The sequence below is a fragment of the Streptomyces malaysiensis subsp. malaysiensis genome (assembly GCF_040653035.1).
GTDB lineage: Bacteria > Actinomycetota > Actinomycetes > Streptomycetales > Streptomycetaceae > Streptomyces > Streptomyces malaysiensis.
In genome coordinates this window covers 1-56122 of sequence record NZ_JBEZNG010000046.1, presented here as the reverse complement: position 1 = coordinate 56122, position 56122 = coordinate 1, and the positions used below count along the sequence as shown (strand labels likewise).

Annotated in this window: 47 protein-coding genes and 14 pseudogenes (1 of these 61 cut by a window edge); 34 read left to right on the top strand and 27 right to left on the bottom strand. The window is 67.9% G+C overall.

The genetic code is table 11. The annotated features are described in order from the left end of the window. Together AB0E24_RS43760 and AB0E24_RS43755 are read left to right on the top strand one after the other, a co-directional pair. Positions 1-202 carry the end of a helix-turn-helix domain-containing protein gene (locus AB0E24_RS43760; RefSeq protein WP_359385457.1) on the top strand. The gene continues 536 nt to the left of window position 1, outside the view, so 202 of the gene's 738 nt are visible here — the last part of the coding sequence; its start codon lies off the left edge, out of view; the stop codon is at positions 200-202. A gap of 95 nt (positions 203-297) precedes the next feature. Further along, the gene (locus AB0E24_RS43755; RefSeq protein WP_174885681.1) at positions 298-852 is read left to right on the top strand and encodes a dihydrofolate reductase family protein; all 555 of its coding nucleotides are present in this window, start codon (positions 298-300) and stop codon (positions 850-852) included. A gap of 743 nt (positions 853-1595) precedes the next feature. Here the strand turns inward: AB0E24_RS43755 and AB0E24_RS43750 are convergent. Beyond that, positions 1596-1682 (bottom strand): annotated as a pseudogene (locus AB0E24_RS43750) (ATP phosphoribosyltransferase); the annotation flags it as partial. 205 nt (positions 1683-1887) lie between these two features. Between AB0E24_RS43750 and AB0E24_RS43745 the strand changes: the two are divergent. After that, positions 1888-2856 carry a hypothetical protein gene (locus AB0E24_RS43745; protein WP_359385455.1) on the top strand — a complete coding sequence of 323 codons (969 nt, stop codon included), beginning with the start codon at positions 1888-1890 and terminating at the stop codon, positions 2854-2856. Positions 2857-2922: 66 nt separating this feature from the next. Here AB0E24_RS43745 and AB0E24_RS43740 read toward each other — a convergent pair whose 3' ends face one another. Next, positions 2923-3063, bottom strand: coding sequence for a hypothetical protein (locus tag AB0E24_RS43740; protein WP_359385453.1), 141 nt, complete (start codon positions 3061-3063; stop codon positions 2923-2925). Then, the gene (locus tag AB0E24_RS43735; protein WP_359385451.1) at positions 3060-3695 is read right to left on the bottom strand and encodes a nucleotidyltransferase domain-containing protein; all 636 of its coding nucleotides are present in this window, start codon (positions 3693-3695) and stop codon (positions 3060-3062) included. Before AB0E24_RS43735 ends, AB0E24_RS43740 begins: the two co-directional genes overlap by 4 nt. Before the next feature lie 325 nt (positions 3696-4020). Between AB0E24_RS43735 and AB0E24_RS43730 the strand changes: the two are divergent. After that, positions 4021-4260: pseudogene (locus AB0E24_RS43730) on the top strand (alpha-L-rhamnosidase C-terminal domain-containing protein); the annotation flags it as partial. 106 nt (positions 4261-4366) lie between these two features. On the opposite strand, the gene AB0E24_RS43725 reads toward AB0E24_RS43730, so the two are convergent. Further along, positions 4367-5287 (bottom strand): alpha/beta hydrolase family protein, encoded by a 921-nt coding sequence (locus AB0E24_RS43725; RefSeq protein WP_107474682.1) that lies wholly within the window; start codon positions 5285-5287, stop codon positions 4367-4369. Positions 5288-6247: 960 nt separating this feature from the next. On the opposite strand from AB0E24_RS43725, the gene AB0E24_RS43720 reads away from it, so the two are divergent. The 3 genes from AB0E24_RS43720 to AB0E24_RS43710 all read left to right on the top strand — a co-directional run bounded on the left by AB0E24_RS43720 (position 6248) and on the right by AB0E24_RS43710 (position 10669). Then, positions 6248-7378 carry an arabinofuranosidase catalytic domain-containing protein gene (locus AB0E24_RS43720; RefSeq protein WP_435865391.1) on the top strand — a complete coding sequence of 377 codons (1131 nt, stop codon included), beginning with the start codon at positions 6248-6250 and terminating at the stop codon, positions 7376-7378. A 71-nt stretch (positions 7379-7449) separates the two neighbouring features. Then, complete coding sequence (locus AB0E24_RS43715; RefSeq protein WP_359385446.1) at positions 7450-9096, top strand: glycoside hydrolase family 27 protein; 1647 nt, start codon at positions 7450-7452, stop codon at positions 9094-9096. A 133-nt stretch (positions 9097-9229) separates the two neighbouring features. Beyond that, on the top strand, positions 9230-10669 hold the full coding sequence (locus tag AB0E24_RS43710) for a glycoside hydrolase family 43 protein (RefSeq protein WP_359385443.1): 1440 nt from the start codon (positions 9230-9232) through the stop codon (positions 10667-10669). Between the two features lie 105 nt (positions 10670-10774). Here AB0E24_RS43710 and AB0E24_RS43705 read toward each other — a convergent pair. Together AB0E24_RS43705 and AB0E24_RS43700 are read right to left on the bottom strand one after the other, a co-directional pair. After that, positions 10775-11383 (bottom strand): annotated as a pseudogene (locus AB0E24_RS43705) (FadR/GntR family transcriptional regulator). An 840-nt stretch (positions 11384-12223) separates the two neighbouring features. Continuing rightward, complete coding sequence (locus AB0E24_RS43700) at positions 12224-13141, bottom strand: NmrA/HSCARG family protein (RefSeq protein ID WP_359385441.1); 918 nt, start codon at positions 13139-13141, stop codon at positions 12224-12226. A gap of 212 nt (positions 13142-13353) precedes the next feature. Between AB0E24_RS43700 and AB0E24_RS43695 the strand changes: the two genes are divergently transcribed. The 3 genes and pseudogenes from AB0E24_RS43695 (at position 13354) to AB0E24_RS43685 (ending at position 15097) form a co-directional block, all read left to right on the top strand. Continuing rightward, positions 13354-13716 carry a MerR family transcriptional regulator gene (locus tag AB0E24_RS43695; RefSeq protein WP_359385439.1) on the top strand — a complete coding sequence of 121 codons (363 nt, stop codon included), beginning with the start codon at positions 13354-13356 and terminating at the stop codon, positions 13714-13716. 200 nt (positions 13717-13916) lie between these two features. Continuing rightward, positions 13917-14420, top strand: a pseudogene (locus AB0E24_RS43690) (glycosyltransferase family 4 protein); the annotation flags it as partial. Between the two features lie 215 nt (positions 14421-14635). Continuing rightward, positions 14636-15097 (top strand): MarR family winged helix-turn-helix transcriptional regulator, encoded by a 462-nt coding sequence (locus tag AB0E24_RS43685; protein WP_158525822.1) that lies wholly within the window; start codon positions 14636-14638, stop codon positions 15095-15097. Positions 15098-15210: 113 nt separating this feature from the next. Here AB0E24_RS43685 and AB0E24_RS43680 read toward each other — a convergent pair. Further along, a pseudogene (locus AB0E24_RS43680) lies at positions 15211-15565 on the bottom strand (transposase); the annotation flags it as partial. Next, a pseudogene (locus AB0E24_RS43675) lies at positions 15564-15750 on the bottom strand (VOC family protein); the annotation flags it as partial. The pseudogenes AB0E24_RS43675 and AB0E24_RS43680, both read right to left, overlap by 2 nt. Positions 15751-16060: 310 nt before the next feature. Here AB0E24_RS43675 and AB0E24_RS43670 point away from each other — a divergent pair. Both AB0E24_RS43670 and AB0E24_RS43665 read left to right on the top strand, forming a co-directional pair. Continuing rightward, positions 16061-17005 (top strand): SDR family NAD(P)-dependent oxidoreductase, encoded by a 945-nt coding sequence (locus AB0E24_RS43670; protein WP_359385436.1) that lies wholly within the window; start codon positions 16061-16063, stop codon positions 17003-17005. After that, positions 17002-17607 (top strand): TetR/AcrR family transcriptional regulator, encoded by a 606-nt coding sequence (locus tag AB0E24_RS43665; protein ID WP_251773134.1) that lies wholly within the window; start codon positions 17002-17004, stop codon positions 17605-17607. The genes AB0E24_RS43670 and AB0E24_RS43665 overlap by 4 nt, the downstream gene beginning before the upstream one ends. A 317-nt stretch (positions 17608-17924) precedes the next feature. Here AB0E24_RS43665 and AB0E24_RS46120 read toward each other — a convergent pair whose 3' ends face one another. The 3 genes from AB0E24_RS46120 to AB0E24_RS43650 form a co-directional block, all read right to left on the bottom strand. Further along, complete coding sequence (locus tag AB0E24_RS46120) at positions 17925-18596, bottom strand: hypothetical protein (RefSeq protein WP_435865390.1); 672 nt, start codon at positions 18594-18596, stop codon at positions 17925-17927. Positions 18597-18688: 92 nt separating this feature from the next. Further along, complete coding sequence (locus AB0E24_RS43655; protein WP_359385434.1) at positions 18689-19948, bottom strand: MFS transporter; 1260 nt, start codon at positions 19946-19948, stop codon at positions 18689-18691. 67 nt (positions 19949-20015) lie between these two features. After that, complete coding sequence (locus tag AB0E24_RS43650) at positions 20016-20366, bottom strand: Rid family hydrolase (protein ID WP_359385432.1); 351 nt, start codon at positions 20364-20366, stop codon at positions 20016-20018. Positions 20367-20531: 165 nt separating this feature from the next. On the opposite strand from AB0E24_RS43650, the pseudogene AB0E24_RS43645 reads away from it, so the two are divergent. The 4 genes and pseudogenes from AB0E24_RS43645 to AB0E24_RS43630 form a co-directional block, all read left to right on the top strand. Next, positions 20532-21121, top strand: a pseudogene (locus tag AB0E24_RS43645) (DJ-1/PfpI family protein); the annotation flags it as partial. A gap of 732 nt (positions 21122-21853) precedes the next feature. Beyond that, positions 21854-22320, top strand: a pseudogene (locus AB0E24_RS43640) (hypothetical protein). 212 nt (positions 22321-22532) lie between these two features. Continuing rightward, positions 22533-23228, top strand: a complete 696-nt coding sequence (gene hemQ, locus AB0E24_RS43635) for a hydrogen peroxide-dependent heme synthase (protein WP_359385463.1) — start codon at positions 22533-22535, stop codon at positions 23226-23228. Positions 23229-23452: 224 nt separating this feature from the next. Continuing rightward, a complete protein-coding gene (locus tag AB0E24_RS43630) occupies positions 23453-26461 on the top strand; it encodes a SpoIIE family protein phosphatase (RefSeq protein WP_359385430.1) in 3009 nt (1002 codons plus the stop codon). Positions 26462-26470: 9 nt separating this feature from the next. Here AB0E24_RS43630 and AB0E24_RS43625 read toward each other — a convergent pair whose 3' ends face one another. The 5 genes from AB0E24_RS43625 to AB0E24_RS43605 all read right to left on the bottom strand — a co-directional run bounded on the left by AB0E24_RS43625 (position 26471) and on the right by AB0E24_RS43605 (position 30980). Further along, positions 26471-26740: an SDR family oxidoreductase gene (locus tag AB0E24_RS43625; protein WP_359385428.1), complete on the bottom strand. Its 270-nt coding sequence runs from the start codon at positions 26738-26740 to the stop codon at positions 26471-26473. Then, positions 26734-27294: an SDR family NAD(P)-dependent oxidoreductase gene (locus AB0E24_RS43620; protein WP_359385426.1), complete on the bottom strand. Its 561-nt coding sequence runs from the start codon at positions 27292-27294 to the stop codon at positions 26734-26736. Before AB0E24_RS43620 ends, AB0E24_RS43625 begins: the two co-directional genes overlap by 7 nt. A gap of 84 nt (positions 27295-27378) precedes the next feature. Further along, on the bottom strand, positions 27379-28326 hold the full coding sequence (locus AB0E24_RS43615) for an AraC family transcriptional regulator (RefSeq protein WP_359385424.1): 948 nt from the start codon (positions 28324-28326) through the stop codon (positions 27379-27381). An 87-nt stretch (positions 28327-28413) separates the two neighbouring features. Then, complete coding sequence (locus AB0E24_RS43610; protein WP_359385422.1) at positions 28414-29937, bottom strand: long-chain-fatty-acid--CoA ligase; 1524 nt, start codon at positions 29935-29937, stop codon at positions 28414-28416. 74 nt (positions 29938-30011) lie between these two features. Further along, a complete protein-coding gene (locus AB0E24_RS43605) occupies positions 30012-30980 on the bottom strand; it encodes a polysaccharide deacetylase family protein (RefSeq protein WP_359385420.1) in 969 nt (322 codons plus the stop codon). A 673-nt stretch (positions 30981-31653) separates the two neighbouring features. Between AB0E24_RS43605 and AB0E24_RS43600 the strand changes: the two genes are divergently transcribed. Both AB0E24_RS43600 and AB0E24_RS43595 read left to right on the top strand, forming a co-directional pair. Next, positions 31654-32202 (top strand): hypothetical protein, encoded by a 549-nt coding sequence (locus AB0E24_RS43600; protein ID WP_359385418.1) that lies wholly within the window; start codon positions 31654-31656, stop codon positions 32200-32202. A 439-nt stretch (positions 32203-32641) separates the two neighbouring features. Then, positions 32642-33436 carry a DJ-1/PfpI family protein gene (locus tag AB0E24_RS43595; RefSeq protein WP_359385416.1) on the top strand — a complete coding sequence of 265 codons (795 nt, stop codon included), beginning with the start codon at positions 32642-32644 and terminating at the stop codon, positions 33434-33436. 142 nt (positions 33437-33578) lie between these two features. Here the strand turns inward: AB0E24_RS43595 and AB0E24_RS43590 are convergent. Next, positions 33579-33821: pseudogene (locus AB0E24_RS43590) on the bottom strand (IS110 family transposase); the annotation flags it as partial. A gap of 228 nt (positions 33822-34049) precedes the next feature. Between AB0E24_RS43590 and AB0E24_RS43585 the strand changes: the two are divergent. Then, complete coding sequence (locus tag AB0E24_RS43585; protein WP_359385414.1) at positions 34050-35312, top strand: MFS transporter; 1263 nt, start codon at positions 34050-34052, stop codon at positions 35310-35312. A 96-nt stretch (positions 35313-35408) separates the two neighbouring features. On the opposite strand, the pseudogene AB0E24_RS43580 reads toward AB0E24_RS43585, so the two are convergent. Beyond that, positions 35409-35657, bottom strand: a pseudogene (locus AB0E24_RS43580) (helix-turn-helix domain-containing protein); the annotation flags it as partial. 173 nt (positions 35658-35830) lie between these two features. Here AB0E24_RS43580 and AB0E24_RS43575 point away from each other — a divergent pair. From AB0E24_RS43575 to AB0E24_RS43565, 3 genes are all read left to right on the top strand, one after another. Further along, positions 35831-36838, top strand: coding sequence for a heme o synthase (locus tag AB0E24_RS43575; protein ID WP_359385410.1), 1008 nt, complete (start codon positions 35831-35833; stop codon positions 36836-36838). Positions 36839-36950: 112 nt separating this feature from the next. Continuing rightward, positions 36951-38174: a Dyp-type peroxidase gene (locus tag AB0E24_RS43570; protein WP_359385408.1), complete on the top strand. Its 1224-nt coding sequence runs from the start codon at positions 36951-36953 to the stop codon at positions 38172-38174. A gap of 123 nt (positions 38175-38297) precedes the next feature. Beyond that, entirely contained in the window at positions 38298-38771 is a 474-nt protein-coding gene (locus AB0E24_RS43565) for a COG4315 family predicted lipoprotein (protein WP_359385406.1), read from the top strand. 368 nt (positions 38772-39139) lie between these two features. On the opposite strand, the gene AB0E24_RS43560 is transcribed toward AB0E24_RS43565, so the two are convergent. Continuing rightward, on the bottom strand, positions 39140-39832 hold the full coding sequence (locus AB0E24_RS43560; RefSeq protein ID WP_359385404.1) for an SDR family oxidoreductase: 693 nt from the start codon (positions 39830-39832) through the stop codon (positions 39140-39142). Positions 39833-40006: 174 nt separating this feature from the next. On the opposite strand from AB0E24_RS43560, the gene AB0E24_RS43555 reads away from it, so the two are divergent. After that, positions 40007-40936 carry a helix-turn-helix transcriptional regulator gene (locus AB0E24_RS43555; protein WP_359385402.1) on the top strand — a complete coding sequence of 310 codons (930 nt, stop codon included), beginning with the start codon at positions 40007-40009 and terminating at the stop codon, positions 40934-40936. A 279-nt stretch (positions 40937-41215) separates the two neighbouring features. Here AB0E24_RS43555 and AB0E24_RS43550 read toward each other — a convergent pair whose 3' ends face one another. Together AB0E24_RS43550 and AB0E24_RS43545 are read right to left on the bottom strand one after the other, a co-directional pair. Then, positions 41216-41599: a PIN domain-containing protein gene (locus AB0E24_RS43550; protein WP_174885714.1), complete on the bottom strand. Its 384-nt coding sequence runs from the start codon at positions 41597-41599 to the stop codon at positions 41216-41218. Then, the gene (locus AB0E24_RS43545; RefSeq protein WP_069870915.1) at positions 41596-41853 is read right to left on the bottom strand and encodes a hypothetical protein; all 258 of its coding nucleotides are present in this window, start codon (positions 41851-41853) and stop codon (positions 41596-41598) included. Before AB0E24_RS43545 ends, AB0E24_RS43550 begins: the two co-directional genes overlap by 4 nt. A gap of 547 nt (positions 41854-42400) precedes the next feature. Between AB0E24_RS43545 and AB0E24_RS43540 the strand changes: the two are divergent. Then, positions 42401-43098 (top strand): annotated as a pseudogene (locus AB0E24_RS43540) (IS5 family transposase). 150 nt (positions 43099-43248) lie between these two features. Here the strand turns inward: AB0E24_RS43540 and AB0E24_RS43535 are convergent. From AB0E24_RS43535 to AB0E24_RS43520, 4 genes are all read right to left on the bottom strand, one after another. Further along, entirely contained in the window at positions 43249-44277 is a 1029-nt protein-coding gene (locus AB0E24_RS43535) for an alpha/beta hydrolase (protein WP_359385399.1), read from the bottom strand. Positions 44278-44281: 4 nt separating this feature from the next. Then, positions 44282-44641, bottom strand: coding sequence for a hypothetical protein (locus AB0E24_RS43530; protein WP_359385397.1), 360 nt, complete (start codon positions 44639-44641; stop codon positions 44282-44284). A 14-nt stretch (positions 44642-44655) separates the two neighbouring features. Then, positions 44656-45156, bottom strand: a complete 501-nt coding sequence (locus tag AB0E24_RS43525) for a TetR/AcrR family transcriptional regulator (RefSeq protein WP_069870924.1) — start codon at positions 45154-45156, stop codon at positions 44656-44658. 169 nt (positions 45157-45325) lie between these two features. Next, positions 45326-45535, bottom strand: coding sequence for a hypothetical protein (locus AB0E24_RS43520; RefSeq protein WP_359385395.1), 210 nt, complete (start codon positions 45533-45535; stop codon positions 45326-45328). 12 nt (positions 45536-45547) lie between these two features. Between AB0E24_RS43520 and AB0E24_RS43515 the strand changes: the two genes are divergently transcribed. The 7 genes and pseudogenes from AB0E24_RS43515 to AB0E24_RS43485 form a co-directional block, all read left to right on the top strand. Then, entirely contained in the window at positions 45548-45964 is a 417-nt protein-coding gene (locus tag AB0E24_RS43515; protein ID WP_359385393.1) for a hypothetical protein, read from the top strand. Positions 45965-45996: 32 nt separating this feature from the next. Continuing rightward, on the top strand, positions 45997-46773 hold the full coding sequence (locus tag AB0E24_RS43510; protein ID WP_359385391.1) for a helix-turn-helix domain-containing protein: 777 nt from the start codon (positions 45997-45999) through the stop codon (positions 46771-46773). A gap of 90 nt (positions 46774-46863) precedes the next feature. Beyond that, positions 46864-48459 carry an AMP-binding protein gene (locus tag AB0E24_RS43505; RefSeq protein WP_359385389.1) on the top strand — a complete coding sequence of 532 codons (1596 nt, stop codon included), beginning with the start codon at positions 46864-46866 and terminating at the stop codon, positions 48457-48459. A gap of 45 nt (positions 48460-48504) precedes the next feature. Beyond that, a complete protein-coding gene (locus AB0E24_RS43500) occupies positions 48505-49389 on the top strand; it encodes an amidohydrolase family protein (RefSeq protein ID WP_147964816.1) in 885 nt (294 codons plus the stop codon). After that, entirely contained in the window at positions 49389-50189 is an 801-nt protein-coding gene (locus tag AB0E24_RS43495) for an SDR family oxidoreductase (protein ID WP_359385387.1), read from the top strand. The genes AB0E24_RS43500 and AB0E24_RS43495 overlap by 1 nt, the downstream gene beginning before the upstream one ends. A gap of 22 nt (positions 50190-50211) precedes the next feature. After that, entirely contained in the window at positions 50212-51243 is a 1032-nt protein-coding gene (locus AB0E24_RS43490) for an LLM class F420-dependent oxidoreductase (protein ID WP_359385385.1), read from the top strand. Between the two features lie 235 nt (positions 51244-51478). Then, positions 51479-52070: pseudogene (locus AB0E24_RS43485) on the top strand (transposase); the annotation flags it as partial. Here the strand turns inward: AB0E24_RS43485 and AB0E24_RS43480 are convergent. Together AB0E24_RS43480 and AB0E24_RS43475 are read right to left on the bottom strand one after the other, a co-directional pair. Further along, positions 52064-52297, bottom strand: a pseudogene (locus AB0E24_RS43480) (leucine zipper domain-containing protein); the annotation flags it as partial. The pseudogenes AB0E24_RS43485 and AB0E24_RS43480 sit on opposite strands and share 7 nt — an antisense overlap. A gap of 91 nt (positions 52298-52388) precedes the next feature. After that, positions 52389-53327 carry a DMT family transporter gene (locus AB0E24_RS43475; RefSeq protein WP_284705793.1) on the bottom strand — a complete coding sequence of 313 codons (939 nt, stop codon included), beginning with the start codon at positions 53325-53327 and terminating at the stop codon, positions 52389-52391. 142 nt (positions 53328-53469) lie between these two features. On the opposite strand from AB0E24_RS43475, the gene AB0E24_RS43470 reads away from it, so the two are divergent. From AB0E24_RS43470 to AB0E24_RS43460, 3 genes and pseudogenes are all read left to right on the top strand, one after another. Further along, a complete protein-coding gene (locus AB0E24_RS43470) occupies positions 53470-53928 on the top strand; it encodes an Lrp/AsnC family transcriptional regulator (RefSeq protein ID WP_093706845.1) in 459 nt (152 codons plus the stop codon). Positions 53929-53987: 59 nt separating this feature from the next. Continuing rightward, positions 53988-54536: pseudogene (locus AB0E24_RS43465) on the top strand (transposase); the annotation flags it as partial. Positions 54537-54910: 374 nt separating this feature from the next. Beyond that, positions 54911-56110 (top strand): hypothetical protein, encoded by a 1200-nt coding sequence (locus tag AB0E24_RS43460; protein ID WP_359385382.1) that lies wholly within the window; start codon positions 54911-54913, stop codon positions 56108-56110. Positions 56111-56122: the final 12 nt, after the last annotated feature.

Below are 56122 nucleotides of genomic sequence, written 5' to 3'. Positions count from 1 at the left end.
CCGTGCCCGCGAGGCGGCGGTTCTGATCCAGGAGGGGGCGCCGGCGCAGGACGTCGTGCACCAGCTGGGCTATTTCGACCAGCCGCACCTGGCGCGGTCCTTGGCCCGGTTCATCGGCCGGACCGCCACTCAGCTGAGTGCTCCGGACAGGGCGGAGCCGCTGTCGCTTCTGTACAAGCCCTCCTCCCCGGTGCCCGCATAGTCTTCCTGACGTAGCCCACGGGGTCGGCCCGCCCCGGCCGGAGCGCTATTCGGCCGGGACCGGGCAGACGACCCCGAACTCATCACGGAGGAATCATGCGCAAGGTCGTTTCGGGTCTGTTCGTCTCGCTCGATGGTGTCGCTCAGTCGCCGAACGAGTGGCAGTTCGCTTTCGACGAGGAGATGGGCGCGGTGCTGGGAAAGACGCTGGAGACGGCCGACACGATTCTGCTGGGCCGGGCGACTTTCACCGAGTGGGCCGGGTACTGGCCGACGGTGACCGACGGCGAGGACGCCGGCTTCGCCAAGTGGATCAATGACTCGCCCAAGTACGTCGTCTCCTCCACGTTGGACAGCGTGGAGGACTGGGTGAACAGCACCCTCATCAAGGGCGATCTGGCGGCCGCGATCGAGAAGCTCAAGGCGGGCGAGGGGAAGGACATCACCGTCGCGGGCAGCCCCACGCTGGTGCGTTCGCTGCTGGAGCAGGACCTGCTGGACGAGCTGGTACTGCTGATCCACCCGGTGGTGGCCGGCGAGGGCCGCAAGAAGCTGTTCGCCGACGACGCCACCCTGAAGAAGCTGGAGCTGGTCAGCGCTCAGCCGACCAGCAGCGGAGTGATCATCGCGACCTACCGTCCGACGCGCTGAGCACTGCTCGACGAGGGCTGGGTACAGCAACGGTCAGGAGATCGAGCCATATGTCCATTCTGGCGCGCTTCCGACTCCCACGACGACGGGCACCGGCCTCGGCCTGCCCATCGTCCGCCATCCGGTCCACGCCTCCGGCAGCCAGATCACCCTCAACGCCGCCACGCCGAGCGGCGGTCCGCACGCCCAGGGAGCGCGTCACCGCGGCACTGCCGAACTGCGGACGCCCGGAGGGGGAAGCCGCCATGTGTGCGCGGCAGCGATGGTGCCCGGCGTCAGGTCGGGGTCATGCAGGTGATGTCCGATGAACGCCCGGATGCGCAGCACGAGGGTCCGTCTGCGGCTCTCGGGCGGCAGCGACTCGACGGCGTCCACTTCGCGGGCGAGCAGCGCGGACAGCAGGTCGACCAGGACGGTCTCCAGATGAGGGCCATCGGCGGCTGTGTAGGAGCTCCATCGCGAACCCCTCCAGCTCAGATCCGCAGTACGACGACCTCGCCGCTGACCGGCTGGGGGGACCCGCCGTCCCCGCTCATCACGACAAAGACCGACGCCACCCGGGCCACCGTCGTCTCCACCCGCACCTACCCCGGGGTCGACACCACCACCGGCGTCGCCGTGAGCCGGGACCGGCTGCTGGTGACCAACTCCCAGATGTACACCTACCTGGTCCTCGCTGGAGGCGGTGACGGTCTCCTCATCGGGGAACGGGTAGTCGTTGACCTGGTCGCCGCGCCGGGGCCGACAGCCGACCAACCGTCGCGGTGGAGCGGGGAGACGGTGGGTGACTGCGGGCCGCGGGTGAGGGCCACGGCCTCTTCTACGTCTTCGGTCCGGGTGTTGTGGGGCTCTGGCGCCGACGAAGCGGCTTCGGTCGTCGCCGATCTCGGCGAGCACGCGGGCTCCGAGCAGGGGCCCAGGCCGGGGTCGGAACGTGATGCTCCCTTTCGTCGTACCGGTGTCCGACTTTCGTCGTACCGGTGTCCGACCGAGGGCTGATGCAACACCCCACGCGCCTGGGCCAAGATCTTCCGCATGACCTCAGACTTCCGCGCCGACAAGGCCCTGCGCACTGCCTTCGGCCCGGTCTACGCAATGCGCCACGTCAGCACACACATCCTGCTGGCCTGCATCAGCAAGGACGAACAGGTCCAGGAGTTCCTCGCCTCGTACGACCTCACGACGCACGTGATCCGCAGGGGCGTCGGGGAGATGGACGAGGAGCCCGGAAGGGTCGAGGTTCCGTTGGCCGAGCAGGAGGACCGCTCTCTCACGCTCAGCACGGCCGGGGCCACGGCGCTCGCCCGGTGCCAGGAGCAACCGCCCGTGACCGGTCAGGGCGCCGAGCGCTCGCCGGCCGATCTGCTGGTGGCCATCCTGGACGACCCGTCCTGCGGAGCGGTGAGCTACCTGAACGGGTGCGGGGTCGACGTCGTTGCGCTGCAACGGGCCGTGCGGTCGGGACAGGTCCCTGTCGTGGAGGACGCCGTCCCGCCGGAGCTGCGCTCCACTCGCGACGCCTTGGTGGGCCGCCGCCGCTACAAGCCCCGTGAGCTGGGGCAGTTCTGGACGACGCTGCTGGTCAAGGTAATGCCGTTCAACGCCGCGGCGCACCCGGTGCTGTGGGCGCGCCTGGAGGCCGGGGAACTCGCCAGACAGCACGGTGGGAAGGTCCGCACCGACGATGTCCTCCTGGGCATGCTGCGGACGTACGCGGTCGCGCAGGCCTACCCGCACCTGACGAAAGAGGCGAAGGCCGACTACGACGGGGGCCGGGTCCTGGTCGAGACGGGGGTGGACCACGACCGGGTGCGTGCGGTCATGGCGAGTACAGACCTCGGCCAGGACACGGTGCCGCCGGGCGAGTTGCTCAAGGACACGATGGCCGGCGGTACCTCCGACCTGCTGGACCGGCTGCTGAGCGAGCCGGGCAACCGCAGTGTCCGGCTGTTGGCGGCGCTCGACGTGGAGCCGGCCGGTCTTCGGCGCCCCGCCGGTTCCTGACCACTGCTGGATTCTCGACAGCGGACACCTGGGTGACCACCGCTTCTGCCAGGTCGTCGCTCAGAATCACGCCTGCCACCGCACCGGCCGACACGGCTCGTACCCGTCCAGGGCGCGGGCCGCGTAGGCGATCGTGACGACCACGATCACCCAGGCAGCCGACACCCGCGGCTCGCCCGTGGTGTCCCAGGGACAGGGTCGCGTCATTGCCCCGCCAGCTTCGCCAACCAGGGATGTCCGGGATGAACACGCGTCAGCCACCCGCTGAGAACGTCACGCCGCGCCTGGCTCAGCAGCGGCAGGACCCCGTCGAAGTCCGCTTGATCTTTGGGCCGTGTCGCCTTCGCTTTGAACAACAGCACCAGCTCCGGCATCAGGTAAGGGATGCCGTTCGCAGTCCGCTTGATGATCGCGTCATACGGCAGCCGCAGGCTCTCATCTCGTCGGCAGATCCACATCCCGCCCTCGTGCGGCTCACGGAAGACGTCGAACAGGAACTGACCGCTCGCCGGATCCCGCAGCCAGGTCTGATGCGTAGCCGCGAGCGCCTCGGCCCCCGCCCACACCCGTCCCGAGCCCACCGCGTCGAACACATACTCAGGGAAGCGGCCCCGAATCTCCGCGAACCCCGCTGCCGGCACCGCGATCTCCAGATCGCCGTGAGGCCGCGACTGCCCTCCGCGGAACAGATCCAGTGCCCACCCTGCCGTGATGCACCAGGGCACGCTGACCCCGCCCAACCGCTCCGCAATCTGTTCGGGCCGCCAGGCATCCGCCCACCGAGCATCCAGCTCGTCCGCATCAAGAACGTCGCCGCCAGGCGGCAGAGAATCGCTCATCGGGACAACTTACTGCCATTACCCGACCGAGGTGCGGCTCTTCGGCCAGGCCCGGACCACGGCCGCCACCAGGGAGAGGCGCCGCCGGTTGGGGCGTGCCCGGGTCAGGTCCGGAAGCGGGAGAGCCGGCCGCCGGCCTTCAGCGCGGCCTACTCGGCTTCCCGCTCCGCGCGGCGCCGTTCCTTCTCGCGCACCGCTGCGCACCGACGGGCGAGGGCTGTGTCCCGGCGGGGGGTTGCCGATCGCGTCCAGAAGCGGCTGAGCACGTGTACGTGTGGTAGCCGCCGTACTCGTCGTACCAAAATCGTCCTGGGGCGACGGTGACGGTCAGGAGACGGTGCGTGGCCACGTGGCCAGCAGCTGGAAACAGACGGGGGGCACCTTGCGGCTGACCGTCACCATCCCGGCCAACAGCCGCGCGGTGATACGGGTGCCTCTGACCGACGAGGACCACCGCGTCCAAGCCCCCACCGAAGCGAGGAAGACGCAGGTCACCGACCAAGTGGTCTCATACCGAGTCGGCTCCGGGATCTGGACGTTCACTGTCCAAGCCCCTTCACGGTGAACGGGACGGCCCTCAGTGGCCGGCCATGCTGAGGTTTCCCGGGCCTGCTGGAGCGGCCGGGCAAGGTGCCCCTCATGCGGCGACGAACAAACTCAAGACCGACTCACTAGGTGAGGGCCGCTTGCCAGGAGGTGCCGTTGCTGGTGGCGTCGCCTTGCAGGCGGTCGCGCGCGGCGGTGTCGCCGTACAGGCTCCAGCGGAACCAGTCCAGGAAGGTGTTCTTGGTCTGGGCGTAGTACCGGTAGTCCGGGGTCAGGTACTGGCCGTGGTCCGCCCCGACATGAGTGAGGAACGCCTTGGGCGAGGGGAGCTCCGCGTATGCGGCGCGCGCCGAGTTGTAGTCGCAGGTCGGGTCGTGGTCACCGTGGATGAACAGCACCTTGGCGTGGAGGCCGGCGGGGTTTCCCATGTCCACGCAGGCGACCGGTACGGCGGCGACGATGCGGTTGTCCGGCCAGGCGGTGAGCAGGCCGTGGGTTGTCATCCCGCCCATCGAGTGGCCGGACACACCGACACCGGCACGGGTGTCGATGTGCCCGGCGAACGGGTCGCCCGCAGTGGTGTTGAGCGCCAGTGTCCGGGTGAGGACCTCGGAGACGTCCTTCGACCAGTTGCCGTTGTAGACGCTGCCGATGTTGGTGTTGTCGGAGAACGAAGGGGCGGGGCAGATGAAGCCCGCGGCGGCCAGATCGTGGGTCTGCGAGGAGTAGCAGTCGGAGTTGCACCCCATGCCATGGCTCCATTCGGCGATGGGGAAGACGCCGTTGGCGATGGGCGCGTTCGGGATGGGGTTGCCGCCCGCGGCACCGGAGGCCGGGTAGAAGATCTTCGTGGTCAGTTGGCGGTTGCCGCGCGACCAGTTGAACTGGCGCACGCCGATGGCGAACTGCGCGGTGGGGGCCTGCCGCGGTGAGGCCATCCGTGGTGACAGGGTGCCGGCGGCCGCGCTGCCGCCGAGCAGGGACGTGCCCACGCCCGTGGCCGCGGCCACGCCGAGACCCAGTAAGGAACGCCGTCGCATCGACATGGGTGACTCCTTGTTGTGTGTAGGGGGTGAGCGGGCCACACCGGCGCGGTGCACCAGCGTGAGAGGGGGATCCCGCGGAGGTTGCTCAGGGGGTTGGGCCGTCGTGTTTGGCCCCTGGCCCATGAGGCAGGAACCGGGCGCTCAGGAGTTGTTGTTGGTCTGGGTGATCATGGGGTCGGGCGGAGGTCCGCCATCCGAATGTCGCCTGGTTCTCGGTGACCGGCACGGCGGCGACGCACGGGTGCCTTACCGGTACGGGTGGTGCGAGTACGGTCGTGGGTGATCTGGAAGAAGGACATCGCGAGCGGGTCCAGTTCGCCAGGATTCGAAATGTCGGACAACGATCGACAAGCTGAACAGGAAGCGGTGGCAGATGCCTCCAAGGAGCGTCAGTCCGGCGGCGGCGCGACCACCATCGCCGGAGGCGCGACCCCAGCGGCAGGGCGAAGTGGCCGCCGTCCAGGGTGGAGATGGCCGTCGCCGCGTGGCCGGTTCGGCATTGTCGCGCCGGAGACGGCGAGGAAGACGCGCCTGTTGATCGTCATGACATGACCTTCCGGCAGCATGTGCGGAGGCGGGAGCGCGGGCACGGGCCGGGCAGCAGGGTGCGCCGATACATCCCATGTCCCTCTAGGGGTCCCATGGGATCTTTGGGACTGTCAAGAGACTTGACGTCGAACGATACGGGGGCCTGCTGCGGAAGTCGGGACGACAGCCCTGCGACATGGGCGGCAGGAGAGGTCAAACATCACATGTCGCCGACGATTCCGCCCCGCCGGACACCGCCCGACTGAGGTTTCATCGCGATCTCCACGCCGGCCCGGTGTGCGGTATTGACAGCCTTCGGGGCTCCCCTATCATCCATCTCTGTCCGGTGTTTCGACGGACGTTCGAAATATCGAATCACTACTTCTTGTGTCCCACGCCATCCAGTTGACCTGCGGCACGTCGCGACATGTCATGCCCCTGATCAGATGCCCCTTCCAGGAGGAGACGGTGCAGTCCTCATTGGTTTCCATGCCGGGCGGGGTTTCCCGCGGACGGCGTTCGCCCACCGCCTTGGCCACGGGCTCGGCGCTGATGTTGATCGCGGTACTGGTGGCGGTGTTCGGCCGGCCGGTGCCGGCGTCCGCCGCCGACACCGGCCCCTGTGACATCTACGCCTCGGGCGGCACGCCGTGTGTGGCCGCGCACAGCACGGTGCGGGCGCTCTTCGGCTCGTACGCCGGCAAGCTGTACCAAGTCAGGCGCTCGTCCGACAACGCGACCCGGGACATCGGCGCCCTGACGGCAGGCGGCGTCGCCAACGCCGCCGCCCAGGACGCGTTCTGCGCGGGTACCTCATGCGTCATCACCTGGGTCTACGACCAGTCCGGGCACGGCAACAGCCTGGGCTACCAGGGGCCGGGCGGAGTCGGCGGTTCCGACACCGCCGCGAACGCGACGAGTGAATCGCTGACGGTCGGGGGCAACAGGGCCTACTCGCTGCACATCAACCCGAAGAACGGCTACTGGCGTGACGGCCACACGACAGGCGTCCCCACCGGCAGCGCACCCGAGGCCATGTACATGGTAACCAGCGGCACGCACGTCAACAGTGGCTGCTGCTTCGACTACGGCAACAGCGAGACCACCCGCAAGGCCGACGGCCCCGGAGCCATGGACGCGATCAACTTCAGCACGCAGTGCTGGTTCGGCGGATGTTCCGGGAACGGCCCATGGGTCCAAGCAGACCTCGAATGGGGCCTGTACTCCGGGGGCAGCCAGTCCTGGAACCCGAACCAGAGAGCCTTCACCAGCAAGTTCGTCACCGCCACACTGAAGAACAACGGGACCAGTCGGTTCGCGATCAAGGGCAGCAACGCGCAGTCAGGGAATCTGACCACCCTGTACGCCGGCTCGCTCCCCAGTGGCTACAACCCCATGAAGAAGCAGGGGGCCATCATCCTGGGCAGCGGCGGTGACTGCTGCAACGGCAACACCAACCTCAGCGCCGGCACGTTCTACGAGGGAGCCATGGTCTCCGGCTACCCCTCCGACCAGACGGAGAACGCCGTGCAGGTCAATATCACCACGGCCGGCTACCGCTGAACCGGGGCGCTAACCGGCCCCGATGAGCGCCGCGAGCGATCGCCTCGATCCTTCCAGGAAGGAACCACCTCGTGTCGAAACCACGCGGACGATTACTCCGCTTCCTCACGGCTGCCGCGCTGATCGGCACCGTTTTCACCACGACGGCCTCGGGCCACTCGGCCGCCCAGGCGGCCCCGGGCAGTCCGGCGCTCACCCCACCGCTGGGCTGGAACAGCTGGAACAGCTTCGGGTGCGGGGTCACCGAGGCACAGGTCCGTCAGGCCGCCGACGCGATGGTCTCCTCGGGCATGCGGGACGCCGGTTATCGATACGTGGTGGTCGACGACTGCTGGTTCGACCCGCAACGCGACACCGCGGGCAACTTGCGGGCCAACCCGACAAAATTCCCGAGCGGAATGAAGGCGCTCGGGGACTACATCCACGGGAAAGGCTTGAAGTTCGGCATCTACCAGGTGCCCAACGAGCGCACGTGTGCGCAGGGCGGGGGCAGTTACCCGGGGGCCACCGGCAGCAAGGGCCATGAGACCCAGGACGCTCGCACGTTCGCCTCGTGGGGTGTGGACTACCTCAAGTACGACTGGTGCTCCTCCGCCGGCACCCGGGACGAGCAGGTCGCGCGGTTCACACTCATGCGCGACGCGTTGCGCGCGACCGGGCGCCCGATCGTCTACAGCATCAACCCCAACAGCTACCACGCCATCACCGGCGACACATACAACTGGGGCGAAGTCGCCGACCTGTGGCGGACCACCGAGGACCTGCTCGACATCTGGCAGAACGGCAACACCAACAGCTACCCGATGGGCGTGGGCAACGTCGTGGACGTCACCGCGCCACTGGCCGCGCAGTCGGGTCCGGGCCACTGGAACGACCCCGACATGCTCGTCGTCGGCCGCCCCGGGCTGTCGCTGACCGAGTCCCGCTCCCACTTCGCCCTGTGGGCGCTCATGGCCGCGCCGCTCATGGCGGGCAACGACATCCGCACCATGTCAGCCGATGTGAGCGCGGTCCTGCGCAACCCGCGCCTGCTGGCGGTGAACCAGGACCCGTTGGGCGCGGGCGGGCGCAGGGTGCGCGATGACGGGGACACCGAGGTGTTCGCCAAGCCCCTGTCCGACGGCTCGGTCGCCGTGGGCCTGTTCAACCGGGGGAACGGCACGGCGACCGTCACCGCCACGGCGGCCCAGATCGGACTGTCCGGTGGGTCGTTCACCCTCACCGACCTGTGGACCGGCGGGACATCGAGCACGACCGGACAGGTCTCGGCGAGTGTGCCCGCACACGGTGTCGCCGCGTTCCGGGTGACCGGCGGCACTCCGCTGGCCGCCACCACATCCCGGCTGCGCGGTGACGGGTCCGGCCGTTGCCTGGACGTGGAGAACGCCTCGACCGCGGCCGGGGCGAGGGTAGTGATCCGGGACTGCCACACGGCCGCCGGCCAGCTGTGGACCACCTGGGCCGGTGGGGAGATACGCGTCTTCGGCGACAAGTGCCTGGACGCCTACGACCAGGGCACCACCAACGGCACACGCGTCATCACCTGGCCCTGCAAGGGACAGGAGAACCAGAAGTGGACACTCGAGGCGAACGGTTCGGTCCGCAACGTCCACGCCGGTCTGTGCCTGGACGTCGACCAAGCCGGCACGGCCGGCGGAACCCCACTGATCCTGTGGACCTGCAATGGTCAGGGCAACCAGCGGTGGACCCGCGGGTGAGCGGCGCCGCACACCGGCCGGCCGGCCCCGGGCCGTCCACCCCCCGGCCGCCGGCCCACCCCTTCCGGGCCGTGACGATGCCCGCCGCCGTGCCATCGGCTTGTAGTCCACCCGGCTCCTCCAGGAGGCACTCATGACCCCGGCACGACCTCGACCCACCCGTCCGGGACTTGCCCGAGCGGTCGCCTGGGCGGCGAGTCTCCTGCTGGCCTTCACCCTCGCGCCCGCCGCGGTGTTTCCCACGGAGGCCAAGGCGGACAACCCGATCGTGCAGCACATCTACACCGCCGACCCCGCACCTTTGGTTTATGACGGCCGCGTCTACCTCTACACCGGGCACGACGAGGACAACTCGACCAACTACACCATGAATGAGTGGCGGGTGTGGTCCACCGCCGACATGGTCAACTGGACCGACCACGGCTCTCCCCTCAGTGTGGCTTCCTTCAGCTGGGCGTCCGCCAACGCCTGGGCGGGCCAAGTCGTCAGCCGCAACGGAAAGTTCTACTGGTACGTGCCGACGACGGAGCGCGCGACCGGCCGCATGGCCATCGGCGTGGCAGTGTCGGACAGCCCGACCGGACCGTTCCGCGACGCCCTCGGCCACCCGCTGGTGGGGAACGGCGAGATCGACCCGACCGTCTTCATCGACGACGACGGCCAGGCGTATCTGTACTGGGGCAACCCGAACCTGTGGTACGTCAGGCTGAACCCCGACATGATTTCCCACTCCGGCAGCCCGGCCAAGATCCCGCTCACCACGGCGGGCTTCGGCACACGCACCGGTGATCCCAACCGGCCCACGCTGTTCGAGGAAGGGCCCTGGGTCTACAAGCGAGGCGGCCTGTACTACATCGTGTACGCCGCCAAGTGCTGCTCGGAGTTCATTGCCTACTCCACCGCCCCCGGTCCGACCGGACCGTGGACCTACCGCGGAACGATCATGCCCACGCAGGGCGCCAGTTTCACCAACCACCCGGGCATCGTGGACTTCAAAGGCACTTCCTATTTCTTCTACCACAACGGCGCGCTTCCGGGCGGGAGCGGCTACACCCGCTCGGTCGCTGTGGAGAAGTTCTCCTACAAGCCCGACGGCACCATCCCGACGATCACCATGACCAGTACCGGGGCGCCGCAGGTCGGCGCGCTCGACCCCTACATCCGTCAGGAGGCCGAAACGATCGCCTGGGAATCCGGGATCGAGACCGAGCCGTCCAGTGAGGGAGGCATGAACGTGGGGTACACCGAGAACGGCGACTACATCAAGGTCAAGGGTGTCGCGTTCGGCGCGGGCCCGTCTTCCTTCACCGCACGCGTGGCCTCAGCGACCGGCGGCGGCTCCATCGAACTGCGTCTGGGCGGCCCCAACGGAACGGTCGTGGGCCGGTGCGGTGTGCCGAACACCGGCGGCTGGCAGACCTGGACGACGGTGTCCTGCCCGGTCAGCGGCCTCACGGGCACGCAGGACCTGTATCTACGGTTTGCGGGCGGCAGCGGCTACCTGGTCAACGCGGACTGGTGGCGGTTCACCGCCGACGCCACCACTGCCCTGCCGGGGCGGCCAGGCGGATGATGGCCGACGGGCTGGCGCGGGCCGCGCGACCGCCCCGTCGTGGTGGCGGTGAGCGCGTCGGGCCCACCTGGCCGCGTGCCGCAGGGCCGGCACCGGTTCCGCGGATCAGCCGAAGACTCTGCGCTGGGTCTCGCGGCGTAGTCATCGAGCGTGTTGTCCAGGTGGACCGTGGCGGCCTCGGCCGCCACCTCCGGGTCGCCCAGATGGCCCGGTACACGGCGGCGTGCTCCTCCACCGCTTCCGCGGCATGACCGCCGACCGCGCCGTGCAGTCCGATCGTGCTGGACTGACCCCGCAGTCGGCGTGCCTCACGCACCGCCGCGACGAGGAATGAAGCCCGCCCGGCGTGAGGACCCCAGCAAGCTCTCGTCGTCCGTCACATAGAGCCCCGCGCCCCTTCTGTGCGCGCACCCGGCCGATGGCCGAGAGGATCTTCACGGCCTCCCGCACCACCGTGCGACTGGTGCCCAGGCGCGACGCCAAGTCCTTCTCCGTGGGCATCCGCTCGCCCGGCTCCAGTCGCAACTCGGTGATGAGCTCAAGGATCTGCTCGGCAACCAGCTCGTATCCGGGACGGTAGGGGCCCGTCGGCCCAGCGTCGCGTGGCTCCTGTGGCGGCTTGCCGTCTGCCGCCGCTACGGACTTCTCGTCCAACGGCTTGCCTCCTTCGACGCGGGGCACATCACTCCGTCGGTGGCTGGTCCCCTGCTGCATCCGAGTTGTTCACGAGAGGCTGTCATCCCCGCGGCCCACCCCTCGGGCCGGGCGAGTGAACCGAATCACCGTCTGCCGACCGGGCATCCGGCTGGTGGCCACGATGAGCGGAGTCGTTCATGTCAGCGAAGGTCCGCGCGGTCGGCACGGTCGGCGCGAAGAGATCGGGAAAGCGACGCGGACGCCTCGGGGGTATGGCCGCGGGTGGCGTGCTCGCTCTGGTGGCCGTTGCCGCCTGCGGCAGCGGATCTGCCGGGCCCGGGACGGCTTCCATCCGGTGAAGCACACAGACGGCACGTTGACGGTGTGGGTCGACTCCACCCGTCTGGCGGCTGCGAATCTGTACAAGGCCCGGCATCGGTGAAGATGGACATCGTCACCTACGACGGGGGACGCCAAGGGCTCCACCTACCTGCGCACCAAGGCGAGCCTGTTCAACCGCGCCCGCCACGGCTGGCCGGACGTGGTCTTCAGCTCCCAGAACATCGAGACGTCCTGGGCCGCGGGGGCGGGCTTCACCGCCCCTCTGGACAAGGGGCTGCACGTGCGGAGCAGGTGTGGGCGGGTGCCGAGGACGGGTCCGTGCGGATCGGCCCGATCTTCTGCCGCCGCTGGTGACCGTCCGCGTGGGCGATCCCCATGGCGGACGGCTCGCGCACCTGATCGATCTCCTGGCCACCGAGGTCGGGCCCCCGCCGCCGGCGGGCGCTGACAACCTGGTCTGTCCCCTCGGGGAGGTCCTGGCCGACTGGTGGCAGGACGCCGCCGAGGCCGTCGCGGCCAACCGGGCAGACGGCCACCGTCCGCCCGCTGCGGCCGAGCCCACCCGGAAAAGCCTCGTCAGCGCAGGGCGATGTCCGTGTCCGAGGCACGGAGCGCCTGAGCGAGGAGGCCCGCGCCAGGGCCCGCCAGCCAGCGGTCGAAGCGCAGCAGGAAGGGGAACTCCGCGCGCAACGCGTCGAGGTTCGCGTTTCCCGCCAGCCTGCCGTCGTCTACGAGCGCTTCCAATTTGCCGATGACCTCGTCCTGTGCCGACAGCGTCGTCGGCAGGCGGCTGTAACTGATCGTCCGACCAGCGGCCTGGGTCAGATGCTCGGCCAGGTCATTGCCGGTGAGAGCGTCACCGGCAATCTCCATGGTGCGATGGGCGTAACGATCGGGTGAGCCGAAGACCGCGGCGACGATGCGGCCGATATCGCGTACGGCGATGAACTGCATGGCCTGGTCGGGGCGCATCAGGAAGGACAGGTGTCCCCGGTCGAGGCCCGTTCCGAGGGTCACGAGGAGTTCCATGAACGTGGCCGGCCGAATGATGGTGCAGGCGATGTCCAGGTCCCTGACATGGGCCTCGATACGGCTCTTGGTGTCGAGATGAGCGACGCCCGTTGTCGAACCAGCGGTGACCGCCGAACTGTAGACGAGGTGGGCGACGCCGCAGCGCTCGGCGATCTCGGCCACGGCCGCGCCGAAGCGGACCTCGTCCTCGTTGGTCACGTCGGCGCCGGCCTGGCCTGAATTCGGCTGGACACTGAAGACGCCATGGGCGCCGGAGAAGGCCGCGCGGAGCGACTCCGAATCACCGAGGTCACCGCGCACGGTTTCCACGCCGACGGCGGACAGGGACCGGGCCCGGTCGCCGGACGGGTCCCGCACGACCGCGCGCACCCCCCAGCCGCCAGCCCGCAGCGCCGCGGCGACCGATCCTCCCTGCTGCCCCGTAGCGCCCAGGACGACCACGGTTTTGTTGATGTTGGTCACGCCGACCACGCTGCGCTCTCGGCGATCACGACCGTATGCCTGATGGACATTGCTGATCCTTCCTGATGCCTTGTGAAGTCAGTTCGGAGACGTGCTGGTCACAGGCGTGCTCCGGAACTCGGACGGAATGGTTCGTACCGGTGTCCGCTACGCTAAAACCTGACGCTGACGTCAGGTGCAAGCGGGACGTGGAGTCGAGCCAGGAGGTCGCGATGCGGATCGGCGAGGTCGCCGCGAAGGCGGGCGTAAGCGTCAGGGCGCTGCGCTACTACGAGCAGCAGGACTTGCTCCAATCCTCCCGAAATCCGGGTGGCCAGCGCCGGTATCCGAACGATGCCGTCGAACGGGTCAGGTTGCTCCGACAGCTCTACTCCATGGGCTTGACCAGCAGAACCATTCGCAAGGTGCTGCCGTTCGCTGACTCCGGTGGGGCGTCACCGGAACTGCTGGAGCTGCTCGCGGCCGAACGCGACCGCCTCGACCGACAGCTGACGGACCTGCGGGACGCGCGCAGGCGGCTGCACGACTGCCTCACCGAGGCGCGCAATCATGACGGAACGGGAAGTTCATCCTGACGCAGGGGGCGGCGGCCCGAGTGGGCAGTTGACACGTCGGCGGCGCCAGGGGCATGCGCGAAGCGACCACTTCCCTTGTTGATCAGAGACTCAATGGTGCATCAAGTCCTCGATTTCGTTGCATAGTTGGCCGGCGGTGACCTCGGCGGCGTCGGCGGGTCCGAGCCGGACGGCATCAGCGCGACTGGCGCGACCACGAAGAACTGCCCACCGGCCTCAGCTGCGCCGACCTCGTGGGCGCCCCGGCCGTAGGCGCGCCTTTCGGCATGGTCTACCTCGAAGCCATGGCCTGCGGCACCCCGCCCATCGCCACCACCACCGACGGCCCTGCCCGCACCATCAAAGCGACCGGCACCCACGCCACCGGCTGGCTCGTCGCCCCCGACGACCTCGCCCACACCCGGGTACGACTCGCGCCCGCCCATGCTTTCCAGCGGACCGTACCCCCGGCCAACCGCCAAGCCCCGGAACCGGACAACCCGCTCTCAAGCGCGACGGCACCTGTCACACACCCGCACGACGGGCCTGTTGCCTCGGCGCCCAGGTCCTGGCGAGCGGCGTGGTCATGCGCACACCCTCACATACTGCTCACTGCCGAGCTCCGCCACGATGGGTCTTGCCGGCTGTCGACTCTTCATCCTCCACAGGTAGCGGGATGGATGTGCCATGAGATGAGACCTGTACTCGTGATGGCAAAACTCTGAGCTCAGGTTCGATAGCGCTGTGTAGGCGTGCGCGGTGACATGGAGGGGGGCCCAGGTGGGCGGGACGTTGGTAAGGCGTCCTTGAGGAGACGAGGCCATACGGTCGACCTGCTTATTCCGATACGGTGGGTGTAGTCCCACATAGCCAGGGAAGGAAGGCGTGAATGGCAGACGCAGGGGACGCCGGCTCGGCACGATATCCACTGGGTCCAACGATGATCATGATCCTCCAGGGGCGTCTTTTGGAAGGACGGGTAGAGGACTCACTGAAGGGCATGGGCCTGTCCCTGCGACGCCTGGGCCTCTTGGGGCACCTTCGGCATGATCCAGGCATATCGTTCAGCGCACTGGCGCGGCGAGCGGGGATCAAAGTGCAGAGCCTGCATCCGATCATCGACGCGCTGATCTCTGACGGATACGTCGCCACCGTCGGGAGTGGGGGGCAGGGCCGCGCAGCGGTGATAGAGCTGACGGACCGCGGTGTGAAGGTGCTCGAGCGGGCAAACCAGTTGATCGCGGACTACGACCACGAGGTGTTCGCCGAGGACGAGTGGAAGGACCTGGGAACAGCGCTTACCCATTTGGGGGAGGCGTTGTGGCGCGAGCGTATGGCCTCATCCGGCGGCGTGACCGCTCCGGCGGCGCCCCCCGTTGCCGGGCGTCCTTCCCGAGGCTGACGTCTTCTCTGAGTCCGTCGGAGCTTCCTTTCCTTGGGAGTGGTTGTTCGGCCATGCCCTGCGAGGGCGTTTGAAGTAGGCAGATTGCCCTTGATGCCCTGGCCAGTGCCGCATCAGGCGACGTTCGCCCTGCTGACTACCTGACGTAGGTGTTCGTCGGCGGCGTGCTTGTTCCGCCAGATGATGTAGCGGCGGATCATGCTCCCCTGCTCCTTGTGGCTGGAGTGGTCGGTGCCGTCCAGAGCGAAGTAGCGCAGGGCGGTGAACTGGGCCTCGATGCGGTTGAGCCAGGAGCTGCTGGCCGGCGTCTAGGCGAACTCCACGTTGTTGGCCGCGGCCCGGGCACCCACGCGGGTGTCCTTCTTCGTGGTCAGGTGCGGGGAGAAGTTGTCGAGCACGATCGCGATCCGCATCGTGCGGGTAGAGGCTGCGCAGGTAGCGGCAGAATTCCAGGAACCTCGTCCGGTCCGGTGCCGATGATGCAAAAGCGGTTACCTTCAGGACCGGCGAGCACGACGAAGTCGGCGTCGTCCGGATAAAGATCCCAGTCGATGCGCTGGGCCCCCAGGGACACCAGTCGCTCGACTTCGGCGGCCTGGTCGGCCGCGTCCCCCGGCATACAGGTCCAGGCGGATCCGCGGATGCTCCTGGACGCCGAGCCGCATGTCCGGGCCGACCACGTACTCGTCGGAGTCGTCCGACAGCACACCCACCGTGAGGACCTGGCCCTTGCGCTTCTTGTCGGTCAGCCCGTCGATCGCCGCCTTGAAGCTCGGGTACCAGTTCGCGGGGTCCCGCACACGCCTCGTGGCCGGGAAGTACACGCCGCGGATGTAGATCCATTCGAGCCTGGAAATGCGGGCCAGCGTGTCAGCCGCGGTTTCGTCGCTCGATGTGGAAGTGAACCATGGCATGTTATACGGTACTGAGTACCACTTGGAACTTGATACCGAGGAGTCTGCCATGGATAGCCGGACCATCGTGTTGACCGGCGTGACCCGCGGCTTCGGGCGCGAGACAGTCGAGTTGCTGATCCGGGAACGGCCGCAGGACCACTACGTCGTGCTGGCTCGCCGCGGCGGCGAGCGCCTCGCTGCGGAACTCGCCCAGGCCACCGGCGCTTCCGCGGTCACAGGCGTGGACTGTGACCTTGCTTCGCTCGCCGAGATCAGGCGGGCGGTGGAGGAGATTCTGCGTGGGCTCGACACCGGGTACCTGCCGCCGCTGGGTGGCTATCTCGGCAACGCCGGCCTGACGGTCACGACGACCGAGAAACGCACCACGGACGGGTACGAGATGACCTTCGGGGTCAATGTGCTGTCCCACTACCTGCTCGTCAGGGAGCTGCTGCCCCGGTTTACCGGTCCGGGCTGGATCGTGCTTACCTCAAGCGACTGCCACTTCGGGCAGTTCCGCTATACGCTCGGCGCCACGCCGCCGCCACGCTGGGAGACGCCGGAACGACTGGCCACGCCTCGTGCCGGTGGCGCGCGGGAGGCCGGGCGGGCGTACGCGACCAGCAAACTCGGCGTCATCTACCTGGCCCACGCGCTGGCCCGCCGCCTGCCCGAGAGCGTCGGCGTCTACTCCTACAACCCTGCGCTCGTCGCGGGCACCGATTTCTTCCGCCACGCCCCGGGGCCCGTGCGGGGCGTGCTCAACGGATTCTTCCAGCTTCAGCGATTCCTCGGCCGGGGCATGACGCCGCAGCAGGCGGGCGCGCGGCTCGCTGAGACGATCCTGTCCGGGCTGACCGCTCGGACCGGGTCCTACCTCGATCGCGGCCGCCACGTGCCGTCGTCGCCAGAGTCGCACGACGAGGCCCGCGAGGAGGAACTGTGGCGCGAGGCCGCCCGTCTCGCCGACGCTGACCGCCGGGCGGAACGAGCGGATATCCTGGACGAATGAGCGCGAACAAGTTTCCGGTGGAGTCATTGCGGGACCGCAAACGTCGCCAGACTCGGGAACGGATCATCGAGACGGCCTTCGCGCTCTTCATGGAGCGGGGGTTCGATGTCGTCACCGTGGACGAGATCGCCCAGCGGGCCGAGATCGGCCGCACCACCTTCTTCCGCTACTTCGGCGACAAGCAGGAAGTCGTCTTCTCCACCGAGGACGACTTCCTGCGCGCGCTCACCGCGGCCATGCGCGATGCGCCCACCGAGCCGCTCCAGGATCTCCCGCAGGCACTGGCCATATCTCGGCGGCTGCTGCTCGCGATCTGCACCGAGGCCGCCCGCAACCCCGGCCACTACGCGGTTTACCACCGTCTGGTCAAGCAGCACCCCGAGCTCGAAGACCGCCACACCCGCAAGACCCGGCACTACGCCGACCTCCTCGAGAAACACCTGATCGACCACGGCACCCCGCCAGCCACCGCCGTCCTCGCCGCCCAGTTGACCGTCGCCTGCTACCAGGCGGCGTGGCGCCTCGGCAGCCACGACGCGACGGCGGTGCTCCGCGAGGCGAATGACGCCTTCGACCTCCTGCTGGGCGCCACCGCCGCATAACCGGCGGACCGGCCTTTGTTCGGCCGGGACATACGCAACCTCGCAGCGGGCTCGACCACCAGTCCAGCACTCAGGCAGATACAGTTCCCGATCAATCAGCCGAACCGCACTCGTTCTTCGCGGCCAGGAAGCGCTCTTTGATCGCCCAGCGCGTCCCGGCGGTTCGCACCAACTCCTGAACGGTATCTGGGTCGCTTGAGGAAATCGGTGGTGACTGTCGCAGCGATCGAGACCTTGCAACGCCCGCTCGGCCATTCAGGCGTTGAGCAGTGTCATGTGCCGCACCCAAGCCCACGTCCAGTGGAGCTTCATCACCCTCATGACCCGCCGTGCCTCGCATTGCGGCGGACCCGCGTCGGCCACGAATTCGACCGTTCAACCACCCAGCGTTTGGGCAACAAGACGAAGCCCTTGACGTCCTTGGGCCGGGAGACGGCCTTGACGGTGATGCCGAGGGTGGCCTGGGCCCAGGTCCTGAACTCGTCTCCACCGTAGCCATTGCCCGCCCAGACCAGTCTGAGACTGCTGAGAGCCTCGGTGTTCTCAGCGGTGTGCGTGGCGCTGTCCGCGGGCGGACACGTGCTCGCCTCGGGCACCGGGGTCGCCCTGTGGTCCCTGGCGCCGGCTGAGCTGCGGTGCTGTGCCTCGTGGGTCCCCTGGCCGGACGGGAGCGGTCGCTGCCCGGCATTGCGCTCGCTCTGCTGGCCGGTCAGTTCGGTCTGCACCTGATCTTCCCCCTCGGTCAGGGCTCCACGGCCCCGCTCCGGCCAACCGTTCCAATGGTGCGTGACTACGAGACGCTGCCCGCCATGTACGAACGGCTCGGCCAGCACCTCGGCCACCGTTGCAGGGGCATCCGGAAGACGCTGAAGTGCGCGTTCCGCGTCGCCGAGCGCGGGCTGCGGCCGCTCGGCCTCCTCCCGCAGCCGCGCGACCTCTTCCAGCACCTTCTTCTCCCGGGCCTCCAGCAGACCAAGCACCGACGGCACCAGCCACCTCCACGAGCGACGCGAGCGGACGTACCTTCCCATCTCTCCCACCGCCAGCAGGAGTTCATGTCCACCCAGCCCAAACCAAACGATCACGTTCGGAAAGCGGAAGGCGTCTCAGTGCAAAGTGCACAGCGGACGTCCTGGTGAGCGGGGCACGTCAGGTCTGTGGGGTGTCTCGTATCCCTGGTGCGTAGGAGAGTGATCAGTGTCGCGACCGCGAACGCGACTACGAACAATGAGTAGTCCCGAGTCGCGGATGGCAGGCCACCTCCGTGCACGACGAGGATCCCGGCGACGATGGCGGGCAGGCCCATGCCCAGGTAGCAGATCACGTAGATCGAGGAAAGGACCCCTGCGCGCTCGTGTTCCGCAACCAGTGGCACGACGGTGCGCATCCCGCCCTGGAATCCCGCACCGAAACCGATCCCGGAGACGAAAGTGCTGGCAAAAAATCCAGTGACCGACGACGCTTCGACAGCCACCAGGGTCCCGAGCGAGCCGAGCACGAGTAGCGCGATTCCCAGGAACATCACAGTCCTGGCGGGCGTGCGGGCGAAGGCGACGGTAGTGACGGACGACACCGCGGTGAGCACGAACAGTCCAAGACCACCGATCACCACGGAGTCTGTGCCTGACAGTTGCTGGGCCAGGGCCGGGGCGAGTGATCCGTAGAAGCCGCCGAGCGACCACACGGCGAACAGCACCGGTGCCACCGCGAGGAGAGTACGGCGCAGGTGCCGGGGCACCACGAGTTCGGGTACGAGAGCGGTACGCAGTCCGGGCCTGCGGGCGGTGGTTCGCGGAAGCAGCGCCACGCCGAGGGCCTGCACGGCAAAGACCCCGATGAACACGACGTAGACGAGCCGGGTAGGTGCCGGCAGATACTGGACGATCAGTCCAGAGAACAAAGCGCCGATCCCGGTCCCCAGTCCGGGGGCGACTGCGTTGGCGCGTGTGCCGCGTTCGCGGTCGATGTCCAGCATCGCCGCGCCGAGTGTGCCCAATGCGCTGCCGGTCGCGACTCCTTGCAGGATCCGCCCGGCGAACAGGGCTCCGATGTCGTTGGCTTCGCTGAACGCGACCATGGCGACGGTCTGCAACGCCAGCGCGCCCAGAAGCACCGTTTTGCGACCGAGATGGTCGGATGCCCTGCCGAGCACGAGTAGCGCGGACAGGACGGCGATGGCGTACGTGCCGAAGACGATGGTGGTTGTTATCGGCGAGAAATGCCATTGGTTGGCGTATGTGGCGTAGAGCGGCGTGGGTGCGCTGGAGGAGGCCAGGAAGGAGATGATGATCGAGGCCAGCAACAGGAGGCTGCGATGTTCCGGACGCCGGAGGGTCTTCATGGGGAGTTCCAAGTAGGTGATTACCCGTTCTTGGACTCAGGGTTCAGGGCCCAGGAACGGCGGTCTGTCAGGCTGCGTCGGGGTAGGCGGCGGTGGCGCGGATTTCGACAAGCGGCCCGGGGCTGACCAGACCACTGACGCCGATCAGTGACCAGGTCGGGTGGAGAGGGTTGATCAGGCGCGCCTTGATCTTGGAAGAGCCGGGCAGGTGCCGGTGGATGTCGACGTGGTAGCTGGTCACATCGACGAGCGCGGACAGATCGAAGCCTTCTAGCCGGAGGATCTCCGCGATGAGCACGATAGCGATCTCGGTTTGTTCCTCGACGTCGTCAGGGATGGTGCCGTCGGCTCGGCGACCGACCGCGCCGGCGATGGACAGATGCCCGTGCGAGCGAACGGCGGCGGGTACACGGCGCACATGGCATCGGCTTGTTCGTCGGTGACCGCCTCGACGTGGTACATCGACAGGTCGGCCAACCCCTCGGTGGTCGCCTCATAAGTAGGCCTGGTCATGTCCTCAGCTTGCTGGCAACGCTTTGACCTGGCGATAGGCAAAATTTCCTGACCTCGATAGAATCTTGCCATAAGCGTTCATCGAGTCGCGATTCTGGCCCTGGACGAGGTCTTTCCCCTTGATCTGGCGATCCCAGCGCAGATCTTCTCCGCACGGGAGACCCCGTACCAGACGACCGTGTGCACCTTCGACGCGAAGGTGCACACCACCGGGGGCTTCGCGGTAGTCACCGACGGAGGCTTGGAACAGGTACGCACCGCTGACACCGTGATCGTCCGGGGTCCGAGCCACCCCGTCGACAGCCGGAAGCCATGCTCACCGCACTGGCCGAGGCACACGAGCAGGGTAAGCGAATGGTGTCGATCTGCACGGGATCGTTCGCGCTGGCCGCGGCAGGTGCGCTGGACGGCCTGCGTGCCACCACCCACTGGCAGTACGTCGACGAGTTCGACGATTTTCCTGCTGTGTCAGTAGATCGCGATGTGCTCTACGTCAACGAGGGCAACGTCCTCACCTCGGCCGGAGTGTGCTGCGGCATCGGCCTGTGTCTGCACATCGTGCGCCGCGACCTCGGCGCGGTAGTGGCCAACCGGATCGCGCGCGGCCTGGTCACCGCCCCACACCGCGAAGGCGGGCAAGCCCAGTACGTGCCCGCCCCGTCGCAGATCTGGAAGGCACGGGCAACGTCCGGGTGCTCGGTGATCCACTACCGGACCTCGCGCACGTCGCCGATGAGGCGGTGGGCGGGCGCCCGGTTGTCATCGACCTGTCCGTACGGCGGCTGTACTGCGCAGCCCCCACCTGTAGAAAGCTGACGTTCGTCGAGCAGGCCGAGGGACTGACGGAGCGTTACCAGCGACGCTCGCCGACTCTGAAGCGGGTGGTCGAGGCTGTCGCCGTGGCTTTGGCCAGCTCGGCCGGAGCCCGTCTCCTCCCCGCTCCGCATCACACGGTGTCCTCGGCGAGTGTGCTGAACTGCCTGATGCGCATCCCCGTTCCGCCCGCGTAACACCTCAAGTCGTCGGGGTCGACGAGTTCGCGCTGCGCAAGGGGCACCGTTACGCCACCATCATCACCGACGCCTCCACGAGAGACCTGTGGCACGGACTCATCGAAGCAGCCTGGAAACAGGAAGGTCGAGTAGCACCCGAGTTCAGCCCCCGTCGGCCCTTGAGCCGCAGAGTCATGCTAAGTTTCAGTCGTACTGCAAGTAGAGAAGGTGATGGCATCCCTTCGTAACCACAACTGGCACTCCGTCGATGGCTTCGAACGCAATCGCGGGACACCGAGTGGTGCCCTTCCATTGCCGGCTGAGGCGCGTCCACATACCTGCCCCAAGGAACCTTCATGTCCACCGAAGACACCCTCAACTCCGCAAAGTGCGACCAGCCATGACCAAGGTCCTCCTCTCTCTCTCCATGTCCTGGCCGCCATCATTGCGATCGGCCCTGTCAGCATCGCCGCCAGCATGTTCCCGCCAGCCGCCCGCCGTGCCGTAGCCAACGGCCCAGATCCGTCCGGGACCGCAGCCGTCCAGCTCTTGCACCGCATCTGCCGCGTCTATGCCGGCATCGGCCTGGCCGTACCTGTCTTCGGCTTCGCCACCGCCTCCTACATGAACGTCCTAGGTAGCGGATGGTTGATCACCTCCATCTTCCTGACCGCGGCCGCGGCCGGCATCCTCGTCGCTTTCGTCCTGCCCCGCCAGGACAAACTCCTCGACGACATCACCAACCACAACCCCATCGAACAGTCACACACGGCTCAGCTGGCCATGTTCACCGGTTTCTTCAACCTGTTGTGGGCGATTGTCACCGTCCTGATGATCGTTCGCCCGGGCTCCACCACTGGAGCATGACCATGCGCCGCAACCGCACTCATCTAAAACATGAACTTTGCTGCCGTACGGGGTAATGCACGATCTCACCTTGCGCAGGCAGTCGCGTGACCGGCGTGGCGGCAGGAGGCTCCGGCCGATCTCCAGGCAGCCGAGTCGGCGGTCACGCCTCCGGGTGGAGGGAAAAAATCCGCCGGGTGCGACGCCGCTGATAAGGCGCCGAGTCCGGCAGGATCCCGAACAAGGGCAAGCTGGCCAAGGACCTCAACGAGGTCATCCGCTACACCCTGTGGTCCGTCTTCAAGCTGAAGGACGCGCTCCCCGAGGACCGCTCCGGCTACGCCGACGAGGTACAGGAGCTGTTCGACCAGCTCGCCGCCAAGGACGTGACCATCCGCGGCACCTACGACCTGTCCGGCCTGCGTGCCGACGCCGACCTCATGATCTGGTGGCACGCCGAGACCGCCGACCAGCTCCAGCAGGCGTACAGCCTCTTCCGCCGCACGAAGCTGGGCCGCGCGCTGGAGCCGGTGTGGTCGAACATGGCGCTGCACCGCCCGGCCGAGTTCAACCGTTCGCACATCCCGGCGTTCCTCGCCGACGAGACGCCCCGCGCCTACGTGAGTGTCTACCCGTTCGTGCGCTCCTACGACTGGTACCTGCTGCCCGACGAGGACCGCCGCCGCATGCTCGCCGACCACGGCAAGATGGCCCGCGGTTACCCGGACGTGCGCGCCAACACGGTCGCCTCCTTCTCGCTGGGCGACTACGAGTGGATCCTCGCTTTCGAGGCCGACGAGCTGCACCGCATCGTCGACCTCATGCGCCATTTGCGCGCCTCGGGGGCCCGCATGCACGTCCGCGAGGAGATCCCGTTCTTCACGGGGCGCCGCAAGGAGATCGCCGAGTTGATCGCCGGGCTCGCCTGAGCGGAGGAGACGTGACCGGCCCCACGGTACGGGTGTCCCGGGCCGGCTCGCCCTCCGTGGAGCCGGTGGTGCCAGGCGTACGCTTGGTGGCAGAGGAACGGTGAGCCGGGTATCGACCGCTTCGGCGGTACTAGCCGCTCCGGGTCCGTAGCGCGATGCACGCCCTGTCCGCATCACATAAGGCCCTTGAGATGCGGTTCGGACACGTGCACCTAGGAGGCGGAATGACCGCCAGTCCTGCCGGTGGTCGGCCGAGGGATACGGGCGACGCGGAAGCCGCGATGGATGCCCTCCGGCTGGAGCTAGCAGCAGCGGCCGAGGGAATGGCCGACGTGGACGTGCTGCGTCTCGCCGCTCAGCAGGCCGCGGTCGGCGTGGGTGGGCTGGCCGGACTGGTGCATCTGGCAGGGCCGGAAGAGGACACGCTGCTGCTGGCCGCGGCGGCCGGACTGCCCGCGCGCCTGGCCCAGGCGTGGGAGCGCATCTCCCGCGTGGACAGCCCAGCCCTGGCCGGGGCGGATACCGAGACCATGGCGCGGCGCGAGGTGACGTGGTCCCCTCCCCCGCTGCCACCCGAACGCTGCGCGGGGTTCCCCGGGGGGTGGGAAACCACGGTGGGGGTGCTGTCCGTCCCGATCACCGCGGGGGGCACCCCGGTCGGGGCGCTGTCGGTGCTGACGAGCCGCGTTCCGGACGCGGCCCGACGTGTGTTCCTTGCCGGTCTGGCCAGGACGACCAGTCGGCAACTCCTGCGCGCGAGGCGATGGCGCGTCGCCCTGGCCCCGTGGTGGCAGGAGCCCGCGCGCCCCCGGGCCGTGCAGCCGGTCAGGCTGGGAACGTGGGCCTGGGACCTGGCCACGGGACGGTTGGACATCGACCAGGTCGCCGAGGAGGTGATCCGCGGCGCTGGACTGTCCCCGGACAGATGGGCAAGCCGGATCGATGCCTGGTTTTCCCGCGTGCACCCCGATGACCGCCCGGCGGTCGACGCCGAAGCCGAGCGGGCGCTGGAAACCGACCAGTTGTACGCGATGGAGTACCGCGTCGTCGGGGAGGACGGGCGGATCTCCTGGATGGAGGCGCGAGGGAAAGGCGAGTACGACAAGGCCGGCCGCCTGGCGCGGATGACCGGCACCGTCCTGGACATCACCGCACGGCGCTCCCAGCACGAATGGCTCGCCGGGCTGCTGGAGCTGCACCCCGAGCCCATCGACGTGCTGGACGCCGACAACCGCGTGGCCTGGGCCAACCGCGCGAGTCGAGGGATGGCCGCCGAGAAGGGCACACAGATCGTGGGCGCCGTGCCATGGGAAGCTCTGCCCGGTCTACGCGGCCGTGGCCTGCCCCAGCTCGTCGACCGCGCCAGGACCGCGCCGGGATCCTTGGCCTTTCTGGAGATGGAGCTGCCGGCGGAAGATCACGGCGCTTCGACCTACTACCAGGTGCGGGCCGTGGAGGTCGGCGGCCACGTCGCCGTCCAGCGGGCCGATGTCACCGAGCAGCGCCGGGCCGAGCGGGCCGCGGCGGAACGGACGCAGCGGGTCGCGGACCTGAACGCCGCTCTGGCAATGGCCCTGGAGACCGCCGATGTGGCGGACGCCGTCACCGAGCACGTGCTGCCACTGTTCGGCGCGACCGGTCTGGTCATGCACGACCAGACCGGCCCCGGTCCCCGCATCCTCGGCGCGGTCGGCTACCCGGAGAAGTTCCTCGCTGAGCTGAAGCGGCTGGAGCATTCCAGCCGTCCTCCGGTGGAGATCACCGCCATGAGCGCGCCGCAGTACGTCTCCTCGACGGAGGAGTTCACGCGCCGCTGGCCCAGGCTGGAGTCCTTGGCCCGCCTCGGCCGCAAGCAGGCCTGGGCCGTACTGCCGCTGCTTGTCGGGGAGCAACGCGTCGGGTCCTGCGTCATCAGCTGGGCCGATCCGCGGCCGTTCCGTGCGGAGGAACGGACCCTCCTGAAGGCCGTCGCGACCTTCATCGCCCAGGCCCTGAGGAACGCCCGGCTGTACGAGCAGACGCGTGCCCGCGCGGAGCGCCTCCAGCGGGAACTGCTACCGGGCGAGCTGCCCGGCCTGGTCGGCGTGACCGCCGCCGCCCGCTACCGGGCCGCTGCCGGGCAGGACGTGGGCGGGGACTGGTATGACACCGTCCCCCTGCCCGGCGGCCGGGTCCTGGCCGTCATCGGCGACGTGATGGGCCACGGCCTGGAACAGGCCATCATCATGGGCATCATCCGTCACGCGGTCCTGGTGATGGCCACCCTGGACATGCCCGCCGAGGACATCATGGCCCACCTCGGCGATGTCGCGGCCCGCCTGGAGCGCCGCACGCCCGACGCCCCCTCGTACGCCACCGCCCTGATCGTCCTGTACGACCCCACAGCCGGCAACTGCCGCATCGTCAACGCCGGTCACCCGCCGCCGTTGCTCCTCCGCCCCGACGGCCAGGAACCGCCGCGGACCCTGGACGTCCCGCCCAGCCCCCCGCTCGGCGTCGCCGACGACGCGGCCGGGGTACCGTCTACCGTCACCCAAGTGGACGTGGAGCCCGGCAGCGTTCTGATCCTCTACACCAACGGCCTGCTCGGCGCGGACGCCACCCACCCGGGGCCGCTGGCCGAGGCCGCGACCGCCTATGCCGCCGCCCACCCCGGCACAGGCGGGCGGGCCCCGGACACAGCCTGGCTGGAGGGGCTGTGCCAGGCGATCGTCACCGGCTCGCCCACCACGTCCGACCGCCGGGATGACGCCGCGCTCCTGGTACTGTCCGCCGACCGCGTCCCCGCGGGTCACATCGCGGCCTGGGACCTGCCCTGCGCCGCGGAGTCCGCCCGCAGCGCCCGCGCCCTGGTGACCGACCGTCTTGCCGGCTGGGCCCTCACCTCCCTGGTCGACCCCCTACAGCTCATCGTGAGCGAGCTGATCGGGAACACCGTCCGCCACGCCTCCGGCCTGCCCGACCAGAACGCGCAGAACTCCCAGAACGACCAGAGTCACCCCTCCGGCATGGTGCGCCTGCGGCTCCTGCATCTGGAGACCCGCGTGGTGTGCGAGGTGTATGACGGCTCCGAGGCGACGCCACGGGTGCGGCACCCCGCCCTCACCGACGAATTCGGCCGCGGTCTGCAACTGGTGGCGCTGTCCTCTGACGGCTGGGGCGCCCGCTACACGGAGGGCGGGAAATGCGTTTGGGCCCGCCTGGACATCTCGCCGGTGGCCACCGCGCCGTGACCCACGCCCTCAGCCCGGGCACCCCGTGATTCCCCCGTCGAGGGGGATGACCGCGGCAGTGACGTAGGCGCCGGCCCGCGAGGCGAGGAACCGCACGGCGCCGACGATGTCCCCGGCGAGCCCGTACCGGCCCAGCGGAACCCGGGCCAGCAACTCGGTCTCGACGCCCTGGTCGGCGGCCACGTGGCCGAGCATGTCAGTCAGGAAGGGCCCCGGGGCGATCGCGTTCACGGTGATGTGCTCCGCCGCCAGCCGTTTGGCGAGGTGTCTGGTCAGCATGTGCAGCCCTGCCTTGCCGACGCTGTAGGAGTAGTTCTCCCACAGGGGGCGTTGATCCCATCGACGCTGCCGATATTGATGACGCGGGCGGGGCGGTCGGCCCGCCCTGCTCGTCGCAGCAGCGGCAGAATCCCGACGGTCAGGTCGAAGGGAGCGATGAGGTTGGTGCCGAGTACCTTCGTCCAGCCCGCTGTGGGGAACGCCTCCAGCGGGGCGCCCCAAGTCGTCCCCGCGTTGTTGACCAGGATGTCCACGCTGTGGTGGTGCTCGGCGAGCCAGGCCGCGAGCCGTTGGCAGCCCTCCGGGGAGGAGAGGTCGGCCGGTGTGGCGGTGCAGTGGCCCCGGACCCCGGAGGCGTTGATCGCCTCGGCCGCGGCACGGCACTGATCGGCCTTCCTGCTCGCGATGACCACCTGTGCGCCGTCCCGTGCGAGGCCCCGCGCGATCATGGCGCCGATCCCGCGCGAGCCGCCGGTCACCACGGCCGTCCGGCCGTGCACGGAGAACAGGTCGGCGTCGTCGGGTCCTGATTGTGACAGCGGTGTCGGTTCCATGCCGGTGACGCTAGTGGCGCGGCAGGGCACCGGCTTGGGCTACCGCGCAGCGGGCTTGCCCGGCGCGCACATGGCCGCGCCGCCTCAGGAAGCCGGGCCGCTCCGGGCGCGAGTGTCGGAGGGCCGCTCCCCGAATGTGCGCCGGTAGGCGTTGCTGAAGGTACTCAGGTCGCCGAAGCCGGAAGAGTGGGCCACGGCGGTGATGGTCTGGTGGCGCCGGCCCGGGTCCTGCAACCGCAGCCGTGCCAGCGCGAGCCGTTCCTCGCGGATCAGCTCCGAGATCGTCGTCCCGGCCCGCTGGAGCTGGGCCTGGATGTGGCGCAGGGACCAGCCCAGCCGGGCCGCTATGAGGGCGCCGGTGAGACCGGGGTCGTGGGCGTTGGCCCGGACGAAGCTCCGGATCGCGGTGACCAGCTCTTCCTGGACGGCCGCGGACAGCGTGGTGTGCCCGGCGTTGCAGGCCAGGGCCAGGACATCGACGACGCGGTCAGCGACGGCGTCGAATGCGGCGGCGTCGACCGCGCCCCGCTGCCGACGCAGGCTGCGCAGCATGTCGACGGCGATGCGGCCGAGACCGGAGCCCGCGTCGAGGACGCCGCCCGCGCGCGGGCGCCGCGTCAGGCGGACCTCCAGCAACTCCCGTGGGATGACGAAGGCCATCGAGGAGAACCGATCGCCGTGGCGCAGGTCCAACGCACGGTCCAGGGACGCCAGCGTCATGGTCGACGGGCGGACGTCGACCGTGGTGTCCTCCTGCCGGATGGTGAGGACGCCCCTCACGGGTACCAGGAGCTCGTAGGCGCCATGGGGATGGCGGCGGATGTCCGCCTCACGCCGGGAGATGCGCTCCTCGTCGCCCCACCAGCGGACCAACTGGTAGGAGGCGGAGCGTTGATGCTCGATCCTGCCGCGGTAGTCGTCCCGGAGCGCGAACGTCATCGGACAGTGGATGGCGGAGACGAGGTCGCGCCACCACGCACCGCGCTCCCCCGATGCGTACTCGTCGCTGCTCAGCTTCTCGACAGCGTACATGGTTCAACTTCCTCACCGCGGGCCGCGCTCCCCCGCGAACTGGCGGCCGACGCTACGCCGCGCCTGCCGACCGGTCAATGCCCCGGCTCAGCACAGCTCCCGCCTAAGGATCTTGCCGGTGGCGTTCACGGGCAGGGTCTCGCGGAACTCCACGAGACGTGGACACTTGTAGACGGCCAGACGCTCCCGGCACCAGGCGATCAGCTCGAACTCGGAGACCGTGCTGCCCGGTTGCCGGATGACGTACGCCTTGACCTCCTCCCCCACCCGGTCGTCCGGCATTCCCACCACCGCGACCAGGCTCACCGAGGGATGAATCATGAGGGCTTCCTCGACCTCCCGCGGGTATACGTTGAATCCGCCCCGCACGATCAGGTCCTTGGCCCGGTCGACGATGAAGTAGTAGCCCTCTTCGTCACGGGTGGCGATGTCGCCGGTGCGGAACCATCCGTCACGCAGCACCTCCGCCGTGGCCTCCGGGCGGCCCAGGTAGCCCTTCATGACGTTGTGGCCACGCACCGCGATCTCGCCGAGTTGTCCCGCGGCGACTTCGCTCCAGTCCGGGGCGATCAGCTTGACCTCCACACCCCAGACGGGCAGCCCGATCGAACCCGGTTTGCTCGGCCGGTCGAGGCGGTTGAAGGCGACCGTCGGGCTGGTCTCGGACAGGCCGTAGCCCTCCCGGATGCCCAGGCCGAACACGTCGCGGAACTGGGAGAGAGTGTCGACGGACAGTGCCGCGCCGCCCGAGACCGCGACCCGCAGCGTGGCGGCGAGGCCTGAGGCGGGGTCGTCCGAGCCGGCTGAGGCCAGCAGAGCCCAGTACATCGTCGGCACACCGGCGAAGAAGGTCACGTGGTGCTCGGCCATCAACTCCAGCGCGGTCCGCCCGCCGAACCGAGCCATCAGCACCAGCGTCGACCCGACGGCGAAGCCCGCGTTGAGCTGCACGGTCTGCCCGAAGGAGTGGAACAGCGGCAGGGGCACCAGGTGCACGTCGTCCTGGCGAGCCTCAAATAGCGGGTGCGTGGCGAGGGCGTTCATCACGACGTTCGCGTGCGACAGTTGGGCGCCCTTCGGCCTGCCGGTCGTACCGCTCGTGTACAGGACCACCGCCGTGTCGGTGGCCTCGGTGGGGACGAGCACATCATCGGCCGGTCGGCCCCGCAGGGCCTCGGTGAGTGTGGGCAGGCCCGGCGGGACGGTCGCCCCGGGGCTGTCGATCACGAAGAGGAACGCGCAGGACACGGAGTCCTCGAAGCCGCGCCATGCCTCGTCATCCGGGGAGCCGATCAGGCAGAAGTAGGCCCGCGCCCCGGAGTCCCGGAGGTGGTAGGCGACCTCGCCGCGCTTCAGCATGGTGTTGAGCGGCACGACCACGGCGCCAGCCTTGAGGATGCCGAAGTACACCGCCGGGAATTCGAGCACGTTCGGGCAGGTGAGGGCGACGCGATCGCCGGGCCGGAGGCCCTTGTCCAGCAGCAGGCGTGCCACCCGGTTGGCGGCCTCGTCCACCTCGCGGTAGGTCATCGAGCGCTCCCCCTCGATGACCGCTGCCTTGCCGGGCAGACGGCGTGCGCTGTCGGTGAGCATCAGGGACAGGTTGAGCATGGCCGTGCGTCCTCCTGCGGAACGGTGCGGGCAGGGCGGGTAATTGCTCGGGGTCGGTCGTCGTCCGGGGCCGCTCAGGCCCACTCCCACTGGTACTCGGCGCCCAACCGCCGGGCGAGCGGCTTGAGCACGCTCTCCTCGAGGACCCCGATCGTGTCGACACCGGGCATCGGAGAAGCCGCCATCACCTCTCCGAGAACCTCGGGCGCGAGTTCGGGCGCCGGCTCCCCGGCGGCGAGCGCGTACCGCTGGAGGTGGTTGCGGAACCGCTGGTCGCACGGGGGCATGCCAAAGTTCGCCGAGTGCCGCATCGCTTCGTCCAGCGGGATGAACTCAACATTCCGGTCGATGAAGGCGTCCAGGATGTTCCCCAGGACATCGGCCGCGATCGGGCTGCCGTGGATCAGCCAGATGTACGGGACATCCGCGCCGAACAGCCTGCGGGCGGACAGGGCGTGCGCGGCCAGCATGTCGACGGCGGCCGAGACGTAGGTGTCCCGCAGCCGCTTGCGTGCCGCGGCGTCGCCATTGGTGAGGGCCCGGTAGTAGGGCACAATCCAGGCGAAGTCGCTGAACCACGCGGTGATCGGCGCGTTCCGGTACCCGTGGTCCCTGAGGTACTCCTCCACCTGGCCCCGCTTGCTCTCGGACCCGGAGGACATGTCCATCGGGTACCGGAAATAGCGCTGCGGCGCGGACTCGATGAGCCCGCCGATGCGGCGTTCGGCGCGCGCGATGTCCGCACAGAAGTCCTCGGCCGGCATCCACCGCAACGGGGCGTGGTGGTGCGTGTGGTTGCCGAGGTGGTGCCCGGCCTCCACCCACGCCTCGAACGCTGCGATCAGGGCCGGATCCCGCTCGACCGGATAGGTGTGCGCGAACGCGTAGGTGCTCGGCACACCGTGCTCGGTCAGCGTCCGCGCCATCGAGCGGGTGATGTCCACAGGCGAGGAGCCGGCCGGCAGGGGAACGCCGTCCCAGAGAAGGAGGTCGTCGACCGTGACGGCGACCTTGACCGGGCCGGCGGGAGAGATGTCGCTCATGAGCACTCCGTTGTGTCTCCGTTGTGTGACCGCGGCCGTCACACTCCGACGGCCGAACGCCCCGAACGTAGGAAACGTAGGAACGCATCACCGATCACGTCTTGGCCGTACACGCCGGGCCGCTTTCGCTGGACGCACGTCGGCCGGTCGTGCGCCGACGACTGGCGATGTGCGCGCACGGCCAAGCGGTGAACGGCCCCCGCCCTACTGTCGAGGAACCCGGCGTTCTGTGTCGGGGACATCGTCCGCGGATTCACCGGATGGCAGGAACGGCACGTCGTACCGTCGCCCGGAGCGGAGTGGGACAGGATCACGCCGGAGCCCGGAGTCCCCCTCGAAACCTGGCTGGGCGCCCTGGGCATGACCGGCCTCACGGCATGGATCGGCGTTTACGACATCCTGCGGCCGTCGGCGGGCGACACCGTCCTGGTCACCGCGGCGGGCGGCGCGGTCGGCTCCCTCGCCGCTCAGCTCGCCAAGCGGGCTGGCGCCCGCGTCATCGGCACGGCGGGTGGCGCCGAGAAGTGCGACCTGCTCACCGCTCGTCTGGGTCTGGACGCGCTCGCCTGGGTCTGGACGCGGCCGTCGACCGCCGTGCCGACGACTGGCGCGACCACCTGGCCGCGGCGGCGCCCGCCGGCATCGACCGTGTCTTCGAGAACGCCGGGGCCCCGTGTTCGACGCGACCATCGCGCTCCTGAACGACCACGCGCGCATCGCCCTCTGCGGCCTCATCGACGGCTACAACCTGCCCCACCGGCCACCCGGGCCGTCGAACTTCGGGATGCTGCTCACCAAGCGCGTTACGACGCAAGGGTTCATCGTGCTCGACCACATGAACCGCGCCCACGAGGCCGAGGAACACCTCGCCTCCCTGATCCGGGACAAGGAGATCGACCCTCTGCATACCGTTGTCCCAGGCTTCGAGCACCTCCCGAGAACGTTCGTGCAAACCTTCACGCACAGTCGACACCCCGGCAAACTGGTCGTCGACGTGACCCAGCCTCGATACCGGGACCAGTGCGGTCAGGGCGTGCTGGACGTGTGTTCTGGCGAGGCCGCGGTAGCGGGATCGGCGCGGGCCGCGGGTGCGGACGTTCTGGAAGGGAGTGGCCTCGATGCCGACCCGGATCGCGTAGCGCTGCTGCCAGTCTTTGATCTGCCGCGAGTCCACGTGACCTGCTCATTGTCCCAGTCCACGGCGAAAGCGGACGTTCGGTGATGTGGAGCTCGGCCGTGCGGCCGCGCCCTCCTTCGGTGCGCCGCTCGACGGCCCCCGTTCCTCAAGCCGGCGGACGGTGGCCTGGGCGTTCTGCGCGGTGATCCCCGCCCGGCAGCCCAACTCGCTGGCAGGACAGGCCGGGTTCGCGGCGCAGATGCCCGAGAGCCGCGAGGTGCCGCAGGGTGTAGCCGGTCGGTTTCAGCCTGTGTTCGACGTCGCTGCGCACGTGCCTGCCGAAGGCCGCGAGCAGGAAGGCGGTACTGGTGGGCTGCGGCGGGACGGTCACGGCACCTCACTCGGTCGAGAATTTCAGTTTGACTGTAACTTGTGGGTGAGGCAGTCTCCACTCCTGGCGGTGAACGGCGCGGTGGAGTACCCGCCTCCCGCGTTTCAGTACGACAGGAACACTACAAGCGCTTAATTTACGAGGTTCCGAAAAATGACGGATCAAACCACGAACTGGCCCGATCACCTGACAGGCGATGCACAGCCACTGGAAGTCGGCATCCTTCTCTACGAGGGACACACCGCACTCGACCTTGTTGGTCCATACACCGCGTTTGCGCTGGCGGGCATGAAGGTCCACCTCGTGGCCGAGACCCTCGACCCTGTCGTCTCGGACGACGGCGGCATGACCATCGCTCCCACCACCACCTTCGATGACTGCCCCGAGCGGCTCGACATCCTGTTCGTTCCTGGTGGCGGGATGGTGGACAAGCCGATGCTCGACCCGGCCACCATCGCCTGGCTGGCAGACCGCGGTGCGACCGCTTCCTACATCACCGCGGTCTGCAACGGTCCGCTCGTTCTTGCGGCGGCCGGACTGCTCGACGGCTACCGCGTAGCTACGCATTGGGCGTCCCGGGACCAGCTGGCACGGCTAGGCGTCGAGGTGTCGACCGAGCGTGTGTGCATCGACCGGAACAGGTTCTCCGGGGGCGGTGTGACCGCGGGAATCGATTTCGGGCTCACCGTCGTCGCACACACCCTGGGCCAGAAGGCCGCAAGGTTTGCACAGCTCGTCATGGAGTATGACCCGGAGCCGCCGTTCAACGCCGGGTCGCCTGAGAGCGCAGGTCCCGAAATTGTCGCACTGCGCACGCGGTTCATGGCCGAGCCCGACACCGCCCTCCGAAACGCTGTGTCCCACGTGCTGGAACAGCGTGCAGCAACAAGTTCGCACCCCGTATCAGAAGAGAACGCCGATCCCGCTGCTGGCATCGTCAACAACTGAGCATGACGATGGACCGGTGACCAGATCCACCACCTGGGCGAAGTCGTGCCGGAGTCCGTGTTGTACTCGTGCGGCTAGCCGCACGAGTACAACACGGACGTCAAGGCCACCGCTTTCCTCCGCTGCATGGCGGATGTAGCGGCATCTGATAGGGCGCCTGGCGCACCAGCTGGGCGGCCCGTTTTTCTGTGGGCAGCGCGGTGATCCGGCTCGGGGCGGCCTCGACGGCTTTGGCCGCGACGGTGTCGGCACCGCGAACCTTGCGGCGTTCCAGCCAGGTGGTGAGTCATTTGACGCCGATCCGGCGCAGGGCGGCCGGGGTCCGGCAATCGGTGAGCATGACGAGCGGGCCCTTGGCGGCGGAGTAGTCGAACGCCCGCTCCAGGCGTGAGCCGTGCTCAATCCCGCCCCTCCGTATCCGTCGTGACCAACACTTCGCAGCCCGAGGAACACTCCGCGGACAAGTCCCTGACCAGCGATGACCGTAACGCTCAATCAGCAGCCGGAGCGTCCCGGAGGATCGGGCGGCCACTCTCCTTGAGCCATCAACGCCAACTCCGCATCAGCCACACCCGGTCCTCCCGGACCGCCGACGTTCTTAGGGAGTATCCGCATGTCCCCCCGCCCCCCGCGCTCGGCCGCCGACCTGACCCGGCTGGTCGCGTCGCAGACGATCTACTACGGAGCGGTGAGCGTCGACCTGACCCTCACCTCTCTCGCCGGACTCCGCCTGGCGCCCACCCCGCTCCTGGCGACCCTGCCGCTCACCCTGATCACAGGCTTCGGCCTGCTCGCCTCGGTCGCGGCGGGGCTGTTGACGGCCCGCTACGGCTACCGCGCGGTGTTGGCGATGGGCGGCGGCTGTGCGGTCGTCGGCGGTCTGCTGTCGATGATTGCCGTGTACGCGAACGCCTTCTGGCTGCTGTGCCTCGCCACGTCGCTGCTCGGCGCGTACCGCTCCACAGGTGGCTACATCCGCTACCTGGCCGCCGACCTCGCGCCCGACGGCCGCAAGGAGCGCTCGCTGTCGATCGTCATGTACGGCGGCCTCATCGCGGCGTTCCTCGGACCGTTCGTCGCGCTGGCGGCCTCGCGTGCCTTCGCGGTCGAGTTCATCGGGTCGTACGCGCTGGTCGCGCTCCTCGGACTGGCGGCGGTACCGCTGGCGCTCACCGTCTCACGCGAGCCCAGGGCCGCGGCCCCGCCGGCCGGTACGAACGCCGGCGGAGAGGACGACGCAGCCGGGCCGGCCACCTACCGCGAGGGCCGGGGCAACCCGAACTTCGTGGCTGCGCTCGTCCTGCTGCCGCTTTCGGGCGCCCTGATGACGCTGGTCATGGCGATCGGGCCGCTGGCCAACGTCCACGCCCACCACTCGGCGGAGCTGGGGGCCGCACTGATCCAGTGGCACTTGGTCGGGATGTTCGCCCCGGCACTGATCAGCGGCGAGCTGATGCGCAGGATCGGCCCCTGGCACACCTCGCTCACCGGTATCGGGATCACGCTGCTCGGCGGGGTCGCGGGGGCCTCCGGCGACGGCGCGGCCACCATGATGACGGCGATGATCTGTGCGGGCGTGGGCTGGAACTTCACGTACCTGGCCGGCACGGCGCTCCTGGTACGCAGCTACGCAACCGGCCGGGGCTCGCGCCTCCAGGCGGTCGTGGAGGCCGCCACCGGTGCCGTGTCCGTCGTCGCGTCCCTGCTGTCGGCCACCGCGTTCGACACCCTGGGATGGCGGATGTCGAACGTGCTGGTACTCGCCGTCGCCGGGCCGCTGCTGGTGTGGCAGCAGCGATACGGAAGGCGGAACGCGAGAGTGGCGGACGCGCTCGACTTGTCCGTGGCCTCAGCGCGCCCAGCGGCCGAGGCCTGAGGACCCGAACCGTCGCAGGGGACACCCTCGGAGTGGACGCGTCTCGCGTCCACACCCGGTGTGACGTTGACCCTTGGCCTGGGTGTAGGCGAACACGTCTGGCAGCGTCCTCACGCGCGGCCCGGGCCCGAGCACGGTGAACAGGGCCTCGCTCAGCTTTGGCCGTGAGACGGGCCCGGCAGACCGCAGCCCCCCGACGTCGTGCCAGGCCCGGCGCCAGCGCTGCACCGAGCGCACACTCACCCGTAAGTCCTTGGCGACCTCGGCGTTGGAGGTACCGGCAGCGAATCGCTCCACGGCCTCCAGCCGGATCCGCTCGCGAAACGCCTGCCGACGATCACACATCGTCAGCCCCCAACGACATCACGCCGCAAAGGTCAATAGCCGTGACAGCACGGATCACCGACCCCCGTTCAAGACGCCTCGAACTTGCAGTTAGACTGCAAGTGGCGCAGATCGAGAGTCGATGCGGGAGCCGCCGTGAAGCTTGCCGCCCTACGCCGGAAAGGTAGGCCGTTGTGACCAGCGGAGACGCTCGACAAAACAGCGTGCGCACTAAGGACCGAGACTCAGAAGAGCAGAGCAAACAACTCGCATCCCATCTCACGCGCGATCCGTCAGACTCAATTACATATAGAAGATTTCCACGCGTCCGCGCCTATGTTGTTATGACAAAGCCGCGAGTAATGGAACTCCTACTTGTCACGACTGTGCCGACCATGGTTTTGGCTCATGGCGGCTTGCCGAATTTGCCGCTCATGGTGGCGACACTCATCGGTGGAGCGGCCAGCTCAGGCAGCGCATCGGCTTTCAACATGTACCTAGACCGAGACATGGATGCCCGGATGAGACGCACATCTGGTCGCCCTTTGGTGACCGGAGAGGTGACACCGCGGTCTGGATTGATCTTCGCCTGGCTCCTGGCCATCTCCTCAACGGTTTGGTTCTGGTGCCTTCTGAATTACCTGGCCGCTGCACTGTCTGTCTGCGCGATTCTATGGTACGTAGTCGTGTATACAATTCTCCTCAAGCGTCGCACTGAGCAAAACATCGTATGGGGCGGCATCGCGGGCTGCTTCCCTGTACTCATCGGCTGGGCATCAGAGACAGGAACCTTGTCATGGCCGGCGGTAATACTCTTTCTAGTGATTTTCTTTTGGACCCCGGCTCATTATTGGCCTTTGTCCGTCAAGTACGGCGAGGACTACCGTTGCGTCAGCGTCCCCATGCTCGGCGCAATCCACGGAATCGAGCACGTCGCCAAGAGAGTGATTGCATATGCCGTCGTGACTGCCATGACTTCCATTCTCCTCATTCCTATTGCAGGAATGAGTTGGACCTATGCAATGGTGGCTGTAGTCGGTGGAGCGTGGTTCGTATGGGAAGCTCTTCGACTCCGAGCCGCTGCCCGTCGAGCGGAAGCCGCCGCGCGACCAATGCAGATGTTTGTGGTATCGAATGCGTATCTTGCATTGTTGTTCGCCGCAGTGGCCATCGATACACTCGTGAAATACCGACTCAGCTGAAAACTCTGTCGCACCGGCCTCCCGCGCCTGCTCCTAACATTCAGCGCGCATTGTTTACTGCCGTGATCTCAAGCGCATCGTTCACCCACACGGAAACTGGAACAGCTGACTAATGAACGTGCAGAAACACACCCGCCGGAGGTTCCTGACCAGCAGTGCTGCTGCCACGCTGGGCGCGGCAGCAGTAGGAACTGCCGCCGGAACGCAGCTCCCACACAAAGGAACGGCCAGCGCGGCGCCCTCGCCGACACACCATACGCCCTCCTCTATCCCGTTCTTTGGCGCCCACCAGCCGGGCATCGCCGATCCGACCCCAACCAACGCGGTTTTTCTCGCCTTCGATCTCAAAGACTCGACAGTAAAATCTGACCTGGCGGACGTGATGCGAGCGTGGACGGGTCTTGCGGCGGCTCTGATGAGGGGAGACACCTCTGCCGATACATCACTGGTGTCTACCGGCTCAACGCCAGGAAAGTTCACCATGACCGTGGGGCTCGGAGGCGCCGCTCTCGACCAACTTGACATAAAGCGCCCGCCTGCACTCGTCGACCTGCCGTTGTTCCCCGGGGATGAACTCGAAGTCGCCGCCTCACATGGCGCGGTCTTCGTGCAGCTTTGTTCCGATGACGCCATATACCTTGGGGGCGCCGTACGTGCCGTTCGCGCGGCTGCAAAGCGGGTCCTGCGGCCCCGCTGGCAGATGAATGGCTTCCGCGGTGCTGCTGCCTCGACCGCTAGCAGCAATGGCCGCAATCTCATGGGCCAGATCGACGGCACCAATAACATCGCCGTCAGCCGTGCATCCACAGGTGGGCCGGTCTGGGTCGACGCAGTTTCACCCGCATGGATGACAGGTGGAAGCTACGTCGTCGTGCGCCAATTCCGCATACTCTTGAGTAAATGGGAAAGTGCGGGATCGAGCACACGGGACCACGCGGTCGGTCGACACATACCATCGGGAGCCCCACTGGGGGCGCACAAGGAATCCGATCCGGTCGATCTGAACGCCAAGGATCCGTCCGGGGCACTGATCATCCCGGACGACGCCCATATCCGCCTTGCCGCGCCCCGCCGAGGCGCTGGTGAAGAGATGCTCCGTCGGTCCTATTCCTACTCGATCGGACAGGCAAGTGGGGCCGCAGGAGATGAAGACGCTGGCCTGATTTTTGTCTCCTACCAGGCCGATCCGACTACCAGTTTTATACCGGTACAGCAACGACTGGCCAAATCAGATGCCCTCGCACACTTCACGCTGGCTACGTCCAGCGCCCTGTTCGCGATCCTGCCCGGGGTCGTTGGGAGACATGATTGGTATGGGCGATCGCTCCTAAGCTGATCGCGAAAATGGTTTGCTGATTAGGCGTTGACATATCCGACTTCGTCAGTTGATCGACGCCGCGAGCCTCCGCTGCGCATATTCGCCACTCGCCTCAATGAGGCTTACAGAAAGGTTGCAGGTGTGTCGACGTCTACACGTCGCTTGTTCTCGATTGTAATAGCTATAGGCATCGCCGCCACACTCGCCGGCTGCACAGCCGGGGGCTCAGCAAAGGTTGGTGCTCGAACATCGGCCATAGCAGTACTGGACTCCAAAGATCTTGGCGACATACTCGTCGATGGCAAGGGCAACGTTCTCTATGCCTTTAAGCCGGACAACGCCTCGACGGTTAGCTGCACATTCGGCTGTGCGACTGTCTGGCCCCCACTCTCGGTCGCCGATAATGCGTCCACCGCAGCTGGTGACGGAGTTGACGTAGCCCTATTGGGCAAGCTGCCCAACCCCGCTGGCGGTCACGTCGTTACTTATAACGGTTGGCCGCTCTACCGATACGCCGCCGATAAGGCACCTGGTCAACATCGCGGACAGGACGTCTTCCTGAATGGCGGCTACTGGTACGTCATGAAACCTGACGGTAAACCTCTTATGCCATAAAGCGCGAAGTCGGTGAGAGGCGAACAAGCAGCCGAACTGTCAGAGGGCGGTTACTGTAATCGTCGGGCGCGCAAAGCAGCCGGCGGCCGCTTCGGTAAGGATGCCGAGTTTGACCAGGCGCTTCAGCTTGGCCCGGGTGCCTTCGATGTTCTTCGGCAACGGTTCGGGGCTCCGCCTGGCAGACGTCCTTGGCCCGCAGGGGTCTGGTCGACTCGTTGAAGGCGGCAAGGATGCGCGGGTAGTTCGGGCGGGGATGCGGGGAGCCGGCGGGCGAGGCCGGTGACGGTCTTGCGGGTGCCCAACTGACCTACCCGTCAGGCAGGTTGGAAAAGGCTCAGTGAGCGGCGTGGTGTGGAAACCGAGCGTGGTCAGACGGGCTGGCCCATGGGCCGGATGGTCAGGGTGTTGAGGTCGACGCCTGCCGGTTGGTCGAGGGCGAAGCAGATGGCCTCGGCGATGCGCTGGGGAGGCAGGGCGAAGGGGGGAACGCTGGCGCCTTGCCAGAAGGGTGTGTCGATCATGCCGGGGTTGACAAGAGTGACACCGATGCCGCGGGTCGTGGCGTGCAGGCGCAGGTTCTCGGCGAGTCCGGTGGTAGCCCACTTGGTGGCCGAGTAGAGATTGGCGGGAGAGTTCTTCAGCCCGGCGACGCTGCCGATGAGCACCAGCCGTCCGCCAGTGGCCTCGAGATGGGGCAGGGTGGCATGGGCCAGCAGGGCGGGGCCGAGGACGTTGGTGAGAACCATCGGCGCCCACGACGTCGGTTTACCGGCCCCGATGGAGTCACCGGACATGAATCCGGCGTTGGCCACCGCCGCGTCAAGGGCACCGAAATGCTCCACGGTGCGGGTCACGACCGACTCGGTGGCCTGCCAGTCCGCCGCGTCAGCGACCAGACCCAGCAGCCGGTCGGGGCGGCCGGCCTCGTCGAGGAAAGTCTTCAGTTTGCTCTCGTTGCGGCCGGTGACCGCCACACGGTGGCCGCGGTCGAGGAGCAACCGCGCGGTGTGGGCGCCGATACCGCTGGTCGCGCCGGTGATCAGTACGGTCTTGCCAGTCATGGTCATGCTCCTGAGGTGTGGATGGGCTACGGCGGACGGCGGCCCGCGATGAAGAAGTGCCGTTCGAATCCGCCGACCCCAGACAACCGGCGCCGTCAGAGACGGGCAAGGTCGCGTTTATGGGGGGTATAAACACAACCTCTCTATCGACAGGGCCATGGGTAAGCTGGACGAATGGAACCTCCGTCCGAAAACCGCACCGGTGATCCCACCGAAAACCGCTCGGAGATCCGCGACTTCCTCATCAGTCGACGCGCCAAGCTCGCCCCGGAGCGGGTCGGACTGCCCACCAGCCGACGCCGCCGGGTTCCGGGACTACGGCGCGAGGAGGTCGCGGCCCTCGCCGGCGTGAGCACCGAGTGGTACACACGGCTGGAGAAGGGCCACATCAGCGGCGTCTCCGAGGACGTGCTGGAAGCAGTCGCGCAGGCATTGCTCCTCAATGAGGACGAGCGCACCTACCTTCTCGAACTGGCCAGAGCGGCTCGCCCCACCCGCCGCAGGTCGCACCGCCGCAAGGACGTCAAGATCCCGTCTCCCGTCCAATGGATGGTGGACTCCATGACCATGGCCCCCGCCTTCGTACGCGACGGCCGTTTGGACATCGTCGCCGGCAACGCGCTGTGCAGGACCCTGTACTCACCGATGTTCGACAGCGACACCACCGGCGACCGCGGCTGCGCCAATTTCCCCCGTTACTTCTTCCTCGACCCCGGCTCCCGCGACTTCTTCGTCGACTGGGAGGAAGGCGCGAGGGCCACGGTCGCAGTGCTCCGCGCCGAAGCCGGACGTGAACCCCACGACCGGGCCCTGCGTGAGCTTGTCGGCGAACTGTCCACGCTCAGCGCCGACTTCCGCACCATGTGGGCCAGTCACGACGTCCGAATCCGTCACGAAGGCATCAAGCGGCTGAACCATCCCGAAGTCGGCCGTCTGGAGATGACCTTCCGCTCCCTGGACCTGCCCCTGCCTCAACGGGCCGTACACGACCTGATCATCTACACCGCCGAGCCGGGCACCCCCTCGGAGGACCGCGTCAAACTCCTCGCCAGTTGGACAGCATCGCAGACCTCAGCCACGGAACCGATCCGCCCGTCCCGCTGACCTCACGCGTTCATGAGGTGGCTGTCCAGGGGTTGAGCCTTTCCAACCTGCCTGAGCCGTGCCTCGCGGAATGCTCGCCCGAGCACATCGCCATCGCGGCCCGCCGACCGCCCGCTCCACCCCGCCCCCGCTCCGCTCCGCCCCAACGCAGTGGCCGAGGATGCAGGGTGGTTGAAAGGCAACGGTCAGAGGGCAGCCTCCGTCAGGACCATGCCCCGCCGGATCCCCCGTTACGGAGTGGAACGGTACGGCGCCGCACGATTTGCTCGAGCGTGCGGGCTACGGGTTGAGGTCGAGGGTGCGGACCGGATGAGGTTCCCACAAGGACGCTGCTGTGGTGGCAATGACAGCTCCCTCCGGGCGGTCTGAGCTGGGCTGGGCCGCGTACAGCGTGTGTGCCACGGCCCAGTCGTCGTGCCCGTGTGCCACCACGAGGGCGGCGGGAAGATCGAGTTCCAAGAAGGTAAGACCAGGCAGAGCGGCAATATGCTCAGCTGTTCCCCTCCTTTCCCGGTCTGCTTCGATCAAGGCGCAGGTCGTGGCGTGGAGAAGCCAGCCCGACTCGGCATGGGCGCGGTGAATCAGCCGGGACGCCAGGGCATTGCCGCGGCCGGCAGCCACCATGGCGGAGCTGTCGAGGATCACGTGAATGGCAGTGCTCACGCAGCGTCCGCCTGTCCCAGGCGTCGGTCCAACTCTGCGTCGAGTTCCGCCTGCTGAGCAGGATCGGGGTCGTAACCGTTCCATTCCTTGAGCACTGCCCGCGCCCGCTCGGCTCGCTCGGCCCGCTCAGTGGGGGTCAGGACGGTTTCGGCGAGATGTGCAAGGTAGGCACGCAGGGACAGGCCCTCAGCAGCAGCGACCTCAGCAAGGCGGTCACGTGCCTCCTCAGGGATCCGGATATTGGCATCAGACATACAGACACTCCTTCCAGCCACCATCAGGGTACGGGTACGCACCCGTACCCGCAATGTCTCGCTCCGAGGGACGGAGCTCCCGCATCTGATGGCCATCCCTCGAAGCGGAACAGATCGACCACAGGTCCCACACCTGCGCGCGCCATTTCCACCCAGTAGTCAGCCTCCGCGAACGTCCCGGGACAGCCTGATGGGTGGCCCCCCGGACACCAACGTCGGCAGCCGTTACTCACGCGCCGAGATGGGTTTCGCCACGGGGACACGCGGGCGTAGCCCCGCATGCGGCGTCGCGGGCCGACGCGGGCGAATCGGTGGCCGATGCGATGGTTCCCACGTTCACCACGAAATCGATCAAGGAGGCAGGTGCCCACCTATACCCCGGACCCGAACGAGTGACGGTCACGCGCTGCATCTCGACCTGTATCCGTCAGGTTTGAGTCGAGTGCGACAGTTACAGGGCTTCGGACGGTGGTTCCTCTCGTACACCTTCTCCTCGCTGCCAGGCCGTGTATCGAAAGTGAATCTTGGGCTGTGAATGATCACGTTCATGGGTCGGGGAGATCTCACGGACGAGCAGTGCGCGGCGCTAGAGCCGTTGTTGCCGAAGGGTGCCAGGGTGGGGCGGCCCCCCGTCTGGCCCCGGCGTCGGCTGATCGACGGCATCGACTCCACGATCTGCCGCGCCCACCAACATGCGGCCGGAGCCCGCAAGCAAGGCGACCTACAGAAGGAACCACCGGGCGGCATCTTCACCGAGCCCCGCGATCACGGGCTAGGAAGGTCACGCGGCGGGTTCACCACCAAGCTGCACCTGGCTGTCGAGCAGGGTCAGATGCCTATGTCCATCGTGATTACTGCCGGACAGCGCGGCGACTCCCCTCAGTTCGAGCCCGTTTTGAACCAGGTCCGTGTCGCCCGCCTGGGGCCGGGGCGTCCACGGACCCGGACCGACCGGGTCCGCGCCGACAAGGCGTATGCGTCCCGAAAGAACCGCGCCTACCTGCGCCGACGCGGCATCCGCTGCACCATCCCGGACAAGGCCGACGAGATCCGCAACCGCAAGAAGCTCGGCTCGTGTGGTGGCCGGCTGCCCAGGTTCGGCGCCGAGGACTACAAGGCTCGGCACGCCGTCGAGTGCGGCATTGACCGCCTCAAAAGACACCGCGCTGTGGCCACGAGATACGACAGCTTGCGGTCCGCTACGAGGCCACTGTCCTCGTAGCAGCCATCAACGAGTGGTTGTGACCAACAGCGTCAGGAAAGGCGGACGGAGGGCCAACGGAGTTTGGGTGGTTCAGGGGTTGATGGCGTGCTCGGTGAACTGGCCACAAGAGCGGAACCCCAGGCGGCGGTAGACGGGATGGCACCGCCACTCGGGGACGTCCTCGGTCGGCGTCAGTGTCGAGCGAACCGGCGCAGGGTGTCGAGTACGGGCGGCGCGAGCGTGTTCGGGTGGTCGGCGTCGTGCAGCAGATGGTCCACTTTCGGCAGCGCCACTCGGCCCGGTCCACCGGCATGCGCGTGACGCAGGGCGGCCGTCAGGGCGTTCGTTGTGACACAGGGGACCTGGGCGTCGTTCGTGCCGCACGTCAGCAGCACCTTGGTTCCCGGCCGGAGTGCGGCGGCGGTGTCCGGTGGGTAGACGGCGTCATCGCTTAGCACGAACCGGGCGTTGGGGCCTTGGAACGCCTCGAAGAGCTGGGCGATCGCGGGGAGCAGGTCGGTGGCGTCGACCGGTCGGTGTTCGCGCAGGGAGGTGACGGCAGCGTCGATGGCCGCGTTGACGGTGCGTTGCTGCTCCGGTGTGAACTGGCCCTGCCTGGTTGCTTCGGCGACCTGGGCCTTGAGTTGGAGCGCGACCAGGTCCAGCATGCGGATCGCCTGCGGTTGCAGAAGCGCCAGGCCGGCCGGGCGCGGGCGGACGGTGCCGCCCAGCAGCAGCCCCGTCATCGCGCCCTCGCTGTGCCCGACGATCAGCAGCGCATGCGGGTTGGTCTCCGGCTGATCGCGCAACGACTCGTAGGCGGCCCGTGCCTGGCGGACGAATGCCGGGTAGTCGAGTTCTTCCGGGTGGTCCCGGTAGGCGCCGAGTCCGGTGCGGCCGGTGCCGTACTTGTCGAACCGCAGCGTGGCGATTCCGTCCCTGTCGAGCCCGTCCGCCAACTGTGCCAGGGTGTCCGGTGCGGACCCGGGCGGTTGATTGCCGTCGCGGTCGGTGGGTCCGCTGCCGGGTAGCAGCAGTGCCGCCCTCAGCCGTTGCCCGGCACGATGCTCGGGAACGTGCAAGGTGCCGTACACGGTCGTACCGTCGACCGTGAAGACGATCTCGCGGTTGGCGGCAGGCACGAGACCGGGCGTCGCCGCGGCCGGGGTGGCGGTGACGACGGCCAGTGCCATCACAGCCACTGCCAAGTGTCGAAACATTGGCCTACCTCGCTTCAGACAGGGCGTTCTCGACCAGAGCAACAGTCACGCGAGGGTCGTCGACCTGGAGAACCAGGCGTGCGTACCTCTCGTCGGCAAGTTCGACCACGACAGCCTTCGACGGATCCCTGACGTCCCAGAAGACCTTTTCACCATCCCGATGGAATGTGCCCGCGGTGATCACACCGGGTACGCGGGAGCCCGGCGCGCGGATTCCCTTGGGTTCGGTGGCGATACCGGGGTCGGCGGTCGCGCCACGGACGTTGGCTAGCGGGATGGTCAGACTGCCTTTGAAGGACCAGAGCTTGTCGAGACCCTCGATCACGACGACGAGGTCGTCGCCGTCGATACGTATCAGTGCCATGTCAGGTTCCCTTTTCAGGTGAGAGGGATGAGGTGTTCGGTCAGCGCGTTGACAGCGTTGTCGGGGTTGCCACGCAGGAGGATGCCCAGCGCAGCGGCGGTGAGGGCGGTGGCCATGTCGGCGGGAACGCCGAGCGCGTCGGCGATCGCCTGGTCGATGGCTGTCAGTGCGGCTGCCACCTCGGAGGCGACCTCCTCGTCGACCGGTGCGCGTTCGATCGCCGCGAGTAGAAGCAGGCCAAGGTCGGCCGAGGTGACGAGTCGCAGCGCGGCCGCGGCGTCCGATTCCCCGGCCAGGGCGTCGAGCAAAGGGCGGACGTCATCGGTGAGGTGGCGGCGCAGAGCGATCAGGTAGAGGCCGCGCTTGCTGCCGAACGTCTTGTACAGGCTGTTGCGGTGCACGCCGAGGTGGGTGACAAGGTCGTCAACGGACACACCGTCATACGCACGTCCGCCGAACAAGCCCACGGCGGCACGCACTGCTTCGTCCTCGTCGAATGCTCTTGGCCTACCCATGACCACTACAGTAGACAGTTGAGGAACGATCAGTCAAGAACGATCGTTCCTCAATCCCCGATCCCCTTCGAGGCCCGGTCTTCCAGAAGTTGCGGGACAGTCTCGAGACTGCTGCGCCGTGTCAAGCCGCTTCAGGGAGCTACTCAGAACCTACTGACGGCATCGCGTATCACGATGTCGTGAGTTGGTTGGGCCGTCGGCGATTGGGAACGTAGTTCGTCCACGTCGTGCCGGAGACCTGAGCGTGTCGCTCAGCGCACTGAGCGGTGTAGCCGATGGCCTGGGCGGCGATGGCGGGCGGTATCTCGGAGACCAGAGCCCTGAGTGCGGCGATGCGGCTGCCGACGAGCGGGACGTTGCTGGCTCGCAGGGAGTTCATCAGGTAGGTCGAGTGGATGTGCTGTCCCGGGCAGCGGCCGGGGAAGAGCCATGGACTGCTGCGATTGGTGGCGATGCTGTAGGGCCCTCTGTTCTCGGCGTGTTTTCTCAGGACCTGCCCGAAAGGCTCTGGAACGGGGACCGGGCCGTGTTCGCCGAAGGCGACCTGTACCTCGGTTCCGTTGAGGTCGAGATCGTCCATGGTCAGGGCGGCAATGCGGGTGAGGCGCTGGGCGAAGAGCACGAGCAGGATGGCGGCTGCACGGTCTCGCAGAAAGCGGCATCGCTTCGGATCGAGAAGCTCGTGCAGAAGCTGGAGCCGATCGCTTTGGGCGAGGGCCTCACGGGGCTGCTTCTTCGGATAAGCCAGCCGCAGATGCGGAGTGGGCCCTCACGGGCGCGTTGCTGGATTCGTGATCTCCTATTCTGATCGCCCGCCAATGCGGGCTACGCTGTCTTCTGATGACTGAGGTTGCGCAGCAGGCCGTGTTCTGGACCGACGACTCGCCGGTCTGCGAGCCTCTGGGGCACGGTGAGGACATCGCCGCGCACTTTCATGACTACGGCCAGTTGAGGTACGCCGCCTCCGGGGCGCTCGTCACGACGACCAAGGTCGGCACCTGGGTGGCACCGGCGAACCGCATCACGTGGGTGCCGCCCTTCTACGTTCACAGCAGTCGCTCCTACGGCGAGACCGATGTCCGCGTGCTCCCGGTTCCGGAAGCACTGTCCGAGGAACTGCCGCCCGAGCCGTCGGTCTTCGTGGCCAGCGCGCTGCTGCGCGAGGCATACCTGGCGATGAGCAGCGAGCACGAGCCTGCCGCCAGTGAGCGTGGCCGTCTGCTGCTCGCGGTGATCGGCGCGGAGCTGATCCGCGCCCCGCAGGAGCCACTACGGCTGCCGGAGCCGAGCGATCCTCGCCTCAAGGCCGTCACCGACCTGCTGCACGCCGACCCGGCCATTTCCGCGACGCTGGCGGAGCTGGGGCGCCGAACCGGCTCGAGCGAACGGACTCTCAGTCGGCTGTTCGGCAGCGAACTGTCGATGAGCTTCCACCAGTGGCGCACGCTGCTTCGGATTCAGCGAGCGCTGCTCGGACTCAGTGAAGGTACTTCGGTCACCGAGACGGCGATGCGACTTGGCTGGGCGAACCCCGGCAGCTTCATCAACGCCTTCACCGATCTCGTCGGTCAGACGCCCGGTCGTTACCGCTCCACAGCGGGTGCAGCTCACAGCTGAGCACTGCCTCCGTCTGCCTGGCGGGTTATCCGAAATTCCGGGCGGAACATCGGTGGCACGCCCGCCCGCTCGGCGGCCACGATTTGAGGCATGTCTCACCACCTTCCGGGTCACGGCACTGCGGCTTCGGCAGCCGCCACGACGGCATCCTCCGGGGTCACGCTAGGTGACCTGATCATGCAGGTGCTCAGTCGGCACAGCTCGTCCGAGGCCTTCGTGGCCGGTGACCGGCGACTGACCTATGCGCACGTCAGGGACCTTCTCTCGCAGTACGTGGCCGCGCTGGCCCATCGGGGAGTGGGGCTCGGCGTGGGGGTCACAATGCTCAGTCCGAACATGCCTGAATCGTGGATCGTCCAGGCCGCGACGTATCTCTTGGGCGGCCGCTTCACAGGGCTGCTGCCCCTGGCCTCGGTCACGGACCACATCACCGTCTGCGAGGACGCAGAGGCCACGGTGCTGGTGGTGACCGCGCCCCTGGAGGAGCATGGACGCCAAGTCCTCGCCGAGGTCGACTCCCTGCGACACCTGATGGTGATCCCCGCCGCCGGTGGTCTGCCCGAGGGCGAGCCCCCGGCGGTTCGATCGCTCGACCGTGGTCCGGCGACGGAGATGGATGTCGCCTGGTTGCAGTACACCGGGGGGACGACCGGCAGACCCAAGGGCGTGATGCAGCCTCATCGGTCGATGGTGCAGATGGTCTATGCGTACCTGGCCGACTTCGAGCAGCCGCGCCTCCCGCGGTACCTGGCAGCGGCCCCGCTCACCCACGCGGCCGGGCTGGCCGTCATCCCGGCACTGCTGCGTGGCGGCACGGTCGTGATCGAGCAGGGCTTCGAACCCGGCCGGTTCCTCGACGTCATCGAGGCCGAGCGCATCAACTGTATGAGCGGCCTTCCGACGATGATCTACACCTTGTTGGATCAGGAGCGTCCGGAGACCAGAGACCTCTCCAGCCTTGAGGTCATCTGGTACGCCACCGGACCGATGTCGCCGGTGCGCCTGGCGGAGGCTCGCGAACGGATCGGTCCGGTCTTCTCCCAGATCTACGGTCAGACGGAGTCGGCCGGCATCGGGACGGTCCTGACCAAGGCCGCACACGAGACCGCGAGCCTTGAACGACTCGCCTCCTGCGGCCGTCCCGTGGTCGGCAACCGCATCAGGCTCATCGACGACGACGGCCACGACGTTCCTTTGGGCGAGGTGGGCGAGATCGCCATGCAGAGCCGCGGGGTGATGCACGGCTACAAGAACCTCCCCGACGAGACAGAAGCGGCACTCAAGGGGGGATGGCTCCACACCGGAGACCTCGCCCGCCAGGACACCGAGGGCCTGATCTACATCGTGGACCGCAAGAAGGACATGATTATCTCGGGCGGTTTCAACATCTACGCCAGCGAGGTCGAGGCCGTTCTGACAGCGCACCCTTCGGTGGGCTCAGCCGCCGTCATCGGCGTGCCGGACAGCCGCTGGGGCGAGATCGTCACCGCGTTCGTGGTCCCGCGACCGGGGCAACAGGTCGACATTCCCGCGCTCCAGTCGTACGTGAAGCAGGTCAAGGGCTCGATATACGCGCCCAAGAAGGTCGTAGTCGTGGACTCACTTCCCGCCACGCCGGTGGGAAAGATCGACAAGAAGAGCCTGCGCGCGCCGTTCTGGGCCGACTCGACCCGCAATATCCACTGACCATCCCGATGCCCTTCCCACGGCCATTCACGAAAGGCACGCAGTGTGAACGTACCGCCAGCCCGACTGATCGACTTCCACTCCCACTGGGGCACAGAGCGAGGATGGAAGGGAAGCCCGTACGAGACCGCCGAGGACCGCGAGGCCCTGCGGGGCTACTTCAAGTGGGGCATGAGCTTCGTCAGCGACGAGGAGCAGGCCGTCCAGTTTCGCCGCGCCAACGTCAAGGCGATGCTCGACTTCGCGTTCACCCACACCATGGACGCCGGTGCGCTACGCGACCAGCACGACTACGCCTTCGACTATGCGCGCAAGCACCCCGACGTCGTACTGGGCAACTGGATCGGCATCGATCCCACGCAACCGGCTCATGTCAAGGAACTCGAACGCTGCCTGAGCGAGGGGACGGGACTCGTCGGACTGACGGTCCACTCGTTCACGCCGGCCGGGACACCCGACCAGCCGGAATGGGAGACCTGTCTGAACATGTGCATCGAGGCCAACCGTCCCATCCTGGTCCATGTCGGCATGTCGGCCACCGGGGCCGGCACTCGCGGAGGCATGGGCATCACCCTGGAGGGCTGCCACCCCCGCTACGTCGACCGCGTCGCGGCCAAGCATCCCGATCTGAACGTGATCGCGGCTCGGGTGGCGTGGCCCTGGCAGTCGGAGATGATCGCTGTCGCACTGCACAAGGCGAACGTGTGGATGGAGCTGCACGGTTGGTCGCCGCGCTACTTCCCCGACGAGCTCAAGCGCGAGATCGGTAAGCGGCTGCGCAAGAAGGTCTTCTTCGGAGCCGACTACCCGATGCTCACCCACGAGAGGCTGGTCGAGGAGTGGCGCGAGGAAGGCTTCTCCTCCGACGTCCTCGATGACGTGTTCTCCGGCAACGCCGAGACCTTCCTCACCTCGATCGGAGTTCAGTGATGGACGTCGGACTGACCGGCAAGGTCGCCATCGTCGGCGGTGGCAGCGACGGCCTCGGATACGCCATCGCCGATCGTCTTCTGAAGGAAGGCGCCAACGTCACGCTCTTCGGGCGACGCGCGGAGAAGGTCACAGCCGCCGCGCAACAGCTTGCCGGTACATACGGCGAGGAAAAAGTCCTCGGGCTGACCGCCGACTGCTCGGCCGACACCGACATCGAGCGCGTCACCGCCTCGACCCTTGAGCGGTTCGGTCCAGCCGTTCACGTTCTGGTCACCAACGACGGCGGACCGCCGATCCGGCGCATCTCCGAGCTCACCGACGAGGTGTGGCTGAATGCCTTCGAGCGCCACTTCTTCTACGTGGTGAGATCTGTGCGGGCCACCTTGCCGTACATGACCGCTGAAGGCGGCAGCATCCTCAACGTGGTCTCCGGCGTCGTCGAGCGCCCGGCGGTCGGCATGGCGGCGTCCGTCGGCGTGTGGTCGGCGGTGATCGGCTACGCCAAGACCCTCGCCCTGGAGGTCGCCAGGCAGAACATCAACGTCAACACCCTGCTGTCCGGATTCTTCGACACCGCCTTGCTGGGCGGACTGCTGGAACGGCAGCCACAGCTGTCCAAAGCCGGTCTCGGGAACGGGGTACCGATGGGACGCATCGGGGAGCCCCGTGAGTTCGCCGACCTGGTCGGTGCGCTCGTGTCGCCCAACTTGCGATTCGTCACCGGCGCGGTGATCCCGGTCGACGGTGGCGCCGGCATCGGCATGGGCGCGAGCTTCGACTCGCCGACTTCCAAGTGAGGCACTGTTCATGAAGCGGACCATGAAGATCTCGACGATGCTCCCCTACGGCACCGACCCGCGCGAGGCCGCTGACCACATCATTCGACTCGAGGCCGCCGGGCTCGACACCGTCTGGGTCGCCGAGGGGTACGGCTACGACTCGCCAACCCTGATGGGCTACCTGGCGGCCCGCACCTCAAGCGTGGAGATCGGCGCAGCCATCCTCAACGTCTACTCCCGCACCCCGACCATGCTCGCATCGACCGCGGCCGGCCTCGACAGCGTGTCCGGCGGCCGTGCCATCATCGGCCTCGGCGCCTCCAACCCGAAGATCATCGAGGGGTGGCACGGCATGCCCTTCGTACAGTCGACCGGCCGTACCAAGGAGACCGTCGAGATCATCCGCGCGGCCCTGCGGCGCGAGGCGGTCGACTACAGCGGCCGCTCCTTCGAGATCCCGCTCCCGGCCGGCCAGGGCACCGGCCTTGGTGAGCCGCTGAAGATCATGACCAAGCCGCTGCGTCCCTCGGTTCCGCTTTACATCGCCGCGCTGGGACCGAAATCAGTCGAAGGGGCGGCGGAGTACGCCGACGGCTGGCTGCCTTTCCTGTACTCCCCCGAGGGCGCCGCCGGGGTATGGGGCGACGCGCTTGCCGCGGGAACCGCGAAGCGCTCCGAGAACCTCACGCCCCTGGAGGTCGTCGCCGGTGGCATCGTCGCTATCGGCGAGGACGTGAAGGAGATACTCGGCCTCGCGCGGCCGATACTCGCGCTCTACATCGGAGGCATGGGCGCCCGCGGCAAGAACTTCTTCAACGACCTCGTCCGACGCTACGGCTACGAAGCCGAGGCCGAGGAGATCCAGGACCTCTACCTCGACGGCAAGAAGAAGGAAGCCGAGGCCAAGGTCCCATTCCAACTCCTTGAACAGGTCAACCTCGTCGGCCCAGCCTCTTACGTCCGGGAGCGGATCGAAGCCTTCCGCGAGTCCGGCGTCACCAATCTCCAGGTGGCCCCGACCGGCGACGACCCCGCCGGACTCGTACGTCAACTCAAAGAGTGGGTGGCCTGACTTCCGCTTCTGCCCAGGCAACACCCCTTGCAGCGCTTGACGGTTAATGACCCCGAGGTGGTGGACTCCGCCCCGGGATCGCTGAAGCGACTCGCCCCGTCCAGTCCTGCCGAAGTCGAGCAACCGGTCAAGGACCCGGCCCCAGCGACGGGCCCCATCATGCCTACGACCGACCGGCGGATGCCCATGCCTGTCAGTGTCAAGCCACCCTCGCCGTGTGCGCCTGCGCCCTTATGTGAGCATGTTGCGGGCCGAGCCGGCCGTGTTCGGGCCGGTGGCCTCCGACCCGACGGTCTCCCGGCTGATCGGCAAGCTGGCCGCGGGTGGACAGCGGTTTCCTGGCCGCGCTGCGCACCGCCCGTGCTGGAGTACGCGAACGCGTCTGGAAGTTGGCCGGTGATGCGGCGCCGGACGCGGGCAGGCAGATGATCATGGACATCGGCCGAAACGGTTGCGGCGGGGGCGGCAGACGCTGATCCGTATCGACTCTGGCGGTGGCACCCACGAGTTCGTCGCCTGGCTCGCCCGGCGCGGCGGTGGCTGTCGTACTCGGTCGGTGTGACCATCACCAACGGCATCCACCAAGCCGTCCTGAAGGTACCGGCCTCGGTCTGGACGCCGACCGTGGAACCCGACGGCGATGTCCACGACGGCGCCCCGGTGGCCGAACTCGCTGGCGACTGCCTGACCGGCTGGCCGAAGGGGCTGCGGCTGATCGTGCGGAAGAACGGCCGCACCCCGGCGCCCAGTTGCGCTTCACCGACGCCGACGGGATGCGCTTGACCTGCTTCGCCACCAACACCGCCGGCGAGGCGATCGCCACCCTTGCGTTCGGTGCGGGTGGGGTCCGCCGAGGACTGCGGAACGGGCGTGCGGAGCGGTCCGCCATTCCGGCCTCGCCGAACTCGCGGTAGCGGCCCGCCCACCGCTGGGCGGTGGTGGGAGAGACCTGGAAGCGTTCAGCCGCCCGTCGCAGCGGCCAGCCGTCCTCGACCACGCAGCGGGCCGGCCGGAGCCGCCCGGTCTCGGTCAGGGGTGCATTGCGATGGGGCACGGCCCCGAACTCCTCTTGTTGGTCCCGGGAGGGGAAGCTCTGCGTGGTGATCAGGGCCGTGCTGTCCGGCGCGGCAAGGACCGGTCACGCCTTACCGCGCACCACCGGTCTGTTCGTTCTCGGCCGCTGGGATGGTGCCGGTGCGGGACGGTCGTGCCGCGGTGCTGTCGGCTGAGGGGGTGTCGCTGCTGCTGCGGCGGGCGGCCAGTGCGGCTCCGGCCAGGATCAACACGGTGCCGGTGATCGTGCGTGTGGTGACCGGTTCGGAGAGCAGGAGCACGCCGGAGGCCACGGCGACGACCGGGGCGACGTAGGTGATGAACGCGGCGCGGGCCGGGCCCTCGGTGGCGATCAGGGCGAAGAACGCGGTGAATCCGCCCGCGGTGCAGGCCACGCCCAGGCCGAGGACCGCGAGCAGGACCCGGGTGGTGACCTGGGGAGCCGGTTCCGCGATCGCGGCCGCCGCCAGCAGCGGGCCGGCAGCCAGCGTCAGCATGCCCGCGCTGACGGTCAGGGGCGGCACGTCGGGGAAGAGCCGGTGCAACAGCACCGCGCCCACCGCGTAGCAGGCCGCAGCGGCGAGCACCAGCAGCGCGCCGGCGCCTGCGACGACCACGCCGAGCAGGACGACGACACCGAGGAAGCCGAGAGCCACACCGGCCCACGCCCCGCGCGCCAGCCGCTCGCGCTTCCCCCAGAACAGGCCCAGGGCCAGGATGAACAACGGCTCGGTGGCGATCAGCACCCCGGCGAGCCCGGAGGGCACGGTGCGCTCACCCACCGCGATGAGCGTGAACGGCACCGCGACCTCCATCACGGCGAGCAGCAGCAGCGGACGCCATCGCTCACCCAGCAGCCGGGGCAGGCCGTGTCGCCACGCCACCGGCAACAGCACCAGGGCCCCCAGCGCGACACGCCCCGCCACCACGCTGGCCGGCCCCATGCCCTCCAGCGCCACGCTGATCAGGAGGTAAGGCACCCCCCACAGTACGGACGTGATCATGAACAACAAGAGGCCACGGCGGCTCATCAGTACTCCACGGGGTCGAAGGGGCGCCCGGATCGGGCACGCGCAGACCGTATGCAAGGACCTCTGAGCTCTGGAATGCATACCATGCCTCTGGAGAGGCAGGAAACTTGCCAATCGTTAAGTCGTGAGATGTGATCACGGCATGGCGACTCTCGATTCCACCGACTGGCAGCTGCTCGGGCTGCTACAGGAAGACGCCCGGCTCGGTTTCCGGGAACTCGCACGCCGGGTAGGGCTCAGCCCGCCGGCCGTGGCCGCCCGCGTCCGGCGCCTGGAAAGTCTCCAGGTGATCACCGGCTACGGAGCCCGCGTCGACCCGGCCAAGGCCGGTTGGCCCGTCCAGGCATTCGTGGTGCTGTCCACCACAGGCGTGCGCCAGTCCCACCAGACCGCCCACATCGCGCAGGCCACGCCGCACATCCTCGAAGACCACCGCGTCACCGGCACCGACGACCACATCCTGCGCGTGGTGGCACATGAGATCGGGGCGCTGGAGCCACTGATTGACCAGCTCAACGAGCTCGGGAAGCCCGCGACGTCCTTCGTCCTCTCCTCACCCAAGGCGTGGGCCCCCGTCCCCCCACCCACCACATCCGACTGACACCTTCTCGGCGGAGCCCGGACGCGACCATATTCCATCCGGCGATCACGGACGCTGCCGTGGCCAGGTCGGTCGAGGACGGCTCACCTGCCCCGGGCCGAAGTCTGCATCACCTGGACATGCTCGACACGCTGGCCGGCTGGGGCATGAGGCCGCCGGTCGTGGTGGCCGACGCCGCCTACGGCACCAACGCCCACCTTCGGGCCGGCCTGGCGGAGCGGGGAACCGACTACATCCTGGCCGTCCCCGCGGACGTGACCGCCCACCCATTCGACGCCCAGCCGACAGCCCCGGACCGCAAGGGCCTCGTCGACTGCCGGCCCCAGCCCCGCTACCGCCACCCCGCACCCTCAGTGGCAGCCCTTGCCGCCAGCCTCGGGCAGGAGGCGTTCACCTCCCTCACCTGGCGGCAGGGCTCACGCGGTGAGTTACGTTCCCGCTTCGCCGCCATGCGCGTCCGCCCGGCCGGCAACGCCGTCGAACGTCCCATCCGCGCCGCCGCCTCGGCCGAACAGGTCTGGTGGAACGGCATCCTGCCCGACTGCTGGCTGCTGGTCGAAAGGCCCGAAGAGGCCGAGGCTCCCACCGACTACTGGCTATCCAACCTGCTGGCTGCACATCTCTTCTGGCGGGACCGCTCACGCTATCCGGCGAGGGGGAGATTGTGCAGGCGGGCATGGAGCGATCGGGACCGCGAAGAGCTTCTCGGTCGCGGGTCGTCACGGTCGCGAACTCAACCCCCGCATGCCGTGGGATAGTTCGTGCATGGGGGATGACCTTGTTGTGTTCGCGCCGGGGCTCATCGGCAGCGTGCTTGTGGATACCTCCGGGCGTACTGTCCGGGCCATGAACCACCGCACGGTTTCCAACACGTCGACTGGACGGGTGACGCGCTGGATGAGCCTGCCGGAGGGGCTGCGAGGTCGTGTCCCCTCACGATTCCTGGCAGCACCGGCGTCAACTCGTGAAGGAGCGGCAGAGCATGGACGATCCGGTCTTCGTCATTCATGGGGTGGCCAACCGCGACCAGGAGGGCTTCACGGCGACGGTGGCCGACTTGCAGACCGCCTCCGGCCTCGACATGGTGCCGATCTACTGGGGCGATCTCGGAGCCGACGACCGCTTCGTCACAGCGGCGCTCCCGACCCGCCCCGTGGCAGTTCCGGGCGCCCGGAAGAGCGGCGGACTGCGGGGTATGAACGAACCACCGAGCCCCGTCATACCGGAGCCGGCGCTCGTCTCGGCGCTGGCCTCGGCCCCCCAGGCGCCCGACCAGTGGACACAGGTGGAAACCGCCGTGCGTGAGCGACTCGCGAGCGCGGAACAGCAGGCCGGTTCGGGCATGCGGGATGGTCCACGCCACGGTGACGCGGACGGGATCCTGGAATACCTGGCCGGGGAATGGCGCACGACCGAGTGGCTACGGCGTACTGACGACTCCGTCCTGCTCTTCGAAACTGGCCGGTCCCTGGCCGAGGCCCTCATCGAGGCCGCCGACCTCCGGGCTGACGGAGCCGGTTCGTACGATGGACTGCGCGCGGGCGACGAAGGCGAGGGGCGGCTCCGGAGGATGGTGCGCAATCGGCTGCGCGACTTGGACCGGGTCGCCGGGGCCGCGATCCAGGCGACCGCAGGACGCCTGAACGACGCGCTGCGCACCAAGTTCGGGCCCGGCACCACACGGTTTTTGGGTGACGCTCTGGTCTATCAACGCCACCGGGAGGCGATCCACGCCCGGGTGCGACAGTCCATCGACAGCGTGGACCCCGCCCTGGGGCGCACCTCCGACCGCCCGGTGCGAGTGGCCGCCCACAGCCTTGGCGGAGTCATCGCGGTCGACATGGCCACCGCGGCCGCCCCCTTGTGGACGTCCTCACTGGTGACCTTCGGCTCCCAGGCAGCGTTCCTCCACGCGTGCGACCCCCGAGGCGGTCAGATCCTGCCCTACTCGGGCAGTCGGCCAGTCGTGCTGCCTCCTTCGCTGGCACGCTGGACGAACCTTTGGGAACCACTCGACATGCTGGCCTTCGTCGCCGCCGGGGTGTTCCAGCTCCACGACGGCAGCGCTCCCGTGGATATCTGTGTGCCGCACCCGGCAAGCACTGGCCTGTGGACGCACTCCTCCTACTGGGACCTGCCGTCGGTGGCATCGGAGATCAGCACAGCGATGGCCGATCGATAGGAACAGCCCCCC

Excerpts from the sequence above, each read along its gene's own strand:
- AB0E24_RS43755 (WP_174885681.1), top strand. The coding sequence starts at position 298 with ATGCGCAAGGTCGTTTCGGGTCTGTTCGTCTCGCTCGATGGTGTCGCT.
- AB0E24_RS43745 (WP_359385455.1), top strand. The coding sequence starts at position 1,888 with ATGACCTCAGACTTCCGCGCCGACAAGGCCCTGCGCACTGCCTTCGGC.
- AB0E24_RS43740 (WP_359385453.1), bottom strand. The coding sequence starts at position 3,063 with ATGACGCGACCCTGTCCCTGGGACACCACGGGCGAGCCGCGGGTGTCG.
- AB0E24_RS43735 (WP_359385451.1), bottom strand. The coding sequence starts at position 3,695 with ATGAGCGATTCTCTGCCGCCTGGCGGCGACGTTCTTGATGCGGACGAG.
- AB0E24_RS43725 (WP_107474682.1), bottom strand. The coding sequence starts at position 5,287 with ATGTCGATGCGACGGCGTTCCTTACTGGGTCTCGGCGTGGCCGCGGCC.
- AB0E24_RS43720 (WP_435865391.1), top strand. The coding sequence starts at position 6,248 with ATGCCCCTGATCAGATGCCCCTTCCAGGAGGAGACGGTGCAGTCCTCA.
- AB0E24_RS43710 (WP_359385443.1), top strand. The coding sequence starts at position 9,230 with ATGACCCCGGCACGACCTCGACCCACCCGTCCGGGACTTGCCCGAGCG.
- AB0E24_RS43695 (WP_359385439.1), top strand. The coding sequence starts at position 13,354 with ATGCGGATCGGCGAGGTCGCCGCGAAGGCGGGCGTAAGCGTCAGGGCG.
- AB0E24_RS43685 (WP_158525822.1), top strand. The coding sequence starts at position 14,636 with ATGATCATGATCCTCCAGGGGCGTCTTTTGGAAGGACGGGTAGAGGAC.
- AB0E24_RS43670 (WP_359385436.1), top strand. The coding sequence starts at position 16,061 with ATGGATAGCCGGACCATCGTGTTGACCGGCGTGACCCGCGGCTTCGGG.
- AB0E24_RS43665 (WP_251773134.1), top strand. The coding sequence starts at position 17,002 with ATGAGCGCGAACAAGTTTCCGGTGGAGTCATTGCGGGACCGCAAACGT.
- AB0E24_RS43655 (WP_359385434.1), bottom strand. The coding sequence starts at position 19,948 with ATGAAGACCCTCCGGCGTCCGGAACATCGCAGCCTCCTGTTGCTGGCC.
- AB0E24_RS43630 (WP_359385430.1), top strand. The coding sequence starts at position 23,453 with ATGACCGCCAGTCCTGCCGGTGGTCGGCCGAGGGATACGGGCGACGCG.
- AB0E24_RS43625 (WP_359385428.1), bottom strand. The coding sequence starts at position 26,740 with ATGCTGACCAGACACCTCGCCAAACGGCTGGCGGCGGAGCACATCACC.
- AB0E24_RS43620 (WP_359385426.1), bottom strand. The coding sequence starts at position 27,294 with ATGGAACCGACACCGCTGTCACAATCAGGACCCGACGACGCCGACCTG.
- AB0E24_RS43615 (WP_359385424.1), bottom strand. The coding sequence starts at position 28,326 with ATGTACGCTGTCGAGAAGCTGAGCAGCGACGAGTACGCATCGGGGGAG.
- AB0E24_RS43610 (WP_359385422.1), bottom strand. The coding sequence starts at position 29,937 with ATGCTCAACCTGTCCCTGATGCTCACCGACAGCGCACGCCGTCTGCCC.
- AB0E24_RS43605 (WP_359385420.1), bottom strand. The coding sequence starts at position 30,980 with ATGAGCGACATCTCTCCCGCCGGCCCGGTCAAGGTCGCCGTCACGGTC.
- AB0E24_RS43595 (WP_359385416.1), top strand. The coding sequence starts at position 32,642 with ATGACGGATCAAACCACGAACTGGCCCGATCACCTGACAGGCGATGCA.
- AB0E24_RS43585 (WP_359385414.1), top strand. The coding sequence starts at position 34,050 with ATGTCCCCCCGCCCCCCGCGCTCGGCCGCCGACCTGACCCGGCTGGTC.
- AB0E24_RS43570 (WP_359385408.1), top strand. The coding sequence starts at position 36,951 with ATGAACGTGCAGAAACACACCCGCCGGAGGTTCCTGACCAGCAGTGCT.
- AB0E24_RS43560 (WP_359385404.1), bottom strand. The coding sequence starts at position 39,832 with ATGACTGGCAAGACCGTACTGATCACCGGCGCGACCAGCGGTATCGGC.
- AB0E24_RS43555 (WP_359385402.1), top strand. The coding sequence starts at position 40,007 with ATGGAACCTCCGTCCGAAAACCGCACCGGTGATCCCACCGAAAACCGC.
- AB0E24_RS43545 (WP_069870915.1), bottom strand. The coding sequence starts at position 41,853 with ATGTCTGATGCCAATATCCGGATCCCTGAGGAGGCACGTGACCGCCTT.
- AB0E24_RS43535 (WP_359385399.1), bottom strand. The coding sequence starts at position 44,277 with ATGTTTCGACACTTGGCAGTGGCTGTGATGGCACTGGCCGTCGTCACC.
- AB0E24_RS43530 (WP_359385397.1), bottom strand. The coding sequence starts at position 44,641 with ATGGCACTGATACGTATCGACGGCGACGACCTCGTCGTCGTGATCGAG.
- AB0E24_RS43525 (WP_069870924.1), bottom strand. The coding sequence starts at position 45,156 with ATGGGTAGGCCAAGAGCATTCGACGAGGACGAAGCAGTGCGTGCCGCC.
- AB0E24_RS43520 (WP_359385395.1), bottom strand. The coding sequence starts at position 45,535 with ATGAACTCCCTGCGAGCCAGCAACGTCCCGCTCGTCGGCAGCCGCATC.
- AB0E24_RS43510 (WP_359385391.1), top strand. The coding sequence starts at position 45,997 with ATGACTGAGGTTGCGCAGCAGGCCGTGTTCTGGACCGACGACTCGCCG.
- AB0E24_RS43505 (WP_359385389.1), top strand. The coding sequence starts at position 46,864 with ATGTCTCACCACCTTCCGGGTCACGGCACTGCGGCTTCGGCAGCCGCC.
- AB0E24_RS43495 (WP_359385387.1), top strand. The coding sequence starts at position 49,389 with ATGGACGTCGGACTGACCGGCAAGGTCGCCATCGTCGGCGGTGGCAGC.
- AB0E24_RS43490 (WP_359385385.1), top strand. The coding sequence starts at position 50,212 with ATGAAGATCTCGACGATGCTCCCCTACGGCACCGACCCGCGCGAGGCC.
- AB0E24_RS43475 (WP_284705793.1), bottom strand. The coding sequence starts at position 53,327 with ATGAGCCGCCGTGGCCTCTTGTTGTTCATGATCACGTCCGTACTGTGG.
- AB0E24_RS43470 (WP_093706845.1), top strand. The coding sequence starts at position 53,470 with ATGGCGACTCTCGATTCCACCGACTGGCAGCTGCTCGGGCTGCTACAG.
- AB0E24_RS43460 (WP_359385382.1), top strand. The coding sequence starts at position 54,911 with ATGGACGATCCGGTCTTCGTCATTCATGGGGTGGCCAACCGCGACCAG.